Genomic DNA, 57,671 nt, shown 5'->3' with positions numbered 1-57,671 from the left:
TAGGCCGCAAAAAAGAGGGCAGCCCGGAAAGACACGTAGCTGCCGAGCAGGACCGCTGCAAAATTCAGGGTGAAATACGCATAGATCTTGACGCGCTGGCTGACCAGGCGGTCGAGCATGCTTTTGTGTGGCTTGTTGATCAGGTCCTTCTCCGAGTCGTAAAAACTATTGATGATATAGCCTCCGGCAATGACCAGGGCGGAACAGAGTACAATGACCAGCAGGTTCCCGTCCAGGACCACCTGGCGGAGCGGCAACTCCGGCGCCATGATGTAAATGGCCGCCAGGTATTGCGCCAGCACAATCACCAGGATATTGTACCCGCGAACGATGGAAAAAAGGCTCAGGGCCTTTACCAGGAAATAGCGTTGCTTGCGGCTGAGCATGCCGGCTGGTTTAGAAGTTGTAGACGACCTCGAGGCGGTGTCCTTTCAGGGCTTTTTTGGCTTTATCCAGGTCTTCCGTAAAGCCCAGGATGTAACCGCCTCCCCCCGAACCGCAAAGTTTCAGGTAGTAGGCATTTGTCTCAATCCCCTGCTTCCACAACTGGTGAAATTCCTGGGGGATCATTGGTTTGAAGTGGTCCAGGACCACGTGGGAGAGTTTCTTGATGTTTCCGAAGAGCGATTTGACATTCCCGCTGATAAAATCTTCCACACAGGCATCCGTGTACCGGACGAACTCGTCCCGGATTACGCTCCGGAAACCTTCGTGTTTCATTTTTTCCATGAAAATCTGGACCATGGGGGCCGTTTCGCCCACGCTGCCGCTGTCTAGCAGGAAGACGGCTCCTTTGCCACCCGGGTTCTGGGAGGGGATGCTCGTCGATTCGATATGGTCCCTGGAATTGATCAGGATCGGCAGGCTCAGGTAGCTGTTCAGCGGGTCGAGGCCGGAAGACTTCCCGTGGAAAAAGGATTCCATCCGCCCGAAAATTCCTTTGAGGTCCAGGAGTTTCTCCCGTGTCAGGTTTTCCAGGATGGTTACTTTGTTCCGGGCGTAGCGGTCGTAGATGGCGGCCACCAGCGCCCCGCTGCTCCCCACCCCGTACCCCTGGGGGATGGAACTGTCAAAGTACAGGCCCGCATCCAGATCGTCCCGCAACCGGTCCAGGTCAAAACCCGTGTCGGGGAATTCCCGGCTCACGGTTTCCAGGTAGGTTGCAAACCGCCGGAGGTTTTCATTGGATTCCCTGGCCGCACCCTTCAGGGGGTCAGCTGTTTTGAGGGCTCCTTTAAAGAAATTGTAGGGAATGGAAAGGCCCCTGGAGTCCTTGATGATCCCGTATTCGCCGAATAACAGGATTTTGGAGTAAAAAAGCGGTCCTTTCATGAATTGCCGGTAACGTGATACAAAAATACAAAACTTTACCCGATTCCCTTGTCGGACGTACGATCCGGTGCATTTTTTATTGGTTGCGGCCCGGATCCCACCCGGTCGCAGATGTGCTGGCCGGATACACAGTGCTCCAGCAATTCCTCCCGGATAAAGCTGTAAACCGGGCCGGCCGAGGCCTCCGGGTAGAGGACGTGGACATTGGCCCCTGCGTCCAGGGTAAAGCATACGGGGTGGCCCGTTTCCCGGCGATAATCCCTGATTTTTTCGATGATCTCGAGGGTCCCGGGTTTCATCAGAATAAAGGAAGGCGTGCTGGTCAGCATCATCGCGTGCAGGGAAAGCGCCTCGGATTCCACGAGGTTGGCGAAGGCTTCCAGGTCGCCCGAAGCGAATATCCCACCGAGCTTCTCGAGGTGGCGTCGCGCCTGCTCAAAACGCTCAGCGGCAAAGGGGTGCCCGTCCATCAGGCCGTGTCCTACCGAACTGCTCACGGTTTTCTGCCCCTTGTCCACCAGCAATATCGTGTCGTGATACGTATGGAATACTTCGTGAACCTCCCCTGGGTAAGGTACCCCAAGGAGGTCAGTGCTTTCGGGGATACCCTCCTGCTCGCCCCATAAAATCAGGCCCCCGGCCGTACTCCGGGCAGCCGAACCGGAACCCAACCGGGCCAGGAAGGAGGCTTTACGCCGGGCATACCCGGGGTCTGTCCCGGGCAATAACTGTTCCTCCAGGCTTACCAGGCACAAGGCCAGGGCCGCCATCCCGCTGGCCGAGGAGGCAATTCCACTGCTGTGGGGAAAACTGTTTTCCGTTCGGATCTCGAGGTGCAACCCCGAGAGGAAAGGCGCATAGGGCAGGGCCCTTTCCAGGAACTGTCGGATTTTCGGTTCAAAATCGGGGGCCGGAAACCCGTCCAGGAACACCCGGAAACGGGGGCCCTTTACCGATTGCTCCAGGGGGGAATAGGCAATCCGGGTAGAGGTCCGGCACGCCTCCAGGGTAAAACTCACCGACGGGTTTGTCGGGAGCTGGCCGTCCCGCTTTCCCCAATACTTGACCAGGGCGATGTTGCTCGGCGCCTGCCAGCCAACTTCCCCGGCAGGGAGGGGGCCTAAGGGCCCTTTACACTGGAATTCCTGGTAAACCATCGATGGATTTTTGGCAAATATAGCCCTATTTGGCCCGGAGCAGCAAGGCAAAATTTCCTACCTTGGGGAAATGCACCACGGTCACAAGAAATACACGCGGCTGCTGGGATCCCTCGGGATATGCCTACTGATTGGGGCCCTCGCTTCATTTGCCACCCAAACCTCCGTGCAATCCTGGTACCCGACCCTGGCCAAACCCGCCATTACACCGCCCGACGCCTGGTTCGGACCCATCTGGACCGTCTTGTATATACTGATGGGGATCTCCGCCGGGATCGTATGGTCTCGCGGCTTCCACCACCTGTGGGTGAAAACGGCCCTCTACCATTTCGGGATACAGCTCCTGCTCAACGGATCCTGGAGCCTCGTATTTTTCGGCCTGCGCGAACCGGTATGGGCACTCGCGATCATCAGCTCCCTGGTGGTCCTGCTGATCCTCACCATCAAATGGTTCCGCGTGGTCAGCAAAACGGCAGCCTGGTTGCTGGTCCCCTACCTGGTGTGGATCCTATTCGCCGCCTACCTGAACCTGCGTATCGTCCAATTGAACTGATTATGCCGTCAGGAAGAATTCCCCTATTTTAGGACAAACAAACTGAGCGAAACACCACCGCCTGCCATGGAGAAATACATCCTCGCCCTGGACCAGGGCACCACCAGTTGCCGCGCCATCGTTTTCAACCACAAAGGAGAGATCGTTTCCACGGCCCAGAAGGAATTCGCCCAACATTTCCCGAAACCGGGTTGGGTGGAACACGACGCGGAGGAAATCTGGGCTGTCCAGTCCGGGATGGCTTCGGAGGCCCTGGCCCGGAAAGGGCTCAAGCCCGGACAGATTGCGGCCATCGGCATCACCAACCAACGGGAAACGGTGGTGATCTGGGAGAAAGCCAGCGGCAAACCCATCCATCCGGCTATCGTCTGGCAGGACAAGCGCACCTCGGATTACTGCGACGAATTGAAAGCCGCAGGCCACCAGCGAATGGTGCGGGAGAAAACCGGGCTGGTCATCGATTCCTACTTTTCAGGGACCAAGGCGCGCTGGATTCTCGACCATGTAAAAGGTGCCAGGAAACGGGCGGAGAACGGGGAGCTGCTCATGGGGACAATCGACTCCTGGCTGATCTGGAACATGACCGGGGGCGAGTTGCATATTACCGACGTCACCAATGCCTGCCGGACGATGCTCTTCAACATCCACACCATGGCGTGGGACCCGGAACTCACCGAATTGCTCGGAATCCCGGAAGCCCTGCTGCCGGAAGTACGCGAATCGAGCGAAAAGTACGGGGTGACCGACGAATTCTTCCTCAAAGCAGGCATCCCGATTTCCGGCATTGCCGGCGACCAGCAGGCCGCGCTTTTCGGGCAGATGTGTACCCGCAAGGGGATGGTCAAAAACACGTACGGCACCGGGTGTTTTATGCTGATGAACATCGGGGACAAACCTATCGTTTCCGAAAACAACTTATTGACCTCGGTGGCCTGGACGCTGAACGGGGAAACCACCTACATGCTGGAGGGCAGCATATTCATTGGCGGGGCCGTGGTACAATGGCTTCGGGACGGGTTGAATATCATTAAAAAATCTTCGGATGTCGAAGCGCTTGCCACCAGCGTACCGGATACGGGGGGCGTCTACCTGGTCCCGGCATTTGCCGGGCTGGGGGCACCGCACTGGAACCAGCAGGCCCGCGGTTCGATTTTTGGCCTTACCCGTGGGAGTACCGATGCGCATGTGGCACGGGCCGCCCTGGAGTCGATTGCCTATCAGACGATGGATATCCTCAAGGCCATGGAAAAGGATTCGGGGATACCCATTCGGGAACTACGGGTAGACGGGGGTGCCACGGTAAACAACCTGATGATGCAGTTCCAGGCGGACGTGCTGGATGCCGAAACGGTCCGCCCCAAAATCGTGGAAACCACCGTAATGGGTGCCGCGTTCCTGGCCGGGCTGGCCGTGGGCTACTGGGAAAACCCCCGGGCCATCCAGTCTATCTGGCAAACCGACCGCCGGTTTTTCCCCACCGCAGACCGGGCAGCCATTGAAGCCGGGATCCGCGGATGGCAACGCGCTATTCGCGCCATTGAATTCTGGTCCAAAGACAACCAATAACCACCTACTATGACACCGTTTACAGCAGAATTTATCGGCACATTCCTTTTGATCCTCCTCGGGTGCGGGGTAGTTGCCAATGTGGTCCTCGAAGGCACGAAGGGGAATGGAGGCGGCTGGATGGTGATTACCACGGGATGGGCTTTTGCCGTTTTTGTAGGGGTGGTCGTGGCCAGCCCGTACAGCGGGGCGCATATCAACCCGGCCGTAACGGTAGGGTTGGCTGCCGCCGGGGAATTCCCCTGGGAAGATGTCCCCCCCTACCTGCTGGCCCAGCTGCTCGGGGCCATGCTGGGAGCCTTCCTGGTCTGGGTAATGCACAAGGACCACTTCGCCCAAACGGCGGACAGCAGCCTGAAACTCGCGGTATTCAGCACGGAACCTGCCATCATGAACAAACCCATCAACCTGCTCTGCGAAGCTGTGGGGACCTTTGTCCTGGTTTTTACCGTCCTCTACTTTACGGATGCCTCCTTAAGCGAGCCGGAAACGGTGATCGGGCTGGGTTCCCTGGGGGCCCTTCCCGTGGCCCTGCTGGTTTGGGGTATCGGCCTGAGCCTGGGCGGGACCACCGGATATGCCATCAACCCGGCCCGCGACCTGGGCCCGCGCATCATCCACAGCCTGGTGCCCATCCGCAACCGAAGGACGGACCACTGGGGGTATAGCTGGGTACCCATCCTCGGACCCTTGCTCGGCGGGCTGCTCGCGGCTGCAGCCTATTTGGTCCTCGCCTGAGATGCTGTTGCCCCGGCAATGGCCGATGCCGCGAGAAAGGCACCGGTCCACGCATTCTGGAAATTAAACCCCCCGGTGACCGCATCCACGTCCAGGACCTCGCCAGCCAGGTACATGCCGGGTAGTTTGCGGCATTCAAAAGTCCTGAAATCGATCTCCTTCCGGGAAACGCCCCCTGCGGTTACAAATTCTTCCTTGAAGGTGCTTTTTCCATCCACGGCAAATTCAGAATCCGTCAACTGGGCAGCCAACCGGTGAAGCCCGGGTCGGGACAGCTCTGCCCATCGGCGGTCTGCCGGGATGCCCGCCGCTTCCACCAGCCGCGCCCAAAGCCGGGATGGAAGTCCCGAAGCGCGGCTACGGGATACCAGTCGGGGTCCGTCTGCCTGCCGCACCTGTTCCAGGAAATCCGGCAGGGAACCCTTGTGGTATTCCGGCATCCAGTTCACCCGAATCCGGAACCGATAGCCGGTAGCGGCAAACAACCGGGCACCCCAGGCCGAAAGCTTCAGGACAGCCGGACCGCTCAGCCCCCAGTGGGTTATCAAAATCGGGCCTTCGGCTTGTAACTCGCCCTTCCGCGCCGCTTTTCTGTAATTAGTCTGTGCAACCGGCGCCTCGTCTCCGCCGGGCGGGAGGACTGCCACTTGACCGGGGGCAGAAATTCCCTGTAGCCCGTTGAGCCTTGTATCGTCGATACGGAACGTAAACAGGGAAGGTACGGGCGGGATGATTCGCAGGCCCAGGCCTGCCAGCAGGGCCCATACCGGCCGGCTGCCCCCAGGCGCCACCAACAGGTAACGACTTTGGAAATCCCCGCTCCCGGTGGCCACCGACCATCCGGAGCCTTCGGGCGCTTCCGCTATCCCCGTGACCCGGCAACGCGTCTCCATCCGGATTCCCAGTTTCCGCGCCTCTTCCAGCAGGGCCGAAATTACACTTTCCGATTGATCGCTTTGCGGAAAAACCCGGCCGTCCCCTTCCGTCTTGAGCGGGATTCCCAGGGATTCAAAAAAGGCCATTACCTCCCGGCTGGCATGGGTGTGGAAAGGTCCGATCAATTCCTTGTTCCCACGGGGGTAATTGCCGGCGAGGACAGCCGGTTCCAGAGGCCGGTGCGTCACATTGCACCGCCCCCCTCCGGAGATTCGTACCTTGGAAAGGAATTCCTTGTTTTGTTCCAGGATGGCAATGCGCATCCCGGGCTCCCGCCGCGCTGCATGGATGGCCCCGTAAAACCCGGCGGCACCGCCCCCTATAACCAGCAGGTCGTACATTATTGCATCCGGTCCGGATAGTCGGTAAATACCCCGTCCACGCCCATTTCTGCCAGGGCATCAAAACGGGCCCGGTCATTGACCGTCCAGGCGTACACCCTGAACCCTGTCTCCTTGATGGCTGCAGTATTCTCCGGGGTCAGCGACCCGGCATGCGGGTTGATCGCCTCGGCCCCGAGCTCCCGGGCTACCTCCAGCGCCTCCAGGGGGTCCCCGTCGGTGAGTACGGCTATGCGCGCCTCCGGGTCGATCCGCCGGAATTCGCGCAGTTCGTCCCAGTTAAAACTGGAAATCAGGAACTGGTCGGCCGTCCAACCCATTTCCCGGATGTAGTAGTCCGTAATAAAGTTGACCCGGTCGGAAGTGCCGGCACCCTTGAGTTCGATATTGAGGGGAACCTGTGCCTTGATCGTTTTCAGGACGTCCTGCAGCAACGGTATCCGGTGGCGGCCCTCGAGGATCAGCTGGCGCAGGTCGAATGCATTGTATTCTTCAATACGGCCTCCGCCGTTGGTCAGCTCGTCCACGGTTTCGTCGTGGAAAACGGCAATCTCCCCGCTTTTGATCCGGAAGACGTCAATTTCGATCATGTCGACCCCCAGGTCGAGCGCTTTCTGGACGGACGCGATGGAGTTTTCCGTCTCATATCCCATGGCGCCCCGGTGGCCGATGACCAGGGGCTTGTTTCCGGTAGATATACATGCATTCATCATCAGGGTCAGGATCAGGGCCCAAAAATATCGCATAGCTCAAATTTTTTAACCCGATAAAAATACGAACTCCTGCCGACCCGCCCTATGTGCCGGCAACCAAAATCATCACCCCCTGGCTGTGCCAATCGAAAGAATACCTATATTGTACTCACTATTAACCAATTAACCTTACAAACATGTTTTCAAAACAAAATCTGCTGGCAACGCTTGCCGCAACGGTGGCCATGTTTATTCTCGGATACCTGATCTGGGGAATCGCCACAATGAGTTTTTTTGAGGAGCACGCCCTTACGGATGCGATGAAAAGTGAAGAGGAGATGAGCATGCTGATGATCCTTCTGGGGAACCTGGCCGGGGCGCTGGCCATGAGTACGCTCTATGGGAAGTGGGCCCGGGGACACCACAGCGCGGGAGGCGGGTTCCAGTTCGGGGCCTGGATCGGCTTTTTTGTCGGTGTCGGAATGGGCCTGGTGATGTACGGCACGTCCAAAATAATGGACGGCACCGGCCACGCGGTAGAAGCCGTCCTGGACATCGTCTATTACGCGATTATCGGGGTCATTATCGCCCTGGTTTACAAGGCAACTGCCGGAAAAGAAGCCGCCTGAGGCCCGGGCTTGCACTCCCGGAAAATGCAGACCGGCCGGGGATCCCCGGCCGGTTTTTTTATTCCGGCAACCGGAGGATCAGCGATTCCAGCGGGTCGAGTTCCAGGGCTACCGTCCCTGCCGCACCTGCCACTTTTAACTGCGAACTCTTGTTCCCGTACAACATTTCCTGCAGCGGATAGGTCCCGTCGGATAACCCCCACTCCCGGATCAGCTCCCCGGGGAGCCGCAGATCGAATGCGTAGGAACGGTCCTTCTCAAAATTGCTGACGATTACCAGCCGGTCGGACCCTTCCCAGCGAACGAAGGAATACACCCGGTGGTCGTAGCCCGGGGTGTGTTCTTTGTTGTAGTAATGGATGTCGGCATATGCCCCCATGAGGGCACGGCTGCCGACCGTGAAATTGAGCAGGCGGCTGTAGAAGTCGCGGAGCGCTTTTTCCGAATCGGTGGATGCGCCCCCGTCAAAGGCCCCGCCATTCATCCAGCGCTGGTGGTGGGGCACCCCGATATAATCAAAGATGGAAGTGCGGGAGGGTTTGCCAAACCCGGCATCCTCAGCCCCCGGCTCCCCGACCTCCTGGCCAAAATACACCATGGTCGGCGAAGTGGTCAGGGTGGCCGAGACCACCATGGCCGGCATGCCGAGCCTGGCGTCCCCGGCAAATTCCGGGGAGGCGATTCGCTGCTCATCGTGGTTTTCCAGGAAGTGCAGCAGGTGGTGTTCAATGTCCGTTTGTCCGCGAAGGACCACCGGGATGTGGTCCGTCCAGCCGTATCCCTTCATTATGTGCTTCAGGCTGTCGTAGAGCTCCACCTTGTCGTAGAGGTAGTCCATCTTCCCCTTATGGATGTATTCGCGGTAAAGCCCCGGGTTGTAAACCTCTGCCATGAGAAAAGCCTCCGGGTTGGCCGCCTTGATGCCGGAATTCAGATAGCTCCAGAATTCAACCGGGACCATCTCGGCCATGTCGTAGCGGAAGCCGTCCACGCCCAGCCCGATCCAGAACAGGGCGATGTCCCGGAACTTCTGCCAGCTCGGGGGTACTTCCCGCCCTTCCCAAAAGGCCTGGTGGGCGGCGACATCCCTTTCCGCATACTCCCCCGGCAGCGTGTCGAAGGCATAGGCCCCATCCGGGGATACCCCGTAATTTACCTTGATCGTTTCATACCAGTCGTTCATATCGGGCTGGGCCAGGCGGGAGCCGTTGCCGGTCCACCGTGCCGGGTCTTCCTCATAGCGGCCGTCTGCCAATGGGTGCGGTTGCCCCCCGAGCGGCTGGTAACCATCCCGCCATTCGGGTACCCGGAAGGCTTCCCCGGGGATGTAGTAGAAATCGTTGTCCGGGCGGTAGGCTACAGAGGTGTCGTCATCCGCCCCAAACGGCTGCGAACCCTCGGGCGTGGTGGCCCCTTCGTAATTCCGGGCCACGTGGTTTGGCACGATGTCGATAATGACCTGCATGCCCGCCTTATGGGTCCGGCGGACCAGGGCACGAAACTCCTCCAGGCGGTTGGCCGGGTCGGTGGCCAGGTCCGGGTTCACGTTGTAATAATCCTTTACTGCGTACGGGGACCCCGCCCGTCCTTTGATTACATCCGGGTCGTCCGGGGAGATGCCGTAGTCCGAGTAATCCGTGACCAGGGCGTGGTGGGGCACGCCCGTGTACCAGATATGGGTCACCCCCAAGTCCCGGATGGCCCTGAGGGCTTCCGGGGTAAAGTCCGCAAACTTGCCCACCCCATTCTCTTCCAGCGTCCCCCAGGGTTTGTTGGTGGTTTGGGTATTCCCGAACAAACGGGTGAAAACCTGGTAGACAACCGCTTTGTGTGGTTTCTTCATGGCAGTGATATCTTTTGGCCCGCCATCGGCGTGCCGCTCCTGACCGCAGGAGGCCAGAAGAAGCGAAGACAGGATGACGGAAAGGATCGATTTCATGGCAGTGTGTTGGCGGCACCCGAGGCCCCGCGCTTGTTATTGGCGGGTGGTAAACACGTAGGCGCCCCTACGCGGTAAAGATACGGAATCGGCCCAGAGTATACCGGCCCCGGTAAGGACGTTCCGCAGTTGTTCGCCCCCAAGGCCGAGTTCGCCAAAACGCCCGGTATCCAGCAGCACGGGGCCCTCGTTTTTGTTTATCACGAGTACCACCGTTTCATCCCCCAGGACACGGGCCATCAGGTACACCCCGTCCTCCGGGGCAAAATGGGTGGTTTCTCCGGCCTGAATGGCCCGGCTGCCTTTCCGGTATTTCAGCAGTTTGCGCAGGCTTTCCTGCATCCCAAGCTGGGCCGGCGAAAGCCCCTCGCCCGTAAATGCATTCACCGCATCCCCCTGCCATCCCCCGGGAAAATCCGAACGAATCCTCCCGTGGTCGCCGGGCTTCTCCGAATTGTCCATCAGGATTTCCGTCCCGTAGTAAACCTGGGGGGTTCGGGGCGCTGTCAGGATAAAGGCCAGGGCCATTTCCGTCAACCGGATATCCCGCCCCAGCTGCGTAAAGAGCCGGTCCATGTCGTGGTTGTCGCCAAAGAAAAGCAGGTCGGCCGGCCGGGCGTAGTGAAAATCGTTTGCCAGGGCTTCGTAGAGTTGGTTCAGCCCGGTATCCCATCCTTCCTCCGCGCGCAGGGCTTCCACCAGGGCGCGCTGTAGCGGGAAATCCATGGTGCTCCTCAGGTGCGAGCGATACCCGTCCCGGTTGTTGGCGCCGTCCTGCCAGTAGCCCACCAGCAGCGGGTTGTAGCTCCATTCCTCCCCAACGATATTGAAGTTCGGGTACTCCGCCATGATGGCTCCTGCCCAGCGGGCCATAAAGTGCTTTTCCGGGTACGGGTAGGTGTCCTGACGGATGCCCCCGAGCCCCAGGGTCTCGATCCACCAGATACTATTCTGGATCAGGTACCTGGCGAGCATCGGGTTGTCCTGGTTCAGGTCGGGCATGGAAGGCACAAACCAGCCGCGGTCCATAAGCTGGCGGTCGGCGGCTGCGGCATAGGGGTCCTGGTTGACGGTCCGCCGGTGGTTCGTCACCCGGGGCGGTTCGCCCTTCTCCCAGGCCGCCTGGCCGTGGATCCAGTTCCCGAAGGGCAGGTCATCCATCCACCAGTGGGATACCCCGATATGGTTCACCACCTGGTCCATGATGAGTTTCATGCCGCGCTGTCGCGCCGCGTCGGCCAGTTCCCGGTAGTCTTCCAGGGTCCCGAATCGCGGGTCTACCTCGTACAGGTCCGTAATCGCATACCCGTGATAGGAAGTCCGCTCCATATCGTTGGTCAGGAGCGGGCTGGGCCAGATAGCCGTAAAGCCCATCTCCGAAAGATAGTCCAGGTGCCCGATAATCCCCCGGATATCCCCTCCGTGGCGGGCGTAATCATCCGCGCGATCCACACGGGTTTCGCGCATCCCGGCCACCGAGTCGTTCAGCGGGTCGCCGTTGGCGAAACGGTCCGGGGTGATCAGGTAGACGACGTCCTCAGGGCCAAACCCCTTGTAGGTACCGGCAGGGCGCTCCCGGGCCAGGAAGGGGTATTCAAGATCCAAAGGCGAAGAGCCGGGGGCCTCCAGGCGGATGCGGGCCGGCCCCGACAGGAGGTCCGGCCCCAGGACCAGGTCCAGGAAAAGGTAGTTCGGACTATCCCCCGGATGCGTGCCGGCAAGTTGCAGCCCCGGGTAATCCACCCGGGCGGTTGCGGCGGCCAGCCCGGGGCCGTGGATCAGGAGTTGCAGGGTATCGGACTGCATTCCTGCCCACCAGTTGGGAGGCTCAACGCGGATCTGGGCGGCGGCGTGCCGGGGACTGCTCATCAGCATCAGCATTAGTAAGGCCAGCGTAAGGCGGCCGGCCGTTCCGAATCGCTTCACGGCTCAGACGGTTGTGGTCTGCCCGGGGGTCAGCACCACCCGCTTGCCGTTCACGCGAATCGACATTTCTTCCTTGCCGTCGAGTTCAAACCGGGTTTGCCCGGGAGCCACGGTGACGTGGATGATCCGGTGCCGGAAATTGATCTTGAAGGAGTAGGATTTCCACTCCTTGGGGATCCTCGGGGAAAAAGACAATTTATCATCCACAATCCGCATCCCGCCAAAGCCTTCCACAATACTCATCCAGGTACCCGCCATGGAAGTGATGTGCAACCCTTCGTGGACTTCCTTGTTGTAATCGTCCAGATCCAGGCGGGAAGTCCTCAGGTAAAATGTATACGCCTGTTCCATCCGCCCGAGCCGGGCTGCCTGTATGGAGTGCACGCAGGGCGAAAGGGAAGACTCGTGGACCGTGAAGGGCTCGTAGAAGTCAAAGTGCCGCTCGAGCTGGTCCAGGCTGAAATCCGATTCGAAAAAATAAAAGCCCTGGAGCGTATCGGCCTGCTTGATGTAGGGCGACCTCAGGATCCGGTCCCAACTCCATTTCTGGTTGATGGGACGTTCTTTCCGGTCCAGGTTCTCCACCGTGATCAGCTCCTTGTCCAGGAATCCGTCCTGCTGCAGGTACACCCGGTGCTCCTCGCTGTATGGAAAATAGAGGTTGTCGGCTACTTTCTTCCAGGCGGAGACTTCCTGGGGGTTCAGCTTCGTCAGACCCACCACCCGGTCATAGTCCTCCGGATAGCCGTCTTTTACCTTCCCGAGTTGTTCGATGGCATAGCGGATGCACCACCGGGCCGAGTAATTCGTGTACCAGTTGTTGTTGACGTTGTTCTCGTATTCGTTCGGGCCGGTGACGCCGAGGATCACATATTTGTTCTTCGCTTTTGAGAACGTGGCTCGCTGGTGCCAGAACCGGGCAATCCCGATCAGGACTTCCAGGCCCATTTCCGGGATGTAGCTGTAATCTCCCGTGTACCGGAAATAATTAAAGATGGCAAAGGCAATGGCGCTGTTCCGGTGGATCTCCTCAAAGGTGATCTCCCATTCGTTGTGGCACTCTTCCCCGTTCATGGTCACCATGGGGTACAGGGCCGCCCCGTTTGAGAAGCCCAGTTTTTCCGCATTCTCGATGGCCTTTTCCAGGTGGTTGTACCGGTACTTGAGGAGTTGACGGGCCACCTGCTGGTCCTTGGTGGCCATGTAAAACGGGATACAGTACGCCTCGGTATCCCAATAGGTACTGCCGCCGTACTTCTCCCCCGTAAATCCTTTCGGGCCGATATTCAGTCGCGAATTGCGCCCCGTGTAGGTCTGGTTCAGGTGCAGGATATTGAACCGGATTCCCTGCTGGGCCCGGACGTCCCCCTCGATGGTGATATCGCTCATTTCCCAGATGCGCGCCCAGGCATCCTGCTGGGCTTTTTTCAGGCCGTCGAAACCGAGGGACAGGGCCTGGTCCAGGGCTTTGTCTGCGGCTTTGCGCAGCGAACCTTTAGGGTGATTCAGGTCGGCGGCATACCCGCCGAATTTGTAGAGTACCAGTTCCTGGCCTTTTTCAGCATCGGCCGTATAGCGGTGGCCAATCCGTTTTTCCCCCCGGACTTCCTGCCGGTCGCCGTCCACGGCTTTCCCGTCCCGTTCCAATACGGCGTGCATAAAGGTGCAGGTATCGAAATGGGTCTTCAGCGTATGGGCGCCGATGTAGGCGCGCGCACCTTCGGATTCCACCGAGGTGACCTCCCAGAAGGGGTCGTCCCAGTTGGTATCCTCGTTGGTGATGCCCCCGTCCAGGTAGGGCTCAAAGCTAATAGCCGCATTCCGGTTGAGCGGTTGGATGGCATAGCGGATCGCCCCGACCTCGTCGATTTCCATTGAAAGGAACCGGGTGACTTTTACCGCAATCCGGGTCCCGCCGGGGAGTTCCGCCTCAAAGCTCCGGTAGTAGACGCCTTCCTGCATGTTGAGTTCCCTCCGGAAATTTTCCACTTTGCTGCAGGTCGCCAGGTCCAGTGGCTCCCCGTCAATGTGGATATCGATCCCGATCCAATTCGGGGCATTCAGCACCTTGGCAAAATATTCGGGATACCCGTTTTTCCACCAGCCGACACGGGTTTTATCGGGGTAGTAGACCCCGCCGATGTAACTGCCCTGGAAGGTGGGGCCGCTGTAGGTTTCTTCAAAATTCGCCCTTTGGCCCATGGCGCCATTGCCAAGGCTGAAAAGGCTCTCAGACGATTTTACCCGATCCGGCTCATAGCCGTCTTCGATGATGGACCACGGGTCGGGTACGATATAATCCTGATTCATGTGTTTCCTTTGTTTGGTTATTGGCTCCCGGCCAACAGGCCGCGTAAATAGTCGACGTCGATCTCGGTAAAATCCCTGAAAACTGCGTCCGCCTCCGTAAGGATGTCCGGATCCCCGATCCCGATGCTTTGCATCCCGGCTTTATTTGCAGCTTCGATTCCCGCCAGTGCATCCTCAAAAACGACGCACTGATTCGGGGAGACGCCGAGGCGTTCCGCCGCGAGCAGGAAAACCTGGGGGTCCGGCTTTGCCTTCACCACCTCATTCCCGTCGACAATGGTATTAAAATACGATAACAAACCGACTTTTTCCAGTATGGGACGCGCATTCTTGCTGGCAGACCCCAGGGCCATCGGAATGTTGCGATCGCGCAGATAATCGAGCACCCTGGGAACATCCGGCAGAATCTCCGAGGCGTCCATTTTGCTGATATGGGAAAGGTAGTCTTCGTTTTTCTCGTGCAGCCAGCGGTTGAACTGTTCCCCGGAAACCTCCATGCCGCCCATTTCGAGCAGGATCTCCAGGCAGCGCTTGCGGCTCACCCCTTTGAACCGTTCGTTGTCTTCCTCTGTAAAAGTTATTCCGAGCTCGTCGGCCAGGTGCTTCCAGGCCAGGTAATGGTATTTTGCGGTGTCTACAATAACGCCGTCCAGGTCAAATATAAATCCTCTCATGGAAGCTTCCGGTATTTAAAGGTTTGGCGACGAATCCCGGGGTCGCGTGCCAAATATAGAAAAGGAATTCCGTTCTCCCGCAGTACGAATACGGAATCGGAAACCGGGTGGCTATCCGTCGGCTTTTGTCGGCTTTCCCAAAACTGCCGATTCCCGTTCGATGAGTTGGACGGGGATCACCTCCGTCCGGAACTGGGTCGGGTCCACCTCGTCAAAACGGTCCTCCACCTTTTGTATCAGCATTTCCGCTGCCCGCTCGCCCATGGCTTCGCCTCGCTGATCCACAGTGGTCAGGCTCGGGGTGGAATAGCGGGAGAGGATGCCGTCCGTAAAACCGATAAACGCCACGTCCTCCGGAACCCGCAACCCGAGCTTGATGGCCAGGCGCATCCCGCGGATGGCGAAAATCTCATTCACGCAAAGTACAGCGTCGAATTTCCGGCTTTTGAAAAATGCTTCGCTTGCCTGTTCCTCTTCATACTGGTACGGGAGGCGCAGGATGAGTTCAGGGTCTACCTGAAGCCCGGCAGCCTCCAGGGCTTTCCTGTAACCCACTTCCCGTTTGGCGCTTACGTTCAGATAACTTTGGGTGGTGAACAGGGCAACCCGCCTGCGGCCGCTTTCCAGGAGTCTCCGGGTGGCATCCCTGCCGGCCGCCTCATCGTCGATAATTACCTTATCGCAGGCAATCTGATCGGTAACCCGGTCAAAGAGCACCAGGGGGATGCCCTGTTCGGTGACCTCCCGCAGGTGGTTGAAGTCCTGCCGCTTCTGGGTTTCCGCTGAAAGCGCCATGATAAAGCCGTCGATGCTGCCATTGGCCAGCAATTCCATATTGATGACCTCCCGGTCAAAGGATTCGTCCGAGATGCAGACGATTACGTTGTACCCCCGCTGGTTCGCGTATTTTTCAATCCCCCGGAAAACGGTCGTAAAGAAATGGTGGACGATGTCCGGGATGATCACCCCGATATTTTTGGTACGCTTGTTTTTGAGGCTGATAGCGATATTGTTCGGCTTGTAATTGTACAGCCTGGCAAAAGCCTGGATTTTCTCCTTGGTATCCGTACTGATTTCCTCGCTGTTCTTCAGCGCTTTGGAAACTGTGGAAATGGATACATCCAGTTCCCGGGCAATATCTTTTAAGGTGAGTTTTGGTTTCACTGGAATCGATGACTGCGGACAACAGGTCAAGGTAAGGAAATATTTGCCTGCAGCAAACTACCGCCCCCCACCCCAAAAACCATAAATCCTTAAGGTTTATTAATGAATTGTAAACGGAATCAAAAAATTGTATATTTGATTGCGCATTCCCAAAACATACAGCCTCACAATGCGGGATGTGGAATTAGACCAACCGATTTTTATTGCATTCGCATTTTGTTAAAGTTATTAACACGAAACCGTTTTCGGAGATGTCGCACCTAGTGTTTTAGGGCTATTAACGATTTTTTTACATATTTTAACCCTCTGAATTGAATTAACTAAACTTAAAAATCCACTATCTATGAAGATTACGTTACTGAAGAGCTTGATGCTCGTAGGGGCATTCCTATGCTTCGGCGCGGCTCAGGCCCAAGAAGTATCAGGTACCGTTTCCGACGCCGCCGGACCCCTGCCCGGGGCCAGTGTTGTGGTTCAGGGAACGACCACTGGTACGCAAACGGATTTTGACGGGAATTATACCCTGGACGGCGTCCCCGGCGATGCCGTTCTCGTGTTTAGCTACATTGGCTATGCCACGCAGGAAGTCCCGGTCAATGGCCGGTCTACCATCAATGTTACGATGGAGGAAGACGCGCAGGCGCTGGACGAAGTTGTCATTATCGGATACGGTCAGACCACCGTTAAGGATGCGACCGGTTCGGTAACTGCAGTGTCCTCGGAAGATTTTAACAGCGGGGTCATCGCCTCGCCGGAGCAATTGATCCAGGGAAAGACCGCAGGGGTGAACATCTCCCAGACCAGCGGGGAACCGGGAGCCGGCATTCAGGTGAATATCCGGGGTGCGAATTCCGTACGCGCCAACAACAATCCGCTCTTCGTGGTGGATGGCGTACCGCTTTTCGGACAGAATACGGATGCCTCGGGTGACACCGGTAATGGTGGCAGCGACGTGGGGAACCCACTCAACTTCCTCAACCCGAACGACATCGAAAGCATCAGCATCCTCAAAGATGCCTCGGCAACTGCCATCTACGGATCGCGGGGAGCAAACGGGGTGGTTATCATCACCACCAAAAGCGGCCGGGCAGCGGCAGGCGGGAAATTCGAATGGAGCTCCAACCTGAGCGTTTCCACTCCCGTTCGCCAATTTGACCTGCTGAACCGGGAAGAATTCCTGGACGCGGTTGAGCTTTACGGCGGTAACCGGAACCTGGTGGATTTTGGCAACGATACGAACTGGCAGGACGTAGTGATGCGGACGGCCGCTTCTTCCAACCACAACCTGGCCTACTCCCAGAACTACGGTTCGGGGAATGTCCGGGCCACGTTCGGCTACCAGAAGCAATTCGGGGTGGTCGAAAAATCCGAATTTGAACGGATTACCGGGAGGCTCAACCTGAACCACCGGTTTTTGGACGACAAACTGATCCTGGGGCTACAGGCCTCGATTTCCCGCGTCAACCGCGAGCAGCCGCCCCTGGCTGCCGGCGCCGGTTTCCGGGGAGATATCCTGGGCTCGGCCTATTCGGCCAACCCAACCTGGGGGTCCAGCCCGACGTTTGACGACGGCGGCGGACAGACCCAGCCGGCCAACTACCTGGCCTCTACCCAGAACATCACGAATACCAACCGGCTCCTGGTGAACGGGTCGCTGGAATACAAGTTTACCCCGGAATTCTCTGGTAAGGTAAACCTGGGTTACGATACGTCGGACAGTGAGAACACCTCTACGCTGAACGCGAATTTGCAGAACTTTACCGGGATTGAAGGTATCGGATTCGGCACCTATAATACGCTGGACCGGGACAACAAAACCCTGGAAGCGACGCTGAACTATACAAAGCAATTCGACAATTCCAACCTGGATGCGCTGGTGGGTTATGCCTACCAGGATTTCCGCACCCAGGGCCGGAACTCGGCAGGTAGGGGCTTTGGCACCACAGACCTGAATGGGATGGGAGAAGATCTGCGGGCAACCGTGAATGCCGCCCAGTCGGTGATTTCCGGTTCCTTCCAGCAGTTCTACTACGGCACCAATACGGGGAACCTGGTGGTCAACCGCCTGTTCCCGACGGTTGTGGCCGGAGAGGTAGTGGACGGCGGCTTTAGCAAGCGCGTCCAGGCTATCACCGCGGATATTTTCGACAACACGGACGAGCTGCAATCCTTCTTCGGACGGGTTAACTACAGCATTGCCGGCAAGTACCTGTTTACAGGGACCATGCGGGCAGACGGTTCTTCCCGTTTCGGACCGGAAAACCAGTACGGGTATTTCCCTTCCGGGGCCTTTGCCTGGCAAATGGGCGAAGAGGACTTCATCGGGGAGAGCATCTCTACCCTGAAGCTCCGCCTCAGCGCCGGTATCACGGGTAACCAGGACGGCCTGGGCTACGGTAACTTCGTGGCGCGCCAGCGGTTCGCCGGCCTGGGCATCAACAACGACGCCTCGGTTAACCAGAACGGTCTATCCATCGTCGCCACGGATGTGCCCGACCTGAAATGGGAATCCACTGTTAACTACAACATCGGGCTCGACTTCGGCTTCAACAACGATCGCCTGAATGGTAGTATCGACGTGTACCAGAGCACCACGCGGGACCTGCTGCTGCAGACACCGCCGGCTGCTCCTTCCACGCAGCCCTTCCAATTTGGTAACGTGGATGCGGAAATCGTCAACCAGGGTATTGAATTTGCCATCTCCTACGACTTTGCTCAGTCCGAGGATTTCAATTTCAGCAGCTCGTTCAACATTGCGTACAACGAGAATGAAATCCAGAACTTCGCCGGGGCGATCAATACGGGAGAAATCAACGGTCCGGGCTTGTCCGGGGCCTTTGCCCAGCGCTTTGAGTCCGGAGTTTCCCTCTTTTCCTTCTACATGGCGGAATTCACAGGGTTTGATTCCGATGGCAACCCGCAATATGTGGACATCGACGGCAACGGCATCGGCGATCCGGATGCCGACAAGTCATTTGTCGGGGAGGACGGCCTGCCGGATATCACTACAGGTCTGAGCCTGAATGCGAATTACCGCAACTGGGACTTCAGCGCCTTCTTTGCCGGACAATTCGGATTCTCCGTCTACAACAACACGGCCAACTCGTTCTTTAACGCCGGCCAGTTGGTAACTGCCCGGAACGTGACCCAGAATGTAGTTGCAAGCGGTGAAAATGGTGGGGCTTCAACAGCCGTATCCACCCGTTTCCTGGAAAAAGGAGATTTTGTCCGCTTCCAAAACGCAACCATTGGGTACAATGTGCCTCTGAGTGGTGAAGGGTTCTTTGATACGATGCGCTTCTCGCTCACAGGCCAGAACCTGGCTCTTTGGACGGATTACAGCGGAATCGACCCGGAGGTCACCGTTGGTACAGGTACGCTCGGTTCCGGAATCCCCGTACGGGGTATAGACTGGGCTGCGTTCCCGAACCCGCTTACAGTAACCTTTGGCATCAACGCCTCGTTTTAAATAAAAAAAATTGTATATCATGAAAGGATATCATATTAAATATCTAACATTCACTCTTTTAGCTGTTATAGGGCTCAGTTCCTGTACGGATCTGGAGATTGAGGAAACGGACTCCTTCATCAGCGAGGGGTTCCAGGGGTTGGAAGATCCCTCCTCGGCCCTGGATCAGCTCTATAACCAGGTTGGCGGCCAACTCGGCGACCAGGCAAACACCTATGCCCTGAACGTGGTCACCACCGACGAACAACTCATCCCGACCCGGGGTGCCGACTGGGGGGACAACGGACGCTGGCGGAAACTCCACCAGCACGAATGGGGCCTCGAAGAAACCGACATCATTACCCCATTCGACCAGTGGAATGCCAACCAGCTGCTCGCTTCCCAGATCCTGGATGAGCGGACGGCCGCACCGGCAGATGTAGCCGCCCAGGCGCAATTCCTGAGGGCCTGGTCCATGTTCCTGATCCTGGACCTTTACGGCCAGGTACCTTTCCGGGATACACAGCTCCCTTCTTCGGAAGTGCCTACGGTGCTTACCGGGGCAGAGGCTGTTAACTTCATCCTCTCAGACCTGGATGCAGCCATTGCCGGCCTGCCGGCGACGCCTGCGCAGTCCGACGATCTGGACCGGGCTTCCAAGGCAGCTGCACGCCTCCTTAAGGCCAAGGTGCTCCTTAACCGGCACATCTACGAAAACCAGCTGACCGGCGGCGGCGGAACGCCTGCAGCCGCGGATATGCAGGAAGTAATCAACCTGGTGGACGCCATTGAAGCCGACGGCTTCGCACTCCAGGCGGGTTATTTTGAAATTTTTGAATCCTCAGCAGATACGGAAACTATCTGGTACGTAACATCCGGCAACACCGGTAACCGGATTTTTAACGGCCTGCACTACAACTCCACCGGCCTCGGGGGAGGCGGATGGAACGGGTTCAGCACACTGGCTGAGTTCTACGACCTCTTTGAGGGCGACCCGAACCAGAACCGCTACGAGTCTGACCTGGAGAGCGCCCAGATCGACGGACAGGAAGAGCGCCGCGGAGGAGTTCCCAATATCGGGGTTCCTTTTACGGGGGCTCCCGGAACTTCAGATAACAACGGTCGCGAAGACGGTTCCAATGTGGGTAACGGCTTCCTGATCGGTCAGCAATACGCCCTGAACGGGGACGCGCTGGAAGATCGCCAGGGTAGCCCGCTGGTATTTTCCCGTGAGTTTGTAGACGGCAACGGCTCTCCCAGCCTGATCAACAACGATGAGAAAACCGGTATCCGCGTGATGAAGTACAACCCGCGTTTCGGCGGTGGCTTTGAGCCGCACGTGCTGGTTATGCGGTTTGCTGATGCTTACCTGATGAAGGCTGAGGCCATGATGCGTTCAGGAGGCGACCCTACTGCCATGGTTAATGACTTGCGCGTCCTTCGCGGCGCTACCCCCCTGGGCAGCGTTACGGAAAGCGATCTGCTGGACGAAAGGGGACGCGAGCTCTACGTGGAAGGCTGGAGACGGAACGACATGATCCGCTTTGGCCAATACGGACGCCAGTGGGAATTCAAAAGCAGCGACGAGGCCAACAACCCCGCACGCCGTCTTTTCCCGATCCCACTGCCACAATTGCTGGCAAACCCGAACCTGCAACAGAATCCCGGATACTAAGGGAACTGATTTAATATCCAGGAAGGACCGCCCGAACAGGCGGTCCTTTTTTTATGCCCCCCATCCAAGTATTAACGATAGATTAATAGGACTAAAAGAAGGTTAATATCTGTGGGTAAACCCCTTTGTTTCTGGGCCTTTCGGGACGTAATCCGTAATTTAGCCAGCTGTTCCCCCGTAGGTTATGAAAAAGATTTGTGGCGTATTTTTTACACTTATTGCACTGGCCGGTTGCCAGGAGGCCCCTGCCTACCTGTTCCGGGAACTCCCGCCGTCGGAATCCGGTGTTTCCTTTTCCAACACGCTACAGGAATCCCCCGACCTGAACATCCTGAATTACCTGTACTATTACAATGGGGCGGGGCTAGCCGTTGCGGATTTTAACGGGGACGACCTCCCCGACCTGTATTTTACCGCAAACCAGGCGCCTGACGCCTTATACCTGAATATGGGGAATCTGAAATTCCGGGAGATAACCCGGGAAGCCGGGATCGAAAACGCAGATGGCTGGACAACGGGTGTTACCCATGTAGATATCAACGGGGACGGCCTGCTGGACATCTATGTCTGCCAGGCATCCGGATACCGGGCGCTCCGGGGGAGGAACCTCCTGTATGTGCACCAGGGCCTTACGGAGGAAGGCATACCGCAATTCGCAGAGCGCGCCGCCGAATACGGGTTGGATTTCTCCGGGCTGGCCACCCAGTCGGCATTTTTCGATTACGACCGGGACGGCGACCTGGACCTCTTCCTGATGAACCATTCCGTACACCCCAACCGGACGTACGGGAAGGGTTCCCAGCGCGAGGGATACGATGCCCTTGCCGGGGACCGCCTGCTGCGCAACGACGACGGGAACTTTGTGGACGTAAGCCGGGAGGCGGGCATTTTTCAGGGAAAAGCGGGTTACGGGCTGGGCCTGAGCGTCGGGGACCTGAACAACGACGGGTTCCCGGATATCTATGTGGGCAACGATTTCTTTGAAAACGACTACCTCTACATGAACCGCGGCGACGGCAGTTTCCAGGAGGTCATCTCGCAGGCCGCCTCGCCCATTGGACATACCACCCATTTCAGCATGGGGAATGACATCGGGGACATCAACAATGACGGGCATGTGGATATTGTATCCCTGGATATGCTGCCCGAAGACCTGGTCACCTACAAGACATCCGGCCTGGAATACGGGTACCCGATTTACCAGCAATACCTGAAAAATGGATTTGCCCCCCAGTACATGCAGAATACGCTCCAACTAAATACCGGGGATGGCCGGTTTTCCGAAATTGGGTTCCTGAGCGGGATGGCCAGCACGGAATGGTCCTGGGGGACCCTGCTGGCCGATTTCGACAACGACGGGCTCAAAGACCTGTTTATCAGCAACGGTATCCGGGGGGCGACCAACGACATGGACTACATGAACTTTATCGCCAACGAGGATATCCAGCGGCGTATCGACGCAGGGATGACGGATGCGGATATGCCCCTCACCCGGGAAATCCCCGCCAAAAAGGTGCCGAACTATATTTTCCGGAATACCGGGGAACTCGGCTTCGAGGATATGGGGGGGCAGTGGATGGCCTCGGAGCCCACTTACAGCCACGGTTCCGTTTACGCAGACCTGGACCGGGATGGCGACCTGGACCTGGTGGTAAACCACATGGACCGGCCTGCCGCAATCTATGAAAACACCGGGGAGGGCGGGGCTGCCCTCCGGGTCACCTTTATCGGCAGGGACCCCAACGCGCTGGGGATAGGCGCACGGGTAGCCGTTTATTCCGGGGGGCAGGTCCAGGTAGGGGAAAACTTCCCTACGCGGGGCTATCTTTCTACGGTTGCCCCGGAACTCCACTTTGGACTCGGGGTTGCAAGCAGGGCGGATTCCCTATTGGTTATCTGGCCGGACGGCGCATACCAGACCCTGCACGGGCTGCCGTCCGGGGAAACCATCCGCCTGGAACAAAAGGATGCCTCCGGGAATTATTACGGGTGGGCGGATCCTGCCAGCCACCCCGGCACCTGGCAACGGGCCGACAGCCTGATTCCTTTCGTACACAGAGAAAACCCCACCCTGGATTTTGACCGGGAACCGTTGATCCCGTTTGCCTATTCCAACCAGGGACCTTCCGTCTCCACCGTCGATTTTAACCGGGACGGACGGGACGATGTTTTTATCGGGGGGGCGAAACGACAGGCCTCGGTGTTATTCCTGCAAACGGAAAACGGGGAATTCCAGTCCGCGTTCGATCCGCTTTTCGGGGAAGATGCCCTGAACGAGGATACGGCCCACCTCTTTTTTGATGCCGATGGGGACACCTGGCCCGACCTGTTGGTAGCCAGCGGGGGGAATGAATTTACCGGCGGGGAGCCCCTGCAGCCCCGGCTGTACTTTAACCAAAAAGGGACGCCCGTTAAGGACCGGGGCGCATTTGCCGGAATTGCCCTGAATGCCTCGGATATGGCCGCCTTTGACCTGGAGGGGGACGGTGACCTGGACGTACTCATTGTGGCAGACGCCACCCCCGGCGCATATGGCGAGCCCCCCCGGCATTACCTCCTGGAAAATGACGGGACCGGACGGTTTACGGACGTGACCGTGGAGCGGATGCCTGAAATCCTGGAAGTCGGCTCGGTAAGCAGCATTGCAGTAGCCGACCTGGACGGGGACGGGCGGGAGGAACTCGCTTTGGCGGGGCACTGGGCCCCGGTAACCGTATTTACCCGCCGGGACGGCAACTGGGAACGCATGGAAGCAGGGGGACTGTCCCATTCGTCGGGTTGGTGGAACAGCCTCACGGCTGTGGATATCGATGGGGACGGAGACCGGGACCTGGTAGCAGGCAACTGGGGGCTGAACAGCAAATTCCGGGCATCCCCGGAGGAGCCCCTGCGCCTCTATCGCAACGATTTCGACGAAAACGGCTCGGTGGAGCCCCTGGTAACCTATTTCCACAACGGGGTGGAGACCCCCTTTGCCTCCCGGGACGAATTGGGGAAACAAATGCCCTTTTTAAACAAGAAATTCAGGACCTATAAAGGGTTTGCGCAGGCCAGCCTGGCAGACCTGTTCGGGGAGGAAGCCCTGGGGCAAGCCCGCATCCGGCAGGTAGAGGAATTGCGGAGTATGGTATTTATCAACGACGGGGAGGCGAATTTTACCCCCAGGGCGCTTCCGAAAATAGCCCAGGCCTCGGCGGTTTTTGATATTTTCGCGGACGATTTTGACGGCGACCTCCACCCCGACCTGCTCCTGGTGGGCAACTTTTTCGAGATCAGCACGCAACTGGGGCGCCTGGATGCACTCCCGGGGCTGGTGCTCAAAGGGGACGGGGCCGGTGGATTTAGCTGGTCCCGGGAGGGGTCCCTGCCGCTCCCCGGTGCCGCCCGCAAGGTGGATACCCTTCGGATAAACGGCGATAAAACCTATATCATTGGACGGAACAACACCTCCCCCGTCCTGATGCAAAAAAGATGAACGCTTCTATGAAAATACCTGTCAGAATTTGTATTGGGTTTGCCCTGGCCCTGGCGGCTTGCGGGGAAAAGCAGCCGGAGGCGGCTGCGGATACGGCAACGGTCACTCCGCTGTTTACGCTGATGCCACCGGACAGTACGGGGATCGATTTCGTGAACCAGGTAGAAAACCAGAAAGACTTCAATATCTTCAAGTACCGGAATTTCTACAACGGCGGGGGGGTGGCCCTCGGGGATATCAATAACGACGGCCTTACGGATATCTTCCTCACCGGGAACATGGTCCGCAACCGGCTTTTCCTGAACAAGGGCGATTTCCGGTTTGAGGACATCACGGAAACGGCCGGCGTGGGAGGCGACAAACCGTGGTCTACGGGGGTTACCATGGCCGACATCAATGCGGACGGCCTGCTGGACATCTACGTGAGCAACGCCGGGAACATGGAAGGCAACAACCACGACAACGACCTGTATATCAACAACGGCGACCTGACCTTTACCGAGCGGGCGGCGGAATTCAACCTGGCGGAAACCGGGTTTTCCACGCATGCAACTTTTTTCGACTACGACAAGGACGGCGACCTGGACGCCTATATCCTGAACAACAGCAACATACCCGTCAGCAGCCTGGGCTATGCCGAACAGCGCGAAGTGCGGGCGCAGGACTGGGAAGGCGTGCCGCATATATTCCGGGGCGTAGGCGACATGTTGTTGCGCAACGACGGGGGCACCTTTACGGATGTCAGCGAGGAAGCCGGGATTTACGGCAGCCTGATCGGCTTTGGCCTGGGGGTGCTGGTGTCGGATTTCAACCAGGACCTGTATCCGGATATCTATGTCTCCAATGATTTCTACGAGCGGGACTACCTGTACATCAACAACCGGGACGGCACCTTCTCCGAGCAGATCAAGGAGTGGACGGGCCACCTGAGCCTGTCGGCCATGGGGATCGACATCGGCGACATCAACAACGACGGCTACCAGGACGTGTTTATCACGGACATGCTCCCCGAACCCGAGGAGCGGGTGAAGTCCGTAATGGAATTCGAAGGGTACAACGTCTACGACCTGAAACGCGGCAAGGATTTTTACCAGCAGTACATCCAGAATACGCTCCAGCTGAATAACGGCAACGGGACCTTCTCGGAGGTGGCCTACTTCAGCGGGGTGGATGCCACGGACTGGAGCTGGGCGGGCCTGCTCTTCGATATGGACAACGACGGGCTGCGGGATATTTTTGTCACCAACGGCATCAACCACGACCTGACGGACCTGGATTTTGTCGATTTCTTTGCCAATGAGATCATCCAGAAAATGGCCCTGACCGGCAAGAAGGAATCCATCGATTCGATCATCCAGAAAATGCCCATCAAGCCACAACCCAACTACGCCTTCCGGAACAACGGGGACATCACCTTTGACAATGCGAATGCGGACTGGGGGTTTGAGATCCCCACCCGCTCCAACGGCGCGGCCTACGGCGACCTGGACAACGACGGCGACCTGGACCTGGTGATCAACAACGTCAACATGCAGGCCTTCCTCTACCGGAATGAGACGGATAACCAAAAGGACCACCACTATGTGCGGCTGCGATTCAGGGGGCCGGAAAAAAACCCATTCGGCATTGGGGCCACCGTGCGGCTGTATGCCGGCAAGAACGTGCTGGTGCAGGAACTGGTCCCGTCCCGGGGCTTCCAGTCGAGTATCGATTACGTCATGGCGCTCGGCCTGGGGGATGCCCGCACCATCGATTCCCTGCGGGTCATCTGGCCCGACGACCGGACGCAACTCCTGGAAGGCCTGGAGGCCGATCGGGAATGGGTGTTGGACCATGGGGAAGCGGGGGATACCTATGTACCGCCGAAACCGACGCCCCAACCTTCCCTCCTGACCGAAATCCCCCTGGAACGCGTGGAAGCGCACCGGGAGGACGCTTATAACGATTTTGACCACGAAGGCCTGATCTACAGCAAGCTCTCCCAGGAAGGCCCGGCCCTGGCGGTGGCCGACGTGGACGGGGACGGAAATGACGATTTCTTCCTGGGCGGGGGATCCGGGCAGCCGGGTGCCCTCTACCTGCACAGCGGAAACGGCCGGGTGGCCCCGCAGCGCACCCCAGCCTTTGAAGCAGACAGCGACCAGGAAGACACGGCTGCAGCCTTTTTTGACGCGGACGGGGACGGCGATCCGGACCTGCTGGTGGCTTCCGGCGGGAACCAGGCAGACCGCTACCGCAGCTATCGCCCCAGGCTCTACCTGAACGACGGGGCCGGCAGGTTTACCCGGGCCCCCGGCGAATTGCCCACGCGGACCAAGAATATGTCCGTGGTGGCACCCCGGGATTTTGACGAGGACGGGGATATAGACGTATTTATCGGTTCCCGCTCCGTGGTGGGGGTCTATGGGGTCAACCCGGACCACCTCTTCCTGGAAAACGACGGCACCGGGCAGTTCCGGGACGTTACCGAACGGGTGGGCAACGACCTGAAGGATGCGGGCATGGTAACCGACGCTGTCTGGGCAGATATGGACCAGGACGGACGGGACGACCTGGTCACCGTTTCGGACTGGGGCATCCCGGCTATCTACCGGAACAACGGGCGCCGGATCAGCAAGATCCCAACCTCCCTGGACAGCCTGGACGGCTGGTGGGGATCGGTGGCCGCAGCCGACCTGGACGGGGACGGCGACCTGGACCTGGTGTTGGGCAACCAGGGGGCGAACCTGCACTACAAGCCGGAACCCGGGAAACCCATGAAGATGTGGGTGAACGACTTTGACAACAACGGGACCCTGGAACAGGTGGTAACCCTGACTACGGAATCCGGGGACTACCCGCTCCACCAGAAAAAGGAGTTGACGGCCCAGGTGGTTTCTCTGAAAAAGGAAAACTTGAAGGCTTCCGTCTATGCGCGCCGGACCATACAGGAGCTTTTCCCGCCTGAACTGGTAAACCGTTCCATCGTCAAGACCTCGCGGGTTTCGGAATCCGTGATCGCAATCAACGAGGGGAATGGGTCGTTCCGCATTCAACCGCTCCCCTACCGCGTGCAACTTTCCTGCATTTGCGGCATCAGCTGCGAAGACGTGAACGGGGACGGGAACCTGGACCTGATCATGGCCGGCAACAATTTTGAATTCAAGCCGCAATTCTCCCGTCTCGACGCGGGGTACGGCAATGTATTGCTGGGCAACGGAGACCTGGACTTTGAATGGCAACCCTACGAAACCAGTGGCTTTGTCCTGCGGGAGGAGGTTAAATACCTCCGCACCCTCCGGGATGCCTCGGGCAGGCGCTACCTGTTGGCCGCGCTGAATGAAAACCAACCCAAATTATTTGCCATCAATGATTAAGCGTACGGGCATATTGGCATGTATCGGCATCATTCTGGCATCCTGCCAGGACGGGGGTAACCAGTTTGCCGCCCCGCCGGCGTCGGATACCGGGATCGATTTTGTGAACCGGCTGCAGGAATCCAACGAACTGAACATCCTGGACTACCTCTATTTTTACAATGGGGGAGGCGTGGCCGTGGGCGACATCAACGGGGACGACCTGCCGGATATCTACTTTTCCGGGAACCAGGTGCCCAACCGCCTGTACCTGAATGAGGGGGATATGAAATTCCGGGATATCACGGAATCGGCCGGGGTAGCCGGCAACAGCACCTGGAACACCGGGGTGGTCATGGCCGACGTAAATGCGGACGGCCTCCTGGACATCTATGTCTGCGCCGTGGTGGGGATCAACGGGTTCTCCGGCCACAACGAATTGTTTATCAACAACGGGGACAACACCTTTACCGAACGGGCATCGGAGTACGGCCTGGATTTTGACACCTTCAGTTCCAATGCCGCCTTCTTCGATTACGACGGGGACGGCGACCTGGACATGTACCTGCTGAACCACGCCGTCCATACACAGGACTCCTACGGGAAGGCTTCCCTCCGATATCAGCGGAACTACGACACGGGCGACAAACTGATGCGAAACGACAACGGCCGGTTTACCGAGGTCAGCGAGGCGGCGGGCATCTACGGGGGGATCAACGGCTACGGCCTGGGCCTGGCAGTCTCCGATTTCAACCTGGACGGGTACCCGGACCTGTACGTGGGCAACGACTTCCACGAGGACGATTACTTCTACCTGAACAACGGGGATGGCACGTTTACCGAAAGCCTGCGCGCGTATTTTGGGCACACGAGCCGCTTTTCGATGGGGAGCGACGTGGCGGACATCAACAACGACGGGCGGCCCGACCTGATATCCCTCGATATGCTGCCGGAAGACGAGGTCCCCCTGAAGTCGTCGGAAGGGGACGACAAGTGGCAAACCCAGCAATTGCGGACGGAAGACTTCGGCTACTACTACCAGTTTACGCGGAACATGCTCTATGTAAACCAGCCGGACGGCCGGTTTATGGAGACCGCCCTGATGAGCGGGGTGGCGGCCACGGACTGGAGTTGGAGCGCCCTGTTTGCCGACTACGACCTGGATGGCCACCAGGACCTGTTTATCTCCAACGGCATCCCCAAACGCCCGAATGACCTGGATTTTGTCCGGTTTATCTCCAACGAGCAGATCAGCAGCAAAATGGACAACACGCGCCTGGTAGACCAGAAGGCGCTGGACATGATGCCCTCCGGGAATGTCCACAACTATATTTTCCAGGGGGGCAGCGACCTGCGGTTTACCGACCGGTCCGGGGACTGGATTGGCCGGGACACCACGCTCTCCGGGGCCACGGCAACCGCCGACCTCGACAACGACGGCGACCTGGACCTGGTAATCAGCAACATCAACCAGGAGGCCACTGTGCTGGTCAACCGGGGCGGAGGCGACAACCACTTCCTGAAACTGCGGCTGCAGTACGGGGCGTCCAACCCCTTCGGGATCGGGACCAAGGCGCTGGCCTATTCCGGGGGTACGGTCCGGTATCGGGAGCTCTTCCCGGTACGGGGGTTCCAGGCTTCCTCCGAGCCCGTCATCCATTTTGGATTTCCGGCGGGCACCCGGGTGGATTCCCTCCAAATCGTCTGGCCGGACAATACCTTTCAAACCTTGCTGCAGCCGGGCCTGGACCAGACGCTAACCGTCCGCCCGGAGCAGGTGCGGCCCTATCGGTACGATTCCAGTCCGGACCGGCAGCCGCAGCAGACACTTTTCCGGCGGGTAGCCGGAAACCTGGGGCTGGACTTTACCCACCGGGAAGACCGGTATACGGATTTCAACCGGGAAAAACTACTGCCCTACAGCCTGGCGGACCGGGGGCCGGCCGTTGCAGCCGGCGACCTGGACGGAGACGGCAGGGAGGATATTTATTTCGGGGGGTCCAAGCGGGAGCCCGCCCGGGTCTACCTCCAGCGGGATACGGCCTTTGTCCGTTCTGCCATGCCGCCCGCCACCCGGGACAGCGTACAGGAAAACATCTACGCGGTTATCCGGGACCTCAACGGTGACGGGGCCAACGACCTGGTAGTGGCCAACGGGGGATCGGATTACTTTGGCGCCTCCCAGTACCTCGCCAACACGTATTATACGAAAGCGGGCGACAGCCTCAAGGCGCAACCCCTTCCAGAGGATTTTGCCAACTCATCGGTCATCCGGCCTTTCGATTTTGATCAGGACGGGGATCTGGACCTGTTTGTCGGCAACCAGTCGGTCACCGGGTCGTTTGGGAAGCGGCCGGATTCCCACCTGCTGCTGAACGAAAACGGCTTCTTCAACCCCTCCCCGGATTTTGACGGGACAGGCCTGGGCATGGTGACGGATGCCCTTTGGACGGATTTTAACGGGGACGGTCAGACAGACCTGATCGTAGTTGGGGAATGGATGGCCCCGCGGTTCTTCGCCAACCGGCAGGGTCGGTTTACAGAAGAAGACGCGTCCCGCGTTACGGGGTTGTGGCAAGCCATCGCCCCGTTCGATATGGACCAGGATGGGGATACGGACTACGTACTGGGGAATTGGGGGACCAATTCCAAATTCAGTGCCCCGGAAAATTTCCCGATGCGTCTCTATCTGTCGGATTTTGACCAATCCGGCAGCACGGACCCGGTGATCGCCACGGCCAGGGAAGGCCGTTATTACCCGCTGGTCGGATTGGATGAGCTGGCTTCCCAAATGGTATCGCTCCGGAAGAAATACCCGAATTACAGAGATTTTGCAGGCCGGTCGGTGGAAGAAATCTTTGGTCCGGAAGCCCTCCGGGAAGCGGAGGTACTGGAAGTTTCCGAATTGCGTTCGGGCTTCCTCAGAAATGAAAACGGCCGCTTTGAGTTCGTCCCGTTTGCACCGATGCTGCAGGTGGCCCCCATCCTGGAATTGCTGCCCCACGATTTTGACGGAGACGGGCGGGAAGAAATCCTGGCAGCCGGCAACTACTTCGGGGTAAAACCCTACCAGGGGCGCCTCGATTCATTCCCGGGGGCCTTGATAGGCGGAGAAAATAAAATACTTTTGGCCAACCGGACCGGCCTGGACCTCATGCACCAATCCGTGCGGAGGCTGGAGGTGATCCGCATGGGCCAGAAACCCTATCTGCTGGTGGTCTTCAACGATGCGCCGGCAGCAGTTTACGAATTGACAAATACCAAAATAGCATACCCATGAAAACGAATATTGCCATTGTAGCGGCCCTGAGCTTCCTGCTGCTCTCCTGTTCCGGGGAGTCTGAGCCCATTTCCATCAGCCCGGAAGATTACCACGCCTCCGTGGATAAGGTCACCGAAGTCATGGTGCACGATATCTTCAGCCCGCCAGTGGCCAGCCGGATTTATGTATACCCGAATATCGCGGCCTATGAAATCATGGCCCTGCACAACCCGGCGTATAAGTCCCTGGCCGGGCAGGTCACCGATCTGGAACCCATCCCCTCCCCTGAAGCGGGTTCCGGGGTGAACTACCCGCTGGCTGCCCTGGTGGCACATATGGATCTGAGCCGGCAGCTCATCTTCTCGGAAGAACGGGTGACGGAGTTCCGCGACAGTCTGTATTCCCGTTGGTCCGAAATCAACGAGGAGGAATTTGAGGCCTCCCGGGACTACGGCCTGGAAGTCGCCGCTTTTATCTCGGAGTGGATGGACAAGGACAATTACAAGCAGACGCGGACGATGTCGAAATTCACCGTAAACACGGACGAACCGTCCCGCTGGCAACCCACCCCGCCCGCATATATGGAAGGCATCGAACCCCATTGGAACAAAATCCGCACGCTGGTCATCGATTCGGCTGCCCAGTTTAAACCGGCACCGCCCGTACCTTTCTCCATGGAGGAAGGATCCGACTTCCACCGGGAACTCATGGAGGTCTACGAAGTGGGCAATGCCATCACCGAAAAAGGGGATGAATCCGAGGAGGTGGCCATTGCGCGGTTCTGGGATTGCAACCCCTACGTGTCCGTTACCCGCGGCCACCTGATGTTCGCCACGAAGAAGATCAGCCCGGGGGCCCACTGGATCGGGATTGCCAAGATTGCCTGCCGGAAGGACGGCAGCGATTTCGACAAAACGGTTTTCGCCTATACGAAGACATCCATCGCCCTGTTTGACGGATTCATCAGTTGCTGGGACGAGAAGTACCGGAGCAACCTGATCCGCCCGGAAACGCTCATTAACCAGCATATCGACGACAGCTGGAAGCCGGTCCTGCAGACCCCTCCCTTCCCCGAATACACCAGCGGTCACAGTGTGGTCTCCGGCGCGGCAGCCACAGCCCTGACCAGTATTTTCGGGGACAATTTTGCTTTTGACGACGATACGGAACTGCCTTACGGGTTACCCGTCCGTTCGTTTAATTCCTTCAACGAGGCCTCTGCCGAAGCCGCGATCAGCAGGATGTACGGCGGAATCCACTATCGCATGGCAATCGAAGTGGGCCTGGACCAGGGGCGTTCCCTTGGCGGCTATGTCGTGGACCAACTGGAGATGAACCAGCGACAGACGGCCATGGCAGCAACCGCTGGCGGAACGGCGAACACGACAGCAGCAGCAAACACGACAGCAACAGCGAACACGACAGCAACAGCAAACACGACAGCAGCAGCAAACACGACAGCAAACGAAGAGTAATACAGGGAAATTTTTGTAGCAACCATGAAAAAAATACTATGGGCAGCAGGCCTCCTGCTCGTGCTGGGGGCCGCGGGGTACTTCCTGATATACCCTTATGACTACATCGTGCGTTTTGAGGCCCCTACCTTTCCGGGCGCCATCAACCAGTCCATCAAGATCTGGAACCGGGACGTAGCGGCTGAGGACGCCCCGGTGACCCAGGACGATTTGTTGAGTCTCAGGCAGCAGCTGCGCGCCGGGGATTCCGTGCTAATCTGCCAGTGGGAAATCCAGCCGCTGACGGATTCTACCTCATTGGTAAGCGCCAAACTCCGGGACCGGGACCACAGCCTGGCAAACAAATGGGAGGTACTCTTTGGAAACAGTACCATCGAACGGGTGGGAGTACGCCTGATCGGGGAATTCGCCGAAGGCCTGAAGGCACATACGGAAGCCTTTGAAGTGCAAGTTGTGGGCGAAGCGGAACTGCCGTCCACCTTCTACGCCTACGTCCCCCTGGAGACTTCCCAGCACGGGAAGGCCGCCGGGATGATGGACAACTACGAACTGTTGGGCAGCGTGCTGAACACGGCAGGCGTCACCCTGAACGGGCCGCCGATGATTGTGGTAAACCGCTGGAACCGGGAGGCCGACAGCCTGGCCTATGAATTCTGCTTCCCGATCATCCGCTCCACCCAGTTGCCGGAATCGCCGCTGGTGAGCTATGACCGCCTCTATCCGAAAAAGGCGCTGAAGGCCATCTACCACGGCAATTACATCACCTCGGACCGGGCCTGGTACGCCTTGATGGACTACGCTGAAAAAAACGGTATTGAGGTGGTTCCCGAACCGGTGGAAGTCTTCTTCAACAACCCGAACATGGGCGGGGATGCACTGAACTGGACGGCAGAAATTTACCTGCCGATCCGCGAGGAGGAATCCGGTACCGGACCCTAGACCCCAGGCATCCGTACCCCTGCGATGACCAGGGGGGCCGACGGGCGTCGCTGCGCTTGGTTGACGGCGTTTCGCCTACTTGGCAAAGGCGATATAGATCAGGATGACGATAACGACCACCGCAAGCCCGACCTGCTTCACATACCGGTAAGGGGTAATCTCCACCTGGTTGGTATATTCCAGGACATAGGGTTCGGCTTTGGGCCGCAATTTCCCGATCAGCAGCATGATCCCCACATTCAGCAGGAAGAGGATGGCCATGATATGCAGGTAATGCGGATAGGCTTCTGCCTCTACCTTGCGAAGGGCCGTCACATCCGTGATCCCGGATTCCCGGGCCGCCTCGAGGGCAGCTTCCACCATGCCGGGGCCGATGATGAACTGGCTCAGGATATAGAGACCGGACCCGAGGAAGATGGCGATTTTAGCCGCAATGGCCGGTACGCGTTGGGTGAGGTACCCCACGACGATAATGGTCAGGATCGGGATGTTGTATATCCCGTTCACTTCCTGCAGGTAATCAAAGATACTGCCGGCCTTTTCGATAACCGGGGCCACCAGCATGGCGGCCAGGGCCAGCACAATCCCGAAGATCTTCCCGTACTTCACCGTAGTGGCCTCTGAAGCCTCTTTGTTGATGTGTTGCTTGTAAATGTCGATGCCGAAGAGAGTTACCGAGGAGTTGAGCACACTGTTGAAGGAACTCAGGATGGCCCCGAAGAGTACGGCCGCAAAGAAACCGACGAGCGGGCCGGGCAATACGGCCCGAACCAGTTCCGGGTAGGCGTCGTTACTGGAGGCCAGGTTGCCTTCGAAATAATAATAGGCGATCATTCCCGGAAGGACCAGGATAATCGGCCCGAGGATTTTGATAAATGAGGCCAATAGCAGCCCCTTCTGCCCTTCGGCCAGGTTTTTGGCCCCGAGGGCGCGCTGGATGATCTGCTGGTTGGTCCCCCAATAGAACAGCTGCACGAGCATCATCCCTGTAAAGATGGTGCTGAACGGGACTTCCTGGTAGTGTTCCCCTGTGGAGTCGAAGCGTTCCGGACTGCTGTCGATCAGGTTGTCCAGTCCGGTCATGACGCTGCCGTCCCCAATGGCCATCAGGCCGAAAACCGGGATCAGCACACCGCCGATCAGCAGCCCGATGGCGTTGATACTATCGGAAACAGCCACTGCCTTTAACCCTCCGAAAACCGCATAGATGGACCCGATAATCCCGATGCCCCAGATACAGATAATCCGGGCTGTAGGCTCTGAAACGTCCAGGAGTCCGGCCACATTAAACATGCCGCTGATGGCCACCGAACCGGAATACAGGATCACCGGCAGGAGTACTACCACATAGCCGGTGAGAAAGAGCCCGGAGGTTATGGTTTTAGTTGTGATGTCGAATCGCTTGGCGAGGAAGCCGGGCACTGTGGTCAAACCGCCTTTCAAATAGCGCGGCAACAGGAATACGGCGGTAATCACCATGGTAATGGCCGCGAGGGTCTCCCAGGCCATAACGGATAGCCCGTCGAGGTAGGCGCTGCCGTTCAACCCGACGATTTGTTCGGTAGACAGGTTGGTGAGCAACAGGGACCCCGCAATGACGCCGGCCGTCAGGCTGCGCCCCCCCAGGAAGTACCCATCCGAGGTGGATTCATTGGTTTTACGCGTGGCGAGATAGGAGATTACCGCTACAAGCAGCGTGAATCCCACAAAGGAAAGTATTCCGACCATGGTAGCTGGATAGTTTGGTTTAGCACTTAAAAATAGGGGATTATTCATTAACTGAGCCCCCATTTCAGTTATTCCCGCAAATTCCCCCGACCTCCGGGCGCCCAAAAGCTTCAGGGCCTCCCGTATATTCCTTATTTTTAGCTCCGGATCTGCCGGAGGCGCTGCATCCGCCCCAGCGTTGCGCGCAGGCCCATCCCTAATACAATGTCACTCCGTATGGCCCAACTCGGCAGCAAATCGTTTCGTCAATCCCTGATTTTAATCACGGCCCTCCTGGGATATAGCTGTACGCAATACGGACAGCTGGAATACGTCTGCCGGTTGCCGGGCCCTATAAACGAGGCCTCCGGCATGATCACCTATGACGGAAAAACGGTCTGGATTGTCGAGGATAGCAGCAACCCGGATAAGATCCGGGAGGTGGATTCCACCGGCAACCTGGTCCGCGAGTTCAAAGTGGACCATGCCCGCAATACGGACTGGGAGGCCATGACCCGCGATTCGTTGGACCGGGTCTATATCGGCGACTTCGGAAACAACCAGAACTACCGGGACGACCTGGTGATTTACCGCCTGCCCGACCCCCGGTCGGAGCCCGGCGACAAGATCGACGCGGAGGCCATCCGTTTTACCTATCCCGACCAGAAAAAATTCCCGCCCAAGAAGAAGGGGCGGTTCTTTGATGCCGAAGCCCTGTTCCACCAGGGGGGGCATCTCTACATCGTGACCAAAAACCGGGCGGTGCCGTTTAACGGGATGGCCACCGTCTACCGGGTACCCGACCAACCCGGCGAATACGAGGCGGAAATCTTTGCCCGGATCCCCATATGCGATGATCGGCGCGCGTGCCAGGTAACCGACGCCGCCCTTTCGCCCAGCGGAAACCGGCTGGTCTTGCTTGGGTATGGCTACCTCTGGGTCTACGAGAACTTTGCCAGGACCGGGTTTGAAGAGCCCCCCCGGAAGATCTCCCTCAGGACCAATACCCAACTGGAAGGCATTTGTTTTGTGACGGAAACCCTCGTCTACCTCGCGGATGAACGGAGCGTGGGGCGCGGGGGCAATTTATACAGTTTTCCCCTGCCGATCCCCCGGGACGCCGAGGATTAAAACGTAAAGCCCAGCCCAAAGGAGAAGCGGAAGCCGTCCGCGCCGTGGAACAGGGCCGTGTTCAAAGTGATCACGTCGATCCCATTGAGGAAAAACCCGCCTCCGTACGATGTGTGCCAGCGTTTGGACGGATCTCCCGGCTGCCAGACGCGCCCGTAGTCAAAACCGCCGAATACCCCGACGGATAATGGCACCAGGCCCGTCCACATCTCCCCGAATTGCAACCGCAGATCGGTGATCTGGTAGTAGGCTGTTTTGCCCGAGAACCGCTCGTTCCGGTAACTCCTTGGCCCGTCGCTGGCACCGATACTCGCTGCCTGGTAGAACGCGTACCCGTTCCCCAGGTTAAAATGGGCCTTCCACCTCGTGGCCAGGACCAGCCTGCCGGACGGGACCAGCCGGTGGTCCAGGCTCAGGGACGGGACAATAAAACCAAAACGCTCCCCCCCCGAATTGAGTTCCTCCCTGAACCCGGCTTCCAGGCTGGAGGCCATCCCCAGGGTCGGGAAGGCGTCGTTGTCGCGGTTTTCATAGAAATACCGGGCCGTAGCCCCCAGGAACTGGTTGGAATTTTCTTCTCCGTTGGCCTGGTAAAACGTATTCACGAACCGGTCTCCGGTCTCCTCCACCGTAAAGCGTTCATAGTCCATGCCCAGGCGAAAGCTGCCTCCCAGGGGGCCGCGCCAGATCAGGGCTGGTCGGGCACTGAGGATTCGAAGGCGAACCCGGTTATAATCCAGGCCCAAATCGTCGTCCGGGTTCACTGTCTCGTTGCCCAGGCCAAAGAAATTCCGTGTAAAATTCGGGCTCGTATACCGCGCCTTCAACTGGATGTTCCAATTGCCAGCGATATTGGCAAATTCTCCCTCATACCCCAGATCGAAACCGCTGGTGGCAAAATAGAATGCCCCTTGCACCGTGTGGCGGTAAGTAAAGGGGTTGCGCCGGAACCCGTAGCGCGTAAAACTGTAGCCCAGGCCCAGCCGCATTCCGTCATCCGGGTTAAACCCGGCGGTTGGCAAAAGCTGGCTGGTAAAGCTGGCCAGGTTCAGCGGCTGAAACGTGTTTACCAGATAGTTGTCCGTCAGTACCTTCCTGACGCGTCCCGGTCCGTCGAATCGGTTATCTGCCGAGGCGTGGTCGTATACCACCGCTTTGGCCCCTGAAGTGGTGAGATAGCGATCTTCCCCCAATCCCCCGACAATCCGCACTTTAATTTTGGACTCCCGGGCCAGGTTCAGGTCAAAACGGTCCCCGTCGTCCAGGCCAAACACCCAGATTTCCCGCGTCAGGCCGAGCTGCAGGGTCCGTTCGAAAAATAACTTGCTCTTCGCTCCCTGGATATTCCGGTAGGCTTTGACGGATACCCCCCCGTCGGGAAGCGAATGGATTTCAAACCAGTCGTCCTTGTCGGTCCCGGCAACCACCAGGTAGCGCTGCAACACCTCAAAATACGTATTGGCAAAATGGTCCAGGCTCCCCAGCCGGGCCAGGAGGGTTTCCCGGATCCGGATACTGGTTGTGCCGCGAACCTCCGGAGGGATGCCTTCCAGGGACGATTCGATTACCTCCGGGGTCACCCGTTCCCGGATGATACGGGCCTGCTCTTGCCATTGGGAACGCGTCGTCCCCCCGAGCAGCGTCATATCCAGGGAAAAAGGATTCGTGTTGAAGGTCCGAATATTGCGGATTTCCTCATTGAAGCCCTCCATCTTTTTAACCCCGGGAACCAGGCGGGTCAGGATACTGCCGATCAGGCCGTCGCCCATGATGGAGAACGCCTGGTCGCGATCCCTGGGGATGGGCCGGTAGACCACGTTTCCGGTTTCCTCGTCCTCGAACTCCGCCCAGCGCCACTGGTCCTGGTGACGATCCCAGTCGCCGATAAGCATATCGAAGAGCCGGGCGCGGATATAGGCATCAGTATCCACGCGGTACTTTTCGTCATCCCGCAGGTTGTCCAGCAGGTCGAAGGTGCTCTCGATGTCTTCGGCATACCCGAAACTCGCCAGGTCCTCGTGCCCTTCCGAGGGGTGTTCCTCAATCATGTAGAGTTCGTCTCCAAAATCCTCGTTGTATTTGCCCAGAGCCGGTTGCCTCGGCACATAGAACAGCCGGGGGTTCGTGTGGTAGATATCCAGGGTGTCCATCAATGGGGAAAGCCCGAAAGGCGCGTAGGGGTGCGCCCCCGTGTAGAGGTCTTCCAACAGGTTTGCCGGGGCCGTGTTCTCCAGGTCCCCGATAATATACTGGTCCTGGAAAGCCATCGCCTGCAGGTTTTGCTCGGCCTGTTTCCGCAGGGCCCGCATCACGAATTCCCGGCCGTCTCGATGGCGAAGCCGCAGGGACTTGGACTGCTGTCCGCCCCCTTTCCGAACCGGGGTCAGCCCCCCGTACAAGGTGTCGATGCGCACGGTCGGGACCTCCACCGGCTCCCCGTAGAGCCTCCGGTAACGGGGCCCCCAGAGCCGCGTATGCAACCGGGATTTGTCTACTTCTACCGAATCGTAGACCGAGGCTTTTACCCGAGGCGGGAACTCGCCCTCGAAAATCTCCGGGTCCGGTTCAAATGGGGGGGAGTAAACGGAGGAGGTGAACAAAAATCGTTCGTTCCCGGCATCGTCCACCCCATAGTATCGCACCCGGGAGCTGCCGTCCTCGTACACCTCCAGCACGGCATACCCCCGTTGCCCCGTGGTGAACACGCTGCCGCCCAACTGGTTGGTGGCCCCCTTTTTGGCTCCCGATCCGCTGACGATCTGCGGCAACCCGTCCGATACAATGTACTGGAGCGTGTGCTCGTGACCGGAGGCAAGCACCACCCGTTCCCCAAACCGTGCCAGGGTCAGCAGCCGCTTCTGTAGCTCCAGGTAGCGTTTGTTCTGCATATCCTCCACAGATACCCCCGCGGTCTTCCGGAACAAATTAACCAGCGTCCCGAGGATCGGGAGGGGTATTTTGCCGGAATACGGATAGAATTGTTGCCGGAAGGTGTACTGCCCGCCGTGGACCCCGTAGCTGAACATCGGGTGGTGGGTGGCCAGTAAGATGGTCTTGTCCGCGTGTTGTTTAATCTCGCTCCCGAGTTCCTCCCAGAACACGTCCCGGTTCTTGATTTCGCAGTCGTCGTTGATGGCCGGGCGCTTGTCCCAGTTGGTCAGGTACCACTCCGTGTCCACCAGGATTACCAGCAGGTCGTCGGATATTTCCAGGGTCTCGATCGGGCAGCCGTCTTCCGGCAAGAAAACATCCTTCCGGCCCAGGTAGTTTTCCACGTAGTTCTCCTGCCGCTTCAGGCCGATGATCCCCTCGTTGTACCAATCGTGGTTCCCGGGGATAAAAACCGGGCGCCCCCTGTAATTCTCCAGGGTTCGCAACTGGGCTTCCAGGTGGCTGGATGCTTCGATGAAGGCACGGGTGGAATCCGCGGCATCAGGCAGTCCGGCCGGGTAAATATTGTCCCCGAGGAAAATTGCAGTGCTATTCGTATCGGCGGCTGCCAGCCGGTCCCGGAAGCGCTCCAGGACCGGGTTCATCCCTCCCAGGGGGGAGAGGCCGGCATCCCCTATCAGATAGAATGTATGGGCCACCTCCGACTGGCTTTCGACATCGGTGGCCTGTTCCGGGTCTGCATACTTCGGGGCATAGGTGGCGCAGGACCCCAAAAGGAACACCCCTGCGGCGATTGCGACAAAATGTTTTGCAAGGGCACTTCTGGGAGACATGTAAAATTTTGTACTTTGGATGATCAACAACAAATTCCTGTATGACAAAGCTGGCGGAAAGCACGGGCAAGTATGTGACCAAATTGCTCACCGAAGAGCTGGATGAGCGGTATTTATACCATAACCTGAGGCATACGCAGCGCGTGGTACAAAGTACAAAAGAATTGCTTGAACACCATGAGCTGGACCCGGGGCGGGCCGAGGAAGTCATCCTGGCTGCCTGGCTGCACGATACGGGATACACCGCTGGCAGTCAGGACCATGAGACAAAAAGTTGCGAAATTGCCCGGAAATTCCTGGGCGGGAAGGACCTGGATGAGGATCGAATTGAGCGGGTATGCGAACTGATCGAGGCCACCCGGCGGTTCTACACCCCGAAAAATCTGGCGGAAAAAATCCTCCGGGATGCGGATTCCTCCCACCTGAGCCAGAAAAGCTACCGGGAGACCGCCGAGTTGTTGCGGGAGGAGCTTTCCCTGTTGGGCCTGGCCGAATACACCCCCGAGGAATGGCGGGAGACGAACATCAAGATGTTCCGCGCCGAACACCAGTACTACACGCAGTACGCCCTGGAGAACTGGCAGGAAGGCAAAGACGACAATATCCGCCGGCTGGTCAAAGACAAGAAAAAGCGGCGGAAGATGGCCAAGAAGGAAAAACTCAAGGCCTACTACAAAAACGAAAGCCCGGAACGCGGCATTCAGACCATGTACCGCGTATCCATGCGAAACCACCTGAAGCTAAGCGATATAGCAGACACCAAGGCGAATATCCTGCTGTCCGTGAACGCGATCATCATCTCCCTGGTAATCGCCAACCTCATCCCCAAACTGGACAACCCGACAAACGACTACCTGATCTACCCCACGGTGATCTTTATCGTATTCAGTATCATATCCATGATCCTGTCCATCCTGGCTACCCGGCCGAATGTTACCAGCGGCCAGTTCACCAAGGAGGATGTGGCCGAGAAAAAAGTCAACCTTTTGTTTTTCGGCAACTTCCACAAAATGAAGCTGCCGGATTACGAATGGGCCATGCAGGAGCTGATCAAAGACAAATATTACGTGTACAACACGCTCACCAAGGACCTGTATTTCCTCGGGGTGGTCTTGCAGCGCAAATACAAGTTGCTGCGATGGACCTACACGATATTTATGGTGGGGATGATCCTTTCGGTGATCGCCTTCTTTGTCGCCCTGAAATTCTACGGGCCGGAACGGATTATTGAATTGCCCCAATAGGGGCGGCTTACCCGAAACCTTTCGACGAATGCGTCGGGGCACAGCCTGCCGGGAAACGCCTCAGGTCTGAAGCTCTTCCATCAGGTCGTCGTAGTTGTAGAATTCCTTGGAGCCTTCCTCATTACCCGACGGTTTGCGGTAGAGGATGCCGGCGCGGATGGCCTTGAGGCCGGAAACCCCCTGCAAGCCCTCGAGTTCCACAATTTCGATATCATCGGTAAAATACCCCTTGGATTTCAAGAACCGGATATATCTCAGGTACTCCAGTTCGTCTTTTTTCTGTGAATAGACAATCACCAGTTTCCCGGAGCGGGTCAGGCGTTCGTCGGACCCCTTGATCTTGGACTTGTCGATGCGCTTTTTGATGACCTCGTAGCGGGCGTTGTAGGTCCCGTCCACATCGAAGCGCTTCTCGTCCATCCGGAAACGGATGCTCAGGGAGGTGTTGTAAACCAGGATCAGGGAAGCCACGTCGAGTTGTACCGGCAACTCGGCCTTGAAGTCGTAGTAGGCGTTCTCCATCTCGCACATCACCTGCAGCTGCCACAGTCGGAGGTTACTCAGATAGAGCGGGTCAAAATCGCGTTCGGCGGCGATGGAGTCCCCGATATACATGTTGTGCTCCACCCCGTCGGTCTTGTAGCGTTCAAAATAATGCGGGAACATCTTCTGGGCATCTTCCTGTCTCCGGTCGAGTACCGAGGCCAGGGATTTATTGATCCGCATCACGGTCTCGTCGTAATTCCTGCGGTGGTCGTAATAGGACTGGGTCCCCATATCGATCCCCGCTTCGTAGGAGAGGATTTCGGCGCCCAGCTGCTTGTCCACCCCCTTGAGGTGCTCAAAGACGGGCAGGATCTCGTCCTGTACAAAATTGAATATCGCCTGCTCGCTATTGGTGTGGAGTACCTCCTTGATATCCTCCATATGGTTGTTGACCCGGTAGATCAGCTCCTCGTAAATGGGTAACTCGGTCTTCTCAAAGGCTATTTCCAGAACGGACCGGATCCGGGAAAGCTGGATCATCAGGTCGCGTTGTATGGCCGAATTCCGGGCACGGGAGGAATCGCGGATATCGATCTGCCCGTACAACGGGTGTACGTCCTGGAAGGCGATCTCCTTAAAAGCCGGGTCGTTGCCTTCCAGCTGGTCGATGATGAATTTCTTGGCCTCTTCCTGGAAGCGCCACAGCACGGATTCATGGACGGTGGTACACTCGTGCTGAATGATTGCATCGATCAGGTTCTCCTCCTCGATCTTGGAGCGGACCACGGCCGAAACGATAAAAGGCATTACGTCGTCCAGCTTGGTGGCATTCACCCCGTTGAGCGCATTCGGCTCGCTGGAGACTACCTCCAGCAGGCCGAGTACCTCGTCCTGGTCGGCAATGGGGGCAAATATCGCGCTGCGGATGCCTTGTTCGTACAGGTTATTGTAGAATCCCTGCCCCTTGGAGAGCTTCTGGTATTTTTCGACGTCCGGGATGACGTAATACGCCTTTTGCCGGAGCAACCTGTCATAGGATTTTTCGCAGAGGCATTTATTGCATTTACTGGCTGCGGCATCGCCCAGGATAAAGCTGTCCATGCCCTTGCCGTAAACTTTTTCAAACTGCCCGTCCTTGCGGTTATAGGTGATGAAGCCCACCTTCAGGTCGTTCAGCCGGAAAAAGGATCGGAACGTATCCTGCAATTCGCCCATAAATTTATCACTGCCCCGTTTATCGCTGGCGATCAACTCGGATTTTATCGCGGAAATGGAATACTCCGAGGTGACGTCGAACATGTTTGCGATGACAAACCCCTTGATGATAAAGCTCTCAGGCGGGATAATCGATTTCCAGTATTCCAGGTCTTCGGGACGCGACAGCATTTCGTCCACATCGTCCTGGGAGATTTCAGGCGCCTCCCCGTTGGGAAGGATTTCCATAAAATCCGCGTTGTACAGGATCCGGTAATGCCGCTTTACCCCGTTGGCATCCGGGAATTCAAAGAAATAAGGCCGGCTGAAATCGAGTTTATAGCCGTAAAAGTTGTTGAGGATGACCGTGCAGGTCATGATATAATCCTGCCCTTCGGTGCGGCTCATCAGGATGGGACTGAAGTCTTTCCCCGCCGCCTCGAGAATCTTTTGCAACCGTTTGGAAGGGTGGGAAAGCACATCCACGTAAGGCAGGGAGAGCGCTTTGATCTCATTGTGGCTGAGGACTTCCGAAAAGGCGTCCTGCAGGATTACATCGAGGATTTCCCGGTGCGTTTCCAGTTTTTCGACCTCCGTAAACCCCTCCCGGAGTTCCGGGTAGGGGGCCTGGGCTTTCAGGATCCGCCGGGCCTTTTCCTGCTGGTAGGGCGTACCTTCCTCCGCCAACCGGTCGTAAAAACGGAGGTACTTGTCAAAGCTGATCAGGAATTTAGCCGGGAAGTCCTGGTTCATAATCTTATGTTTACCCCTGTTTCGTCGCAGCAGAGCATGTAAAATTACAAAATAAAACGGTTCCCTATCGAGCGCTAAGACGAACGCATTCCGCACATTTTTTGGATATTTAGGGAAAATTCCAGGATGTCCTCCCGCCGCCGCCTCGACCGCGCCTACAAAAATGCACGGGTTGTCCCGTTTGACGACCGCTCCCGGCTGATCCTGTTTAGTGACTGCCACCGGGGGGACAACAGCTTTGCCGATGAATTTGCCAACAACCGGAACATCTATTACCACGCCCTGAACCACTATTACCAGCAGGGGTTTGACTATTTTGAACTCGGGGACGGGGACGAGCTTTGGGAAAACCTCAGTTTTGAATCCATCTTCGAAGCCCATAAAAACGTCTATACGCTCCTGCGCAAATTCCACCTGGAGAACCGGCTTTACATGATCTGGGGCAACCACGACATGGTGTATAAGGATCCCGAATATGTGGAGGCCCACCTCAGCAGTTATTTTGAACCGATCGACGGCAGGGACAAGGAACTGTTCGAAGGCATCCAGTACGAGGAAGGCATTGTATTGCGCCACGAGCAGACGGGTCAGGAACTGTTTCTGTGCCACGGACACCAGGCAGACTGGTGGAACTACACCTTCTGGCGGTGGAGCCGGTTTCTGGTTCGCATTCTCTGGAAGCCGCTTCAGGTTTGGGGGATTGCAGACCCCACTTCCCCGGCCCGCAATTACAAAGAGCTGATCCGGATAGAGAAGCGGATCAAGAAATGGATCCTCAGCAAGGACATGCTTCCCGTGATCGTGGGGCATACCCACCGGCCGAGATTCCCGGAACCCGGCGACATCCCCCTGTTCAACGACGGGAGCTGCGTACACCCCAGGAGTATCACCGGGCTTGAAATCGAAAATGGCAGGATCTCGCTGATCAAATGGCAGATTGCCACCACCGACGACGGCGTACTCCGCGTGGTCCGCGTCCTATTGGAGGGCCCCCAGAAACTGGCAGACTACGCCAAAAGATCGGGGAGATGACCGAGCTGCAAGCACTGATCGACGCCATCCCTATTCGCCACAACCCCATCTCCTACCTGATGTTCAGCGGGGTATTCCTGGGGTTCCTCCTATCGGGAGTCGTCCTGCTGCGGGCCCCCCGGGACAACAGGGCGCTCCTTTTTTTTGGGCTGATGATCGGCTGCCTCTCCATCACGAACCTGGACACCTTCCTCTGCTACACCGGCTGGATGAAATTCACCCTGGCCTGGAACGATTCCACGGAACCCCTAACCCTGCTGTTCGCCCCGTTGCTCTACCTGTGCATCCGCCACCTGGTAGTCCGCAAACCGCTGCCGGCATGGGTGGTGGCACTCCACCTGGCGCCGGCCCTGCTCTACGCCCTTTCCCAAATCGGGTATTATTCGGAGCCCCTGGCCGTTAAATTCAACGCTTACAAAGGGGCCTATTTTTCGGAAATCCCCTTTGCGGAGGTACCCGAAGGCACCACCTATGGGTACCAGTGGGTCAAGGACATGCAGCGGTGGCTCCTCCTGCTGGGCTTTGCCGTATACGGCCTGTTGTCCTTCCGGCTCTGGCAACGGGCCAGCAAATCGTTTGGCCACCCGGCCACCGGGGTCCGGATATCCAAATATCGGTTCGGGAGGTACGCCCTGGTAACCTTCCTGCTCAGCCTGGGCCTCATGCTGGTGGTCTACATCAGCTACGACGATGACGGCGGCGATCACTACCTTTCGCTTTTCACCCTTGCCGTAACCCTGTCCACCTGCATTGCCTTTATTTCGGAAAGCCGGTTTTTCCAACGCACCTGGCTCCTTGACAAATACGAATCCTCTGCAACCACGCCGCCTGAAATTACCCTGGAAGCCCTCAGGGAGGTGGCAGGTAAGGAGCGTTTCTTCGAGTCCCCGAAGGCATCGCTCAAGGCGCTTGCCGCCCACCTGGGGGTCCACCCCAACCGGGTGTCCCGATTGATCAACCAGGAGACGGACGGAAATTTCAACGACTTTGTAAATGCCTATCGGATTGACCTGGCAAAACGCCGGCTGGTTTCCCCTGAATTCCGCCACCTGACAATCGAGGCCATCGGCCGGAGCGTCGGGTTCCGCTCCAAATCCTCCTTCTACGAGGCGTTCCGCAAACAGGTGGGGTGCTCGCCCACCCAATTCATGAAATCCACAGCGAAGCCCTGACATACCGCCTTGTCCGGAATTACAAAACCGTACGTTTTCCGGACAAAATCCCCGGGCCGGATGCCTGAGAGTATGCATCTTTGGTGAAAATTCTCACGGATGAATGCAGCGAGACGATACGACCTGGACTGGCTGCGGGTAGGGGTATTTGCCCTCCTGATTTTCTACCATGTGGGCATGTTCTTCGTACCCTGGGGCTGGCACGTCAAAAATGACGTGATCTACCCGGAGCTCCGGTGGCCCATGCTTTTTGTCAACCAGTGGCGGTTGCCGATCCTCTTTGTGATCTCGGGGATGGGGACCTACTTCGCCTATTCCTACCGCACCCCGGGCCGCTATGCCCTCGAACGGTTGGGGCGGCTGGGCATCCCGTTGGTTTTCGGCATGCTGGTTATCGTGCCCCCGCAGGTGTATACCGAACGCCTTGCCGCCGGCGCTTTCCAGGGCTCCTACTGGGAATTCCTGGCGGGGCCCGCCTTCAGCGGGGTCTACCCGGAGGGAAACATCAGCTGGCACCACCTCTGGTTCCTCCCTTACCTCCTATTGTTTTCACTGGTCCTCGCCCGGCCATTCCGCAGGTTACGGGACCGGCCGGGCCGGTTGGTCGGCTGGGTCCGCCGCCGGCTCCGGTCGCCCTGGGGCTGGCTGGTATTCATCCTGCCGCTCTACATCTATGAAGCCCTGATGGAGCCATTCTTCAACGTGACCCATGCGCTTATCGGGGATTGGTTTGCCCTGGCGAACTTCGGGACGCTGTTCTTCTATGGGTTTGTACTGACTGCCGCCGGAAAAGACTTTTGGGATTTTGCCATTCGCTACCGCGGCCGCAACCTGCTGATAGGCATTTTGAGCTTTGCCGCCCTGCTGGTACTCTGGCAATTCCCGGATACCGCGCTGCGCCACTTCACCGAAGCGGGGCTGAAGGTGCTGAACCTTTGGACCTGGATATTTATCCTCTTCGGCTATGCTGCCGTTTACCTGAACCGCCCAAGTAATCTGCTGCGTTATTGCAACCGGGCCGTGTACCCGTTTTACATCCTGCACCAGACCCTTACGGTGGGCATCGCCTATTTCCTGATGGACACGAACCTGGGGTTACCGGCAGAATTCGCGATTCTCAGCCTCGGAACTTTTGGGGGAAGCCTGCTGATTTATCACTTCCTGATCCGACCGTTACGCGTACTCCATCCATTTTTCGGACTCAAAGCAAGGAAGCCCGGCAAGAAGCCCGCAGGACGATTGGTTTCAGAATAAGGGGATAGGAATATTTTTGTAGAAAACGGGCTCGAGCATGCTGTCGTAGCAAATGTTCCGGTTGTAAAGTTCCCGGGCAATCGGGTGTGCTACCAGATCCGGTTTTGTGGCGTGTTCCGTCAGGTCGTGCACCTTTTCCTCATCCATATCCTCCAGCCAGTGTTCCCGATCCCCGGGCTCCAGGACCAGCGGCATGCCCGCATCGAGATTCTGGATTTGCCGGAGCATCTGGTTGGAAGGGCCTACCAGGACGGAGGCTGTCAGAAAACCGTCGTCCAGCACGCTGTAGATGCCCGCCAGGGCAAACGGCCTTTTGTCCCGGTAGTAGACGTAATACGGATAGAGTTCCCCCTCGTAATAGTACATTGTGAAATACCCATTCACCAGGATCAGGCAACGGCGCCTGAGGAGGCTTTGCCGAAGCCAGTCCTGCCGGTTAACGGTTTCCAGACCCAGGTTCAGGGTGTTCAGGCTGTTCTGGAAAAGTTGCCAGTCTTCCCGGAATCCGTCGGGTAATATTCCCCAGATACCGTGCTGGATATATTCCGTATTGTCCTGGGTAATCAACGGAATCGTCTCCTCATTGAGACCGTTGATGACCTGCCGGGGTTCGTAAATTCCGGGAAACTTGAATGGCGTACCGAATTCCTCTTCAATCTTCCCTCGTCTCGTCATATTCGATAACCTGTAAAACATCGGGGACTTTTTACTGCAATTACGCGATAATTTATAAGCGAAACTTGCCCTAATAAAATGATTGTTAGTCCGTTTCGCCCGCCGCGTTTAAATTTTGTGTTAAGATTGACCCAATTTCCGCAAAACTGTTAAACAATTTCCGAAAACCATTAAGAATACTGAAGGGGAAGCGATAAATTTACCCTACCCCAAGAATTAAAATGAACGGGTAACACTTTGAAACTATGGAATTAACTATCAAAAGGGCTGAAAAACACCTGCGGGCGCTCAACGAGCACCTGCTGGGATCAATCAGCCAAAATAAAGGGCTTTTCAAGCTCGATATCGGCCAGCAGGTCGGCAGCGGGTCGGTGACCTGCATTTGCTTCAACAAGTGCATGACCGCCTATGAATACGACATCACGCTGAAAGAAGACATGCATATCCCCCTGAATGCCCCGGACATGGATATCCTCTATTTTGCATATTGCCTGGAAGGCAGCAGTTCCGTCCGGCTTCAGGAGTCCGGCAATTTTGTAAGGCTCGACAATTTACAGACTGCCGTGGTCTACAACAACCAGGAAACCGAAGGGGTCCTGAAGGTAGAGAAAGGGCAGCGTTTTGTTTTTAACCTCATCGGCATCGACAAAAAGCGGTACGAATCGCATTTCAAAGACAATTTCCACGGCCTGGAAGGGAAACTCCGGCATTTGCTGGAACAATTCGGCAACGGGAAAAAGTTTTTGCATATGGGGGCCTACAACCTGAAGATCGGCGAACAGATTAAGATGTTGCAGGAACAGCAATTTGACAATGAAATTGCCTCCTTCCTTCGTTTTGAAGGGATCTGCAACCTGATCCTCGCCAACCAGATCTCCCAGTTCTACCTGGATGTAAACCAGCGTTCGAATACGACCTCCCTCACCTCGCAGGAGTTACAGCTCATTCATCAGGTGAGTGAATTTATCGTGAACTACCCCGAGGTACAACACGCCATCAAATCGCTATGCAAAAAATCCGGCCTCTCCCCGAATAAGCTGCAGGAGGGGTTTAAATTCATGCACGGGCGAACGGTTTCCGACTATGTGCGGAACGTCCGGGTGGAAAAAGCCGAGGAACTCCTGCGGACCACAGACATGAATATCTCGGAAGTGGTTTACTCCGTTGGCCTCACCAGCCGGAGTTATTTCTGCAAGATCTTTAAGAATAAATACAATTGCAGCCCCAAGCAATACAAGAGCAAAAGGCTGAACAAGGTGAATCTGTCCGAGGTGTCCGCCTGATACGACCCTGATACCGAATCCCGGTAAGGGATGTGTGACCCGTCGCCGGAGTATTCCGTCGGCGGGTCATTCTTTTTCTGCCGGCCCGGAATCGTTGTGGTGTTCCACCCGTAGCGGCCCGGAAAAATCCAGCGTCCGGATCGGGAACGGGATGTTGATCCCTTCCGAATCGAAGGCTTTCTTGATGGCGATCATCGCCTCGGTCCTGGCCCGGGCGACCTCGAGGGCCGATGTGGAATCGATCCAGAAGCGCGTTTCAAAATTGATGGAACTCGAACCGAATTCCGTATACAGGAATATGATATCCCCGTCTTTCTCCACCTCGTCGAACGTTTTGACCAGGGTGTCCCGAACCACCTGCCTTACGTGCTCCAGGTCCGAACTGTACCCGACCCCGCAAGTGAGGATTACCCGCGACTGGGCCGTGGTACTGTAATTTTTAATCGGGTTTTCCACCACCATCTTATTGGGGATATACACCATGTTGTTGTCGGGTTGCCTCAGGGTAACCGACCGCAGGTCGATGTTGACCACCTCCCCCTCGTAGTCATTCGTGTGGATCCAGTCGCCGAACTTGATATACTTGACATAGGAGAGGACGATACCGGAATAGGTGTTTGCCAGGGCCCCCTGCAGGGCGAGACCCACTGCAAGGCCGGCCACCCCGGCACCTGCCAGGATGGTGTTCAGCGCCCGGCTCAGATTCAGGATGCCCAGCACCAGGAACAGGCCCAGAAGGATCACGACCACCGAAACCAGGCGGGAGATCAGGTTTTTCATGGAATCCTGGAGTTTGGAGCGATCCAGGAGTTTTAAGGTGGCCCGGCTGGTGTATTTTGAAAAAATCACCGCAATGGTGAAGACCACCAGGGCGATCAGGATATTCGGCAGGTTCAGGACGAGGGTGTCTACCCATCCCAGGAGCTTCTCCTGCATCTTGCCCCAGGCTTCGCTAAATTTGGTTTCCATATGGAAGTGCGTTTGGTTTGGTTCGTGTGCCGTGCCTGCCGGACAACCGGAAGCAACTGCCTAGCGGTTCTTTTCCACGTAGGTCGAATACTCCTCAGCCAACCCGATCTTTTGTGATTCGGTCAGGACTTTCCCGGAGACCTGGAAAAATTGCTTTTCTTCATCTGCCAGGTGGTGCTCCACCTGCTCCTGCAACGATTTGCACAGGGTGAGCCACCCGGGCGAATCGAAGGGGGTTTCCTCCAGGCGCTCCACAAGTTCGTCAATTTCATGGTGTTCGGCAACCCCGTGCCGGGCCATTTCCTGGGTAGCGTCCTTTTTGATCAGGGGAACATAGAAAAATCGTTCCTCCGCATCTGCATGAACCTGGAGCTCCTTTTTCAATTTCGAAAAGATGGTGCGGCGCGTGGAGGTATCTCCGGATGTTTCCAGTAATTGGTCCAACAGGCTGCGCTGCAGGTCGTGGTCCTGCCGGATTGCTTCATAGATATTCATAGGGATCGGATTAAACAGGGATCGGATAAAAAAAAAGACTCCGGCCTGGCAGCGAACCGGAATCTTTATAACTAACCAACTAAACTTCAAAGCTTATTGGATAGGCGCCCCAGTAGCAGAACGGAACGCCATACCCGCTTCAGGTGTGTGCTGCCATTAGGTGTAAGATACCTGAAATGATGCCGCCGGATGTGCTCATTCGGGAGAAAGCTTAATGCATTTCCGCACCCGCAGATACTGACGGGTAATGAGGGGTTGTCCACCAAACACGAACGCCCCATCCCGGTTACCGGTACGTGCCGGATCTCTTGCCACAATTTGATGCACCTACTCGATCAGGCTCAAAAAAATGCCTGTCCGGAACATGCACCCGACCCGTTTCGCCTATCTTTTGATCATGACTAACAAAAAATCAATAGATAAAAAGCAAGGAGAAGAATCTACCGAATTCATCAAGGATCCGGAAAAGGAAACCCGTGGATACATCTTTCAGAAAAACAGCAAAACGCAACTGGCAATCATGATCATTGCAGTAGCCGTTTTACTTATTATTGCAGCATTGTACAAATCCGGGGTATTCCTGGATCAATAGTCAAACCCTTTCCGACTGCCACACGTAACGGAGAATTAAACCCCGCGCTCCCAATGCAACGCATGTCCCAGAACAAAACATTTCACCAAGGCCTTTGCCGCCCGGTCCAATGGGCGGCCCGAGCCATCCTCGCAGCCCTCCTGTTCCAGGGGTGCGCCACCTATAAGCCACAGGTCAAAAAATCGGTCCCGACAGCCGGACCCGCGGCCGCTTCACCCGAATACACCTTTTTCCTGGCCGGCGGCTGGGGCCACACAGACCCCGAGAAGCCCGCGGAATCCCTCACCCGCCTGGAAAGCGAACTGGCAGCTGCCGGCACGAATTCCGAATTGCTCCTTTTGGGGGATATGATCTCGGAGGAGCCCGGAAACCGGGAGCGGGATTCGGCCCTGTTGGGCGAGCAACTGGATTTGCTCCGCCGGTTTCAGGGACGGACCACGCTGATTCCAGGGAATAACGAATGGAAGGAATTCTCGGCGCGCAAACGCAAGTGGGTGGAGGATTACATGGAAGAGCGGGATACTGCCCTCAAGATGCAGCTCGTCGGCGAATGCCCCATCGAATACCGGGATATCAACGACCGCCTGGCGATCATCCTGGTGGATTCCAAATGGTTTATCTCGAATTGGTCGCGGGTGGAACACATCAATGAAGCGTGCGTCGTGATGGATACCCGGAAGCGCTTTGCCGAGGAACTGGACGGGTATATCAACGATGCCCAGGGAAAAAACCTCATTATCGCCATGCACCACCCACTCTTCAGCAACGGGAAATACGCCGGGAAAGAAACCCTTGGGAGCCATATGCGACCCGCCCCGGTTATTGGAACGATGATCCACGCCACTGCCGACCTGGGCGCCTTTTCGCCCGACCGCCTGATCTCCCGCCGATACAACTACCTGCGTATCCTCGTCTCGGCCCTGGCGCAGAAATCCGACCGGGCCGTCGTCGTATCCGCCCATGAGGAGAGCCTGCAGTACCTGAGGTCGGAGTCCATCCACCAGATTATCAGCGGTTCCCTGGGCCGGGCCACGGCAACCCACCGGTCAAAAGAAACCCTGGCAACCGTTGGGGGATCCCTGGAATACGAGGGTATCTATACAAACGGTTCCCGGGGATTTTCCCGACTGGACACCTATCCGGACGGGTCCGTTTCGGTCCGGTTTTTCCCGGAAGGGGGGCAGGAAGTGTCCTATGAACTGCTGCCGGCCCTGCCGGAACCCGAATCCGGCGGACCGTATGAAATGCCCGCCGAGGCGGAAGTGGCCTCCAGGGTACTGGACGATCCGGAGCAATACCGGAAGAACGGTTTCTACACCTTCCTGTGGGGGGATCGCTACCGGGAGTATTTCGGGGAGAAAGTCACGGCGCCGGTGGCCTCCCTCGATACGCTTTACGGGGGGCTGAAGGTCACCCAGAAAGGGGGCGGCCACCAGTCGTATTCCATCCGCCTGGAAGATGCCCGGGGCAGACAATACGCCATGCGCTCCCTCCGCAAGGACGCCCTGAAATTCCTGGCCTTTAAGGTCCCCGGGGTGGCTTACGTCCCGGACGACTACAAGGAGACGCTGGCACACGAGGTGGTAAGCGATTTTTTTACCACGGCCCATCCCTACATGCAACTGGTTATCAGCCCGCTGGCAAGGAGTATCGGGGTCAACCACTCCAGCCCCAGCCTGTACTACATCCCCAAACAGGAAGCCCTGGGCGAACTGAATGCGGAGTTCGGCGACGAACTTTACTTTATCGAGGAACGCCCATCGGACGAGCAGCTGAATTACAAAGGGTACCGCCGCACCATCGACGAGAAGGGCGAGATCAAGGACTTTGAGAGCACGACGGACATGCTGGAGCTCCTGCGGAGCGATGAGTCCTACACCCTGGACCAACGGGCCTATGTCCGGGCCAGGCTTTTTGACATGCTCATAGGCGACTGGGACCGGCACCAGGACCAGTGGCGCTGGGTGGAATACGAAAAGCCCGACGGTTCCGTGGAGTTTATGCCGGTCCCCAGGGACCGCGACAATGCGTTCCCGAAGTTTGACGGGACAGCCCTCCCGGTAATCCAGTGGTTTGCCCCGGGAAGCCGGCGCTTCCAGTCCTTTGGCCCGGAATACGGAAACCTGAAATGGCTGAATACCTCCGGCGGGCGCCTGGATAAGGTATTGCTCCCCGATATGCGACAAGAAGACTGGGTGGCCGAAGCCCGGTATATCCAGGAGCACCTCGGGGACGCGGAAATAGATGCCGCCTTTGAAAGGTTGCCGCAGGAGGTGCAGGACAGCACGGCCGCATCCATCCGCAACGACCTGAAAGTGCGACTGAAAAACCTGCATCAGGCGGCTCTGGCCTATGGGGAATCCCTGGATCGACGCGTAATCCTCCGCGGCACCGAAAAAGACGATATTATCGAGATAGAGCGACTGCCCGAAGGCAATACGCGGGTGGTAATCCGCCGCAACCTGACTGACGAGCCGAATACGGTGATGCTGGACCGTACCCTGGAGGCTGCGGAAACGCGGGAACTCTGGATTTACGGCCTGGGGGATGACGATATCTTCCGCGTCACCGGCCCGGGTACAGGAAGGACATTCATCCGCCTGATCGGGGGGTACGGGGAAGACCGGTTCGAAATCGGGAATGATTCGCGCCTGAAGGTCTACGACTGGCAATACGAGAAGACCGAATTCTCCAACCGGGAACCCCGCCACCAGTATACGAACATCTATTCCACAAACACCTATCACTGGCGCTATTACGAGCCGAGTTTCAACAAACTGGTCCCCTTCCTCGGGTTTCGGGTAGACGACGGCCTGGCCATCGGTGCCACAGACACCTATACGTATAAAGGCTTCAACGGGGAGGACTTCCGGCAGCAGCACCGATTTGGCGCCAAGTACTTTTTTAATTTCGGAGCGCTCGAAGCTTCCTATTCCGGGGTGTATGCCAATGCCCTGCCGGGGTGGAACTTTGAGACGGAAGCCTATTACGCCTCCAACCGCTTTGTCCGGAACTTTTTCGGGATCGGCAATGAAACCGTGAACCTGGAGGACGACCTGGACATCGATTATTATCGCGCCCGCGTCCAGTCTGCCCGTGCAAGTGCCGGCCTCGCCTACCATACGCTGAAGATCCGGGCCGTGTACGAAACCCATAAGGCCCAGGAACTCGAAGACCGGTTCTTTACCCCTGAAAACCTGGACCCGGATGTCTTCACGCGCCAGCATTACGCGGGGGCCGAAACCGAGCTCAGCTACCATGCGGACGATGTGGACGATTTCCCCACAAAAGCCATTTACATCGGGTTATCGGCCGGGTATCAATGGAACCTCCGGGATGCCGAAAGGCATTTTGGCTACTTGCAAAGCCGCTTGTCGCTTTCCCATAAAGTAATCCCCTCCGGCGACCTGGTGCTGGGTACCACTGCGGAGGTTCGCACGAACTTCGGGGGCGATTATTTCTTCTACCAGGCCCCTGCCCTGGGTGGGGACAACGGATTGAGGGGGTACCGGGACCAACGATTCACGGGCAGGACGTATTTCTACCAGAGCACCGACCTGCGATGGCGGATCAAGCGATATGTCACCCTGGTGGCACCCGTAACCGTGGGGCTGTATGGCGGATTCGATTACGGCCGCGTCTGGAACCCCGGGGAATCATCCGGCGTATGGCACACAAGCCGGGGCGGGGGCTTCTGGATCAGCGGTTTCAATTACCTGGCATTCAACATCGGATATTTTAACTCCCGGGAAGGGAATTTCTTCCAGGTGGGTTTTGGATTTGGGTTTTAACGCATTGACGGCCGCCCATGGACCTTAAAAAAGGACTGCAATTATTCGGATGCCTCGCGGTACTCCTCTCGCTCCTGCCGCTCATCGCGGCAGACTACTGGTGGATCCGCATGTTCGATTTCCCGCACCTCCAACTCACTGCCCTGACCCTGCTGGCCATACTCGCTTTTTTCTGGAAATTCGAGTTGCGGGAGCCCAGGGATTACGCGTTTATAGCCATCCTTGCAGGGTGCCTTACATTTCAGGTGTCGCGAATTTACCCGTTTACGCCCCTGGCGGATATGGAGATACTCGCGGCCCAAACAAAATCCGCCCCGGGTATCCGCATGGTCACTGCAAACGTCCTCCAATCGAACAAAACAGACAGCCTGCTGGCCGCGCAAATCAAGGCGTACAACCCGGACCTGCTATTGCTGACCGAGGCAAACGCCCGCTGGCGGGACGCCCTGGCACCCGTAACGGGCAAGCGATTTTCCTATAAGGAGGAAATCCCCCTGGAGAATACATATGGGATGCTGCTTTATTCGAAATTTCCCCTGATCGAGCCGGAGGTGCGTTTTATGGTAGACGACAGTATCCCGTCCATCCACACCCGTATCAAACTCCCTTCCGGGGATACGCTGCAGCTACACTGCATCCACCCCACACCCCCCATGCCCCAGCACAACCCCATGTCCACGGACCGGGATGCCGAACTGATGCGAACGGCGCGCCTGACCCGTCAAAGTGATTACCCGGCAATCGTGCTGGGAGATTTCAATGACGTGGCCTGGTCGGAGAGCACCGGCCTGTTCCAGCGGGTGGGCCGCCTCCTGGACCCCAGGAAAGGCCGGGGATTTTTCAATACCTACCACGCACAAAATTGGATCCTTAGGTGGCCCCTGGACCACATTTTTGCCCACAGGGAATTCCGCCTGAGGGATTTGGAGGTGATGCCGGACATTGGCTCGGACCATTTCCCGGTATATATACACCTGGACTACTTTCCGGAGGGAGCCGGGGATCAGTCCCCGGAACCGGCCAGCGAAGAAGACCTGCAGACTGCCTCCGATATCATCGGCCAGGAAATCCGCCAGGATTCCGGGAATGGCAGTGATGACAGAGGGGGCAAACCCGATGGGGACGGTTAGCGGAAAATGCTATCTTTAGCGATGCTAAACAACCAGTAACCTCCTACATGCCCTTACTCATTGTATTCGGCGGCATTCTCCTGCTATTCCTGCTGGTGGCCCGCCTCAAACTCAACGCCTTTATTGCATTTATCATCGTCTGCCTGCTCGTCGGATTCGGACAGGGTATGTCCGTGGACGGTGTCATCACCGCCATCCAGAACGGAATTGGCAACACCCTGGGTTTTCTGATCCTGATACTCGGGTTTGGCGCCATGCTCGGCAAGCTGGTGGCAGACAGCGGTGCCGCCCAGCGAATCACCTCGGCCCTGATTGCAAAATTCGGCCGCAGGTATATCCAGTGGGCCGTGGTCCTGACCGGTTTTATCGTGGGAATCCCCATGTTTTATTCGGTGGGCTTCGTGATCCTGGTCCCCCTGGTGTTTACCGTGGCGGCATCCACGCGCCTGCCCCTGCTCTACGTGGGGATTCCCATGCTGGCGTCCCTTTCGGTCACCCACGGCTACCTGCCGCCACACCCCGCCCCCACCGCCATTGTCGGGATGTTCGGGGCCGATTTCGGGAAGACGCTCCTGTACGGTATAATCGTCGCCATCCCCGCAATCGTCGTGGCCGGCCCGCTGCTTTCCCGTACGTTTAAGAATATCCCGGCCTCCCCGATGAAGGAATTCGTCAACCCGGAGATCCTGGAGGAGGAACAGATGCCCGGGATGGGGGTGAGTATCTTCACGGCCCTCCTGCCGGTCCTCCTGATCGCGGTTGCCACCCTGGCGGAATACGTGCTTCCGGAAGGGCATGTGCTATTGAAAATCCTGCAGTTTGCCGGGAACCCGGTAATCGCCATGTTGCTGGCCGTCCTCGTTGCGATATACACCCTGGGGCTCGCCCGGGGCAAAAGCATGAAGGAGGTGATGGGGACTGCGGCCGAAGGCGTCACGGGCATTACGATGGTGACCCTGGTCATCGCCGGGGCCGGGGCGCTGAAAGAAGTCCTCGTGGACAGCGGGGTAAGCGATTACATCGCGGAGATGCTCAAGGACACCACCATTTCCCCGCTGATCCTCGCCTGGGGGATCGCCACGGTCATCCGGGTATGCGTGGGTTCGGCAACGGTAGCCGGGCTCACAGCTGCGGGGATCGCCATGCCGCTGCTTCAGGGGAGCGGTGTTTCCCCGGAACTGATGGTCCTCGCCATCGGCTCGGGGAGCCTGATGCTCTCCCATGTCAACGACAGCGGTTTCTGGCTGTTTAAGGAATATTTCAACCTGTCCGTCAACGACACGCTGCGCACCTGGACGGTGATGGAAACCACCGTCGGTATCATGGGCCTCCTTGGCGTGCTGGTGCTGAATGCCATTTTATAGTCATCCAAACAATCAAAAATACTACCTCGATGAATCCTAACCCTGCAGAAGTCCTCAAGTCCCTTGAAAATGAACTCCCCCCCGCCCCGCCCCCGGCCGGGTTGTATA

Annotated in this window: 37 protein-coding genes (1 of these 37 running past the window's edge); 21 read left to right on the top strand and 16 right to left on the bottom strand. The window is 57.4% G+C overall.

The genetic code is table 11. The annotated features are described in order from the left end of the window. The 3 genes in view from AC3DKS_RS13390 to AC3DKS_RS13380 are tightly spaced (at most 35 nt apart) and all read right to left on the bottom strand, a layout consistent with a single transcriptional unit that may run on beyond the window. On the bottom strand, positions 1-386 hold the start of the coding sequence (locus tag AC3DKS_RS13390; protein ID WP_015753715.1) for a geranylgeranylglycerol-phosphate geranylgeranyltransferase. 520 nt of this gene lie to the left of the window's left edge; 386 of the gene's 906 nt are visible here — the first part of the coding sequence; it begins with the start codon at positions 384-386; the stop codon falls past the left edge of the window. A gap of 10 nt (positions 387-396) precedes the next feature. After that, the gene (locus tag AC3DKS_RS13385) at positions 397-1,332 is read right to left on the bottom strand and encodes a mevalonate kinase family protein (RefSeq protein ID WP_015753714.1); all 936 of its coding nucleotides are present in this window, start codon (positions 1,330-1,332) and stop codon (positions 397-399) included. A 35-nt stretch (positions 1,333-1,367) separates the two neighbouring features. Next, positions 1,368-2,489, bottom strand: a complete 1,122-nt coding sequence (locus AC3DKS_RS13380; RefSeq protein ID WP_015753713.1) for a diphosphomevalonate decarboxylase — start codon at positions 2,487-2,489, stop codon at positions 1,368-1,370. Between the two features lie 10 nt (positions 2,490-2,499). Here AC3DKS_RS13380 and AC3DKS_RS13375 point away from each other — a divergent pair, with 10 nt between their 5' ends. The 3 genes from AC3DKS_RS13375 (at position 2,500) to AC3DKS_RS13365 (ending at position 5,346) form a co-directional block, all read left to right on the top strand. Further along, positions 2,500-3,042, top strand: a complete 543-nt coding sequence (locus tag AC3DKS_RS13375; RefSeq protein WP_015753712.1) for a TspO/MBR family protein — start codon at positions 2,500-2,502, stop codon at positions 3,040-3,042. 66 nt (positions 3,043-3,108) lie between these two features. Continuing rightward, positions 3,109-4,608: a glycerol kinase GlpK gene (gene glpK, locus AC3DKS_RS13370; protein WP_474731909.1), complete on the top strand. Its 1,500-nt coding sequence runs from the start codon at positions 3,109-3,111 to the stop codon at positions 4,606-4,608. Positions 4,609-4,617: 9 nt separating this feature from the next. Then, complete coding sequence (locus AC3DKS_RS13365) at positions 4,618-5,346, top strand: MIP/aquaporin family protein (protein ID WP_015753710.1); 729 nt, start codon at positions 4,618-4,620, stop codon at positions 5,344-5,346. Here AC3DKS_RS13365 and AC3DKS_RS13360 read toward each other — a convergent pair. After that, positions 5,328-6,623, bottom strand: coding sequence for a BaiN/RdsA family NAD(P)/FAD-dependent oxidoreductase (locus tag AC3DKS_RS13360; RefSeq protein WP_015753709.1), 1,296 nt, complete (start codon positions 6,621-6,623; stop codon positions 5,328-5,330). The two genes, AC3DKS_RS13365 and AC3DKS_RS13360, sit on opposite strands and share 19 nt — an antisense overlap. Continuing rightward, positions 6,623-7,369, bottom strand: coding sequence for a glycerophosphodiester phosphodiesterase (locus tag AC3DKS_RS13355; RefSeq protein ID WP_272607111.1), 747 nt, complete (start codon positions 7,367-7,369; stop codon positions 6,623-6,625). The genes AC3DKS_RS13360 and AC3DKS_RS13355 overlap by 1 nt, the downstream gene beginning before the upstream one ends. Before the next feature lie 143 nt (positions 7,370-7,512). Between AC3DKS_RS13355 and AC3DKS_RS13350 the strand changes: the two genes are divergently transcribed. Beyond that, entirely contained in the window at positions 7,513-7,944 is a 432-nt protein-coding gene (locus AC3DKS_RS13350) for a hypothetical protein (protein ID WP_015753707.1), read from the top strand. Positions 7,945-8,002: 58 nt separating this feature from the next. Here the strand turns inward: AC3DKS_RS13350 and AC3DKS_RS13345 are convergent, their stop codons facing one another. From AC3DKS_RS13345 to AC3DKS_RS13325, 5 genes are all read right to left on the bottom strand, one after another. After that, positions 8,003-9,883 (bottom strand): alpha-amylase family glycosyl hydrolase, encoded by a 1,881-nt coding sequence (locus tag AC3DKS_RS13345; protein ID WP_015753706.1) that lies wholly within the window; start codon positions 9,881-9,883, stop codon positions 8,003-8,005. A 36-nt stretch (positions 9,884-9,919) separates the two neighbouring features. Beyond that, entirely contained in the window at positions 9,920-11,809 is a 1,890-nt protein-coding gene (locus tag AC3DKS_RS13340; protein ID WP_272607110.1) for a glycoside hydrolase family 13 protein, read from the bottom strand. Positions 11,810-11,812: 3 nt separating this feature from the next. Continuing rightward, positions 11,813-14,119, bottom strand: a complete 2,307-nt coding sequence (locus AC3DKS_RS13335; RefSeq protein ID WP_272607109.1) for a glycoside hydrolase family 65 protein — start codon at positions 14,117-14,119, stop codon at positions 11,813-11,815. Between the two features lie 17 nt (positions 14,120-14,136). Next, complete coding sequence (gene pgmB, locus AC3DKS_RS13330; RefSeq protein WP_015753703.1) at positions 14,137-14,793, bottom strand: beta-phosphoglucomutase; 657 nt, start codon at positions 14,791-14,793, stop codon at positions 14,137-14,139. Positions 14,794-14,904: 111 nt separating this feature from the next. Further along, a complete protein-coding gene (locus AC3DKS_RS13325; RefSeq protein ID WP_272607108.1) occupies positions 14,905-15,957 on the bottom strand; it encodes a LacI family DNA-binding transcriptional regulator in 1,053 nt (350 codons plus the stop codon). 343 nt (positions 15,958-16,300) lie between these two features. On the opposite strand from AC3DKS_RS13325, the gene AC3DKS_RS13320 reads away from it, so the two are divergent. The 7 genes from AC3DKS_RS13320 (at position 16,301) to AC3DKS_RS13290 (ending at position 33,566) form a co-directional block, all read left to right on the top strand. Further along, on the top strand, positions 16,301-19,426 hold the full coding sequence (locus tag AC3DKS_RS13320) for a SusC/RagA family TonB-linked outer membrane protein (protein ID WP_272607107.1): 3,126 nt from the start codon (positions 16,301-16,303) through the stop codon (positions 19,424-19,426). A gap of 19 nt (positions 19,427-19,445) precedes the next feature. Further along, a complete protein-coding gene (locus AC3DKS_RS13315) occupies positions 19,446-21,080 on the top strand; it encodes a RagB/SusD family nutrient uptake outer membrane protein (protein WP_015753700.1) in 1,635 nt (544 codons plus the stop codon). Positions 21,081-21,264: 184 nt separating this feature from the next. Further along, a complete protein-coding gene (locus AC3DKS_RS13310; RefSeq protein ID WP_272607106.1) occupies positions 21,265-24,555 on the top strand; it encodes a VCBS repeat-containing protein in 3,291 nt (1,096 codons plus the stop codon). A gap of 8 nt (positions 24,556-24,563) precedes the next feature. Beyond that, on the top strand, positions 24,564-27,911 hold the full coding sequence (locus tag AC3DKS_RS13305) for a VCBS repeat-containing protein (protein WP_474731903.1): 3,348 nt from the start codon (positions 24,564-24,566) through the stop codon (positions 27,909-27,911). Next, on the top strand, positions 27,904-31,170 hold the full coding sequence (locus AC3DKS_RS13300; RefSeq protein WP_474731901.1) for a VCBS repeat-containing protein: 3,267 nt from the start codon (positions 27,904-27,906) through the stop codon (positions 31,168-31,170). Before AC3DKS_RS13305 ends, AC3DKS_RS13300 begins: the two co-directional genes overlap by 8 nt. Further along, entirely contained in the window at positions 31,167-32,627 is a 1,461-nt protein-coding gene (locus tag AC3DKS_RS13295) for a vanadium-dependent haloperoxidase (RefSeq protein WP_474731900.1), read from the top strand. The genes AC3DKS_RS13300 and AC3DKS_RS13295 overlap by 4 nt, the downstream gene beginning before the upstream one ends. A 24-nt stretch (positions 32,628-32,651) precedes the next feature. Continuing rightward, positions 32,652-33,566: a GyrI-like domain-containing protein gene (locus tag AC3DKS_RS13290; RefSeq protein WP_015753695.1), complete on the top strand. Its 915-nt coding sequence runs from the start codon at positions 32,652-32,654 to the stop codon at positions 33,564-33,566. Positions 33,567-33,641: 75 nt separating this feature from the next. Here the strand turns inward: AC3DKS_RS13290 and AC3DKS_RS13285 are convergent, their stop codons facing one another. Next, positions 33,642-35,294 carry a solute:sodium symporter family transporter gene (locus AC3DKS_RS13285; protein WP_015753694.1) on the bottom strand — a complete coding sequence of 551 codons (1,653 nt, stop codon included), beginning with the start codon at positions 35,292-35,294 and terminating at the stop codon, positions 33,642-33,644. Positions 35,295-35,498: 204 nt separating this feature from the next. Between AC3DKS_RS13285 and AC3DKS_RS13280 the strand changes: the two genes are divergently transcribed. Next, entirely contained in the window at positions 35,499-36,404 is a 906-nt protein-coding gene (locus AC3DKS_RS13280) for an NHL repeat-containing protein (protein WP_272607101.1), read from the top strand. On the opposite strand, the gene AC3DKS_RS13275 is transcribed toward AC3DKS_RS13280, so the two are convergent. Beyond that, entirely contained in the window at positions 36,401-40,129 is a 3,729-nt protein-coding gene (locus tag AC3DKS_RS13275; RefSeq protein WP_272640654.1) for a metallophosphoesterase, read from the bottom strand. The genes AC3DKS_RS13280 and AC3DKS_RS13275 overlap by 4 nt on opposite strands. A 41-nt stretch (positions 40,130-40,170) precedes the next feature. Here AC3DKS_RS13275 and AC3DKS_RS13270 point away from each other — a divergent pair, with 41 nt between their 5' ends. After that, complete coding sequence (locus AC3DKS_RS13270; RefSeq protein WP_272607098.1) at positions 40,171-41,373, top strand: Pycsar system effector family protein; 1,203 nt, start codon at positions 40,171-40,173, stop codon at positions 41,371-41,373. Positions 41,374-41,433: 60 nt separating this feature from the next. Here AC3DKS_RS13270 and AC3DKS_RS13265 read toward each other — a convergent pair whose 3' ends face one another. Then, on the bottom strand, positions 41,434-43,806 hold the full coding sequence (locus tag AC3DKS_RS13265) for a GAF domain-containing protein (protein WP_272607097.1): 2,373 nt from the start codon (positions 43,804-43,806) through the stop codon (positions 41,434-41,436). A 126-nt stretch (positions 43,807-43,932) separates the two neighbouring features. Between AC3DKS_RS13265 and AC3DKS_RS13260 the strand changes: the two genes are divergently transcribed. The 3 genes from AC3DKS_RS13260 (at position 43,933) to AC3DKS_RS13250 (ending at position 47,264) form a co-directional block, all read left to right on the top strand. After that, positions 43,933-44,838, top strand: coding sequence for a metallophosphoesterase (locus AC3DKS_RS13260; protein WP_272607096.1), 906 nt, complete (start codon positions 43,933-43,935; stop codon positions 44,836-44,838). Then, positions 44,835-46,010 (top strand): helix-turn-helix domain-containing protein, encoded by a 1,176-nt coding sequence (locus AC3DKS_RS13255; RefSeq protein WP_272607095.1) that lies wholly within the window; start codon positions 44,835-44,837, stop codon positions 46,008-46,010. Before AC3DKS_RS13260 ends, AC3DKS_RS13255 begins: the two co-directional genes overlap by 4 nt. A gap of 99 nt (positions 46,011-46,109) precedes the next feature. Next, positions 46,110-47,264 carry an acyltransferase family protein gene (locus AC3DKS_RS13250; protein ID WP_272607094.1) on the top strand — a complete coding sequence of 385 codons (1,155 nt, stop codon included), beginning with the start codon at positions 46,110-46,112 and terminating at the stop codon, positions 47,262-47,264. On the opposite strand, the gene AC3DKS_RS13245 is transcribed toward AC3DKS_RS13250, so the two are convergent. Continuing rightward, positions 47,256-47,939, bottom strand: a complete 684-nt coding sequence (locus AC3DKS_RS13245; protein WP_272607093.1) for an SOS response-associated peptidase — start codon at positions 47,937-47,939, stop codon at positions 47,256-47,258. The two genes, AC3DKS_RS13250 and AC3DKS_RS13245, sit on opposite strands and share 9 nt — an antisense overlap. Positions 47,940-48,184: 245 nt before the next feature. Here AC3DKS_RS13245 and AC3DKS_RS13240 point away from each other — a divergent pair, with 245 nt between their 5' ends. Continuing rightward, complete coding sequence (locus AC3DKS_RS13240; protein ID WP_015753685.1) at positions 48,185-49,222, top strand: helix-turn-helix domain-containing protein; 1,038 nt, start codon at positions 48,185-48,187, stop codon at positions 49,220-49,222. Between the two features lie 66 nt (positions 49,223-49,288). On the opposite strand, the gene AC3DKS_RS13235 is transcribed toward AC3DKS_RS13240, so the two are convergent. Together AC3DKS_RS13235 and AC3DKS_RS13230 are read right to left on the bottom strand one after the other, a co-directional pair. Continuing rightward, positions 49,289-50,191, bottom strand: a complete 903-nt coding sequence (locus tag AC3DKS_RS13235) for a mechanosensitive ion channel family protein (protein ID WP_272607092.1) — start codon at positions 50,189-50,191, stop codon at positions 49,289-49,291. 60 nt (positions 50,192-50,251) lie between these two features. Continuing rightward, the gene (locus AC3DKS_RS13230; protein ID WP_272607091.1) at positions 50,252-50,686 is read right to left on the bottom strand and encodes a hemerythrin domain-containing protein; all 435 of its coding nucleotides are present in this window, start codon (positions 50,684-50,686) and stop codon (positions 50,252-50,254) included. A 364-nt stretch (positions 50,687-51,050) separates the two neighbouring features. On the opposite strand from AC3DKS_RS13230, the gene AC3DKS_RS13225 reads away from it, so the two are divergent. Genes AC3DKS_RS13225 through AC3DKS_RS13210 form a run of 4 tightly spaced genes read left to right on the top strand, consistent with a single transcriptional unit; the run spans position 51,051 to position 57,563 of the window. Beyond that, positions 51,051-51,278 (top strand): hypothetical protein, encoded by a 228-nt coding sequence (locus AC3DKS_RS13225; protein WP_272607090.1) that lies wholly within the window; start codon positions 51,051-51,053, stop codon positions 51,276-51,278. A gap of 53 nt (positions 51,279-51,331) precedes the next feature. Beyond that, positions 51,332-55,069, top strand: coding sequence for a BamA/TamA family outer membrane protein (locus AC3DKS_RS13220; RefSeq protein WP_272607089.1), 3,738 nt, complete (start codon positions 51,332-51,334; stop codon positions 55,067-55,069). 17 nt (positions 55,070-55,086) lie between these two features. Next, on the top strand, positions 55,087-56,199 hold the full coding sequence (locus AC3DKS_RS13215) for an endonuclease/exonuclease/phosphatase family protein (protein ID WP_015753680.1): 1,113 nt from the start codon (positions 55,087-55,089) through the stop codon (positions 56,197-56,199). 47 nt (positions 56,200-56,246) lie between these two features. Beyond that, on the top strand, positions 56,247-57,563 hold the full coding sequence (locus AC3DKS_RS13210) for a gluconate:H+ symporter (RefSeq protein ID WP_272607088.1): 1,317 nt from the start codon (positions 56,247-56,249) through the stop codon (positions 57,561-57,563). Positions 57,564-57,671 lie beyond the last annotated feature (108 nt).

This window comes from Robiginitalea sp. (assembly GCF_982776155.1).
Note: the sequence above shows the minus strand (reverse complement) of the source record. Positions and strands in the feature narration are given on the sequence as shown.

Coding starts and splice junctions, on each gene's coding strand:
- AC3DKS_RS13315 (WP_015753700.1), top strand. CDS start 19,446: ATGAAAGGATATCATATTAAATATCTAACATTCACTCTTTTAGCTGTT.
- AC3DKS_RS13235 (WP_272607092.1), bottom strand. CDS start 50,191: ATGGAAACCAAATTTAGCGAAGCCTGGGGCAAGATGCAGGAGAAGCTC.
- AC3DKS_RS13310 (WP_272607106.1), top strand. CDS start 21,265: ATGAAAAAGATTTGTGGCGTATTTTTTACACTTATTGCACTGGCCGGT.
- AC3DKS_RS13225 (WP_272607090.1), top strand. CDS start 51,051: ATGCACCCGACCCGTTTCGCCTATCTTTTGATCATGACTAACAAAAAA.
- AC3DKS_RS13320 (WP_272607107.1), top strand. CDS start 16,301: ATGAAGATTACGTTACTGAAGAGCTTGATGCTCGTAGGGGCATTCCTA.
- pgmB (WP_015753703.1), bottom strand. CDS start 14,793: ATGAGAGGATTTATATTTGACCTGGACGGCGTTATTGTAGACACCGCA.
- AC3DKS_RS13275 (WP_272640654.1), bottom strand. CDS start 40,129: ATGTCTCCCAGAAGTGCCCTTGCAAAACATTTTGTCGCAATCGCCGCA.
- AC3DKS_RS13250 (WP_272607094.1), top strand. CDS start 46,110: ATGAATGCAGCGAGACGATACGACCTGGACTGGCTGCGGGTAGGGGTA.
- AC3DKS_RS13350 (WP_015753707.1), top strand. CDS start 7,513: ATGTTTTCAAAACAAAATCTGCTGGCAACGCTTGCCGCAACGGTGGCC.
- AC3DKS_RS13285 (WP_015753694.1), bottom strand. CDS start 35,294: ATGGTCGGAATACTTTCCTTTGTGGGATTCACGCTGCTTGTAGCGGTA.
- AC3DKS_RS13365 (WP_015753710.1), top strand. CDS start 4,618: ATGACACCGTTTACAGCAGAATTTATCGGCACATTCCTTTTGATCCTC.
- AC3DKS_RS13255 (WP_272607095.1), top strand. CDS start 44,835: ATGACCGAGCTGCAAGCACTGATCGACGCCATCCCTATTCGCCACAAC.
- AC3DKS_RS13210 (WP_272607088.1), top strand. CDS start 56,247: ATGCCCTTACTCATTGTATTCGGCGGCATTCTCCTGCTATTCCTGCTG.
- AC3DKS_RS13270 (WP_272607098.1), top strand. CDS start 40,171: ATGACAAAGCTGGCGGAAAGCACGGGCAAGTATGTGACCAAATTGCTC.
- AC3DKS_RS13360 (WP_015753709.1), bottom strand. CDS start 6,623: ATGTACGACCTGCTGGTTATAGGGGGCGGTGCCGCCGGGTTTTACGGG.
- AC3DKS_RS13355 (WP_272607111.1), bottom strand. CDS start 7,369: ATGCGATATTTTTGGGCCCTGATCCTGACCCTGATGATGAATGCATGT.
- AC3DKS_RS13380 (WP_015753713.1), bottom strand. CDS start 2,489: ATGGTTTACCAGGAATTCCAGTGTAAAGGGCCCTTAGGCCCCCTCCCT.
- AC3DKS_RS13215 (WP_015753680.1), top strand. CDS start 55,087: ATGGACCTTAAAAAAGGACTGCAATTATTCGGATGCCTCGCGGTACTC.
- AC3DKS_RS13290 (WP_015753695.1), top strand. CDS start 32,652: ATGAAAAAAATACTATGGGCAGCAGGCCTCCTGCTCGTGCTGGGGGCC.
- AC3DKS_RS13345 (WP_015753706.1), bottom strand. CDS start 9,883: ATGAAATCGATCCTTTCCGTCATCCTGTCTTCGCTTCTTCTGGCCTCC.
- AC3DKS_RS13240 (WP_015753685.1), top strand. CDS start 48,185: ATGGAATTAACTATCAAAAGGGCTGAAAAACACCTGCGGGCGCTCAAC.
- AC3DKS_RS13295 (WP_474731900.1), top strand. CDS start 31,167: ATGAAAACGAATATTGCCATTGTAGCGGCCCTGAGCTTCCTGCTGCTC.
- AC3DKS_RS13245 (WP_272607093.1), bottom strand. CDS start 47,939: ATGACGAGACGAGGGAAGATTGAAGAGGAATTCGGTACGCCATTCAAG.
- AC3DKS_RS13230 (WP_272607091.1), bottom strand. CDS start 50,686: ATGAATATCTATGAAGCAATCCGGCAGGACCACGACCTGCAGCGCAGC.
- AC3DKS_RS13300 (WP_474731901.1), top strand. CDS start 27,904: ATGATTAAGCGTACGGGCATATTGGCATGTATCGGCATCATTCTGGCA.
- AC3DKS_RS13305 (WP_474731903.1), top strand. CDS start 24,564: ATGAAAATACCTGTCAGAATTTGTATTGGGTTTGCCCTGGCCCTGGCG.
- AC3DKS_RS13260 (WP_272607096.1), top strand. CDS start 43,933: ATGTCCTCCCGCCGCCGCCTCGACCGCGCCTACAAAAATGCACGGGTT.
- AC3DKS_RS13335 (WP_272607109.1), bottom strand. CDS start 14,119: ATGAATCAGGATTATATCGTACCCGACCCGTGGTCCATCATCGAAGAC.
- AC3DKS_RS13280 (WP_272607101.1), top strand. CDS start 35,499: ATGTCACTCCGTATGGCCCAACTCGGCAGCAAATCGTTTCGTCAATCC.
- AC3DKS_RS13220 (WP_272607089.1), top strand. CDS start 51,332: ATGCAACGCATGTCCCAGAACAAAACATTTCACCAAGGCCTTTGCCGC.
- AC3DKS_RS13265 (WP_272607097.1), bottom strand. CDS start 43,806: ATGAACCAGGACTTCCCGGCTAAATTCCTGATCAGCTTTGACAAGTAC.
- AC3DKS_RS13385 (WP_015753714.1), bottom strand. CDS start 1,332: ATGAAAGGACCGCTTTTTTACTCCAAAATCCTGTTATTCGGCGAATAC.
- glpK (WP_474731909.1), top strand. CDS start 3,109: ATGGAGAAATACATCCTCGCCCTGGACCAGGGCACCACCAGTTGCCGC.